The organism is Serratia sp. JSRIV004 (genome assembly GCF_019968705.1).
Lineage (GTDB): Bacteria > Pseudomonadota > Gammaproteobacteria > Enterobacterales > Enterobacteriaceae > Chania > Chania fonticola_B.
On the sequence record NZ_CP074140.1, the window covers coordinates 519043 to 575479 of the forward strand.

General features: G+C 53.2%; 59 protein-coding genes (2 of these 59 running past the window's edge). 37 read left to right on the forward strand and 22 right to left on the reverse strand.

Features of this window, described 5'->3' with window-relative positions; genetic code table 11:
* The 14 genes from amiB to KGP21_RS02350 form a co-directional block, all read left to right on the forward strand.
* On the forward strand, positions 1-187 hold the 3' end of the coding sequence (gene amiB, locus KGP21_RS02285) for an N-acetylmuramoyl-L-alanine amidase AmiB (protein WP_021807558.1). 1556 nt of this gene lie to the left of the window's left edge; the window shows 187 of its 1743 coding nt (coding positions 1557-1743); its start codon lies off the left edge, out of view; the stop codon is at positions 185-187.
* Positions 188-215: 28 nt separating this feature from the next.
* Entirely contained in the window at positions 216-2078 is a 1863-nt protein-coding gene (gene mutL, locus KGP21_RS02290; protein ID WP_021807557.1) for a DNA mismatch repair endonuclease MutL, read from the forward strand.
* Positions 2071-3012 (forward strand): tRNA (adenosine(37)-N6)-dimethylallyltransferase MiaA, encoded by a 942-nt coding sequence (miaA, locus tag KGP21_RS02295; protein WP_223537048.1) that lies wholly within the window; start codon positions 2071-2073, stop codon positions 3010-3012. Before mutL ends, miaA begins: the two co-directional genes overlap by 8 nt.
* Before the next feature lie 113 nt (positions 3013-3125).
* A complete protein-coding gene (gene hfq, locus KGP21_RS02300) occupies positions 3126-3437 on the forward strand; it encodes an RNA chaperone Hfq (RefSeq protein ID WP_021179001.1) in 312 nt (103 codons plus the stop codon).
* A gap of 98 nt (positions 3438-3535) precedes the next feature.
* On the forward strand, positions 3536-4816 hold the full coding sequence (gene hflX / locus KGP21_RS02305) for a ribosome rescue GTPase HflX (RefSeq protein WP_021807555.1): 1281 nt from the start codon (positions 3536-3538) through the stop codon (positions 4814-4816).
* Between the two features lie 92 nt (positions 4817-4908).
* A complete protein-coding gene (gene hflK, locus KGP21_RS02310; RefSeq protein WP_059199522.1) occupies positions 4909-6177 on the forward strand; it encodes an FtsH protease activity modulator HflK in 1269 nt (422 codons plus the stop codon).
* 3 nt (positions 6178-6180) lie between these two features.
* On the forward strand, positions 6181-7191 hold the full coding sequence (gene hflC, locus KGP21_RS02315; RefSeq protein ID WP_021807553.1) for a protease modulator HflC: 1011 nt from the start codon (positions 6181-6183) through the stop codon (positions 7189-7191).
* A gap of 106 nt (positions 7192-7297) precedes the next feature.
* A complete protein-coding gene (locus tag KGP21_RS02320; RefSeq protein WP_021179005.1) occupies positions 7298-7498 on the forward strand; it encodes a DUF2065 domain-containing protein in 201 nt (66 codons plus the stop codon).
* 97 nt (positions 7499-7595) lie between these two features.
* Positions 7596-8894, forward strand: coding sequence for an adenylosuccinate synthase (locus KGP21_RS02325; RefSeq protein WP_024483338.1), 1299 nt, complete (start codon positions 7596-7598; stop codon positions 8892-8894).
* 219 nt (positions 8895-9113) lie between these two features.
* Positions 9114-9539, forward strand: a complete 426-nt coding sequence (gene nsrR / locus KGP21_RS02330; RefSeq protein WP_037376535.1) for a nitric oxide-sensing transcriptional repressor NsrR — start codon at positions 9114-9116, stop codon at positions 9537-9539.
* Positions 9540-9598: 59 nt separating this feature from the next.
* Positions 9599-12118 (forward strand): ribonuclease R, encoded by a 2520-nt coding sequence (rnr, locus tag KGP21_RS02335; RefSeq protein ID WP_094982807.1) that lies wholly within the window; start codon positions 9599-9601, stop codon positions 12116-12118.
* 60 nt (positions 12119-12178) lie between these two features.
* Positions 12179-12910, forward strand: coding sequence for a 23S rRNA (guanosine(2251)-2'-O)-methyltransferase RlmB (gene rlmB, locus KGP21_RS02340; RefSeq protein ID WP_021179009.1), 732 nt, complete (start codon positions 12179-12181; stop codon positions 12908-12910).
* Positions 12911-13033: 123 nt separating this feature from the next.
* A complete protein-coding gene (locus KGP21_RS02345) occupies positions 13034-14662 on the forward strand; it encodes an isovaleryl-CoA dehydrogenase (RefSeq protein WP_209529882.1) in 1629 nt (542 codons plus the stop codon).
* A 394-nt stretch (positions 14663-15056) separates the two neighbouring features.
* The gene (locus KGP21_RS02350) at positions 15057-17588 is read left to right on the forward strand and encodes a filamentous hemagglutinin N-terminal domain-containing protein (protein WP_223537049.1); all 2532 of its coding nucleotides are present in this window, start codon (positions 15057-15059) and stop codon (positions 17586-17588) included.
* 68 nt (positions 17589-17656) lie between these two features.
* Here the strand turns inward: KGP21_RS02350 and bsmA are convergent, their stop codons facing one another.
* Entirely contained in the window at positions 17657-17965 is a 309-nt protein-coding gene (gene bsmA, locus KGP21_RS02355) for a biofilm peroxide resistance protein BsmA (RefSeq protein ID WP_179253459.1), read from the reverse strand.
* A 100-nt stretch (positions 17966-18065) separates the two neighbouring features.
* Here bsmA and yjfP point away from each other — a divergent pair, with 100 nt between their 5' ends.
* The gene (gene yjfP / locus KGP21_RS02360; protein ID WP_059199526.1) at positions 18066-18818 is read left to right on the forward strand and encodes an esterase; all 753 of its coding nucleotides are present in this window, start codon (positions 18066-18068) and stop codon (positions 18816-18818) included.
* Between the two features lie 87 nt (positions 18819-18905).
* On the opposite strand, the gene KGP21_RS02365 is transcribed toward yjfP, so the two are convergent.
* Entirely contained in the window at positions 18906-19172 is a 267-nt protein-coding gene (locus tag KGP21_RS02365) for a DUF1471 domain-containing protein (RefSeq protein ID WP_071682913.1), read from the reverse strand.
* 469 nt (positions 19173-19641) lie between these two features.
* Here KGP21_RS02365 and rpsF point away from each other — a divergent pair, with 469 nt between their 5' ends.
* The 5 genes from rpsF (at position 19642) to KGP21_RS02390 (ending at position 21560) form a co-directional block, all read left to right on the forward strand.
* Positions 19642-20040 (forward strand): 30S ribosomal protein S6, encoded by a 399-nt coding sequence (gene rpsF, locus KGP21_RS02370; RefSeq protein WP_004933634.1) that lies wholly within the window; start codon positions 19642-19644, stop codon positions 20038-20040.
* Positions 20041-20048: 8 nt separating this feature from the next.
* Positions 20049-20366 (forward strand): primosomal replication protein N, encoded by a 318-nt coding sequence (gene priB, locus KGP21_RS02375; protein WP_065684090.1) that lies wholly within the window; start codon positions 20049-20051, stop codon positions 20364-20366.
* A 4-nt stretch (positions 20367-20370) separates the two neighbouring features.
* Positions 20371-20598, forward strand: a complete 228-nt coding sequence (rpsR, locus tag KGP21_RS02380; RefSeq protein WP_000135199.1) for a 30S ribosomal protein S18 — start codon at positions 20371-20373, stop codon at positions 20596-20598.
* A gap of 39 nt (positions 20599-20637) precedes the next feature.
* Positions 20638-21090 carry a 50S ribosomal protein L9 gene (gene rplI / locus KGP21_RS02385; protein ID WP_004933629.1) on the forward strand — a complete coding sequence of 151 codons (453 nt, stop codon included), beginning with the start codon at positions 20638-20640 and terminating at the stop codon, positions 21088-21090.
* Between the two features lie 110 nt (positions 21091-21200).
* Positions 21201-21560, forward strand: coding sequence for a DUF488 domain-containing protein (locus KGP21_RS02390; RefSeq protein ID WP_021807544.1), 360 nt, complete (start codon positions 21201-21203; stop codon positions 21558-21560).
* Here KGP21_RS02390 and KGP21_RS02395 read toward each other — a convergent pair.
* On the reverse strand, positions 21557-22225 hold the full coding sequence (locus tag KGP21_RS02395; protein WP_037376533.1) for an OapA family protein: 669 nt from the start codon (positions 22223-22225) through the stop codon (positions 21557-21559). The two genes, KGP21_RS02390 and KGP21_RS02395, sit on opposite strands and share 4 nt — an antisense overlap.
* 341 nt (positions 22226-22566) lie before the next feature.
* Between KGP21_RS02395 and KGP21_RS02400 the strand changes: the two genes are divergently transcribed.
* Positions 22567-23187, forward strand: coding sequence for a peptidylprolyl isomerase (locus KGP21_RS02400; protein ID WP_021179017.1), 621 nt, complete (start codon positions 22567-22569; stop codon positions 23185-23187).
* Positions 23188-23235: 48 nt separating this feature from the next.
* Here the strand turns inward: KGP21_RS02400 and ytfE are convergent, their stop codons facing one another.
* Both ytfE and KGP21_RS02410 read right to left on the reverse strand, forming a co-directional pair.
* Positions 23236-23901, reverse strand: a complete 666-nt coding sequence (gene ytfE / locus KGP21_RS02405) for an iron-sulfur cluster repair protein YtfE (RefSeq protein WP_223537050.1) — start codon at positions 23899-23901, stop codon at positions 23236-23238.
* A gap of 120 nt (positions 23902-24021) precedes the next feature.
* Positions 24022-25974, reverse strand: a complete 1953-nt coding sequence (locus KGP21_RS02410) for a bifunctional 2',3'-cyclic-nucleotide 2'-phosphodiesterase/3'-nucleotidase (RefSeq protein WP_223537051.1) — start codon at positions 25972-25974, stop codon at positions 24022-24024.
* A 254-nt stretch (positions 25975-26228) separates the two neighbouring features.
* On the opposite strand from KGP21_RS02410, the gene cysQ reads away from it, so the two are divergent.
* Positions 26229-26969 carry a 3'(2'),5'-bisphosphate nucleotidase CysQ gene (gene cysQ, locus KGP21_RS02415; RefSeq protein WP_021807539.1) on the forward strand — a complete coding sequence of 247 codons (741 nt, stop codon included), beginning with the start codon at positions 26229-26231 and terminating at the stop codon, positions 26967-26969.
* Positions 26970-27010: 41 nt separating this feature from the next.
* Here cysQ and KGP21_RS02420 read toward each other — a convergent pair whose 3' ends face one another.
* A complete protein-coding gene (locus KGP21_RS02420) occupies positions 27011-27562 on the reverse strand; it encodes a YtfJ family protein (RefSeq protein WP_059199535.1) in 552 nt (183 codons plus the stop codon).
* Between the two features lie 330 nt (positions 27563-27892).
* On the opposite strand from KGP21_RS02420, the gene KGP21_RS02425 reads away from it, so the two are divergent.
* Positions 27893-28099: a DUF1107 domain-containing protein gene (locus KGP21_RS02425; protein ID WP_021179022.1), complete on the forward strand. Its 207-nt coding sequence runs from the start codon at positions 27893-27895 to the stop codon at positions 28097-28099.
* 65 nt (positions 28100-28164) lie between these two features.
* Here KGP21_RS02425 and KGP21_RS02430 read toward each other — a convergent pair whose 3' ends face one another.
* Positions 28165-29496 (reverse strand): hemolysin family protein, encoded by a 1332-nt coding sequence (locus KGP21_RS02430; protein WP_021179023.1) that lies wholly within the window; start codon positions 29494-29496, stop codon positions 28165-28167.
* Positions 29497-29671: 175 nt separating this feature from the next.
* A complete protein-coding gene (gene msrA / locus KGP21_RS02435) occupies positions 29672-30310 on the reverse strand; it encodes a peptide-methionine (S)-S-oxide reductase MsrA (protein WP_094981894.1) in 639 nt (212 codons plus the stop codon).
* A 284-nt stretch (positions 30311-30594) separates the two neighbouring features.
* On the opposite strand from msrA, the gene KGP21_RS02440 reads away from it, so the two are divergent.
* The 3 genes from KGP21_RS02440 to KGP21_RS02450 are packed head-to-tail and all read left to right on the forward strand — an operon-like array spanning position 30595 to position 36505.
* Positions 30595-32331 carry an autotransporter assembly complex family protein gene (locus tag KGP21_RS02440; RefSeq protein ID WP_037376530.1) on the forward strand — a complete coding sequence of 579 codons (1737 nt, stop codon included), beginning with the start codon at positions 30595-30597 and terminating at the stop codon, positions 32329-32331.
* Complete coding sequence (locus KGP21_RS02445) at positions 32328-36152, forward strand: translocation/assembly module TamB domain-containing protein (protein ID WP_223537052.1); 3825 nt, start codon at positions 32328-32330, stop codon at positions 36150-36152. The genes KGP21_RS02440 and KGP21_RS02445 overlap by 4 nt, the downstream gene beginning before the upstream one ends.
* 2 nt (positions 36153-36154) lie before the next feature.
* The gene (locus KGP21_RS02450; RefSeq protein WP_024483355.1) at positions 36155-36505 is read left to right on the forward strand and encodes a gamma-glutamylcyclotransferase; all 351 of its coding nucleotides are present in this window, start codon (positions 36155-36157) and stop codon (positions 36503-36505) included.
* 50 nt (positions 36506-36555) lie between these two features.
* Here the strand turns inward: KGP21_RS02450 and ppa are convergent, their stop codons facing one another.
* Positions 36556-37083 (reverse strand): inorganic diphosphatase, encoded by a 528-nt coding sequence (gene ppa / locus KGP21_RS02455; protein ID WP_021179028.1) that lies wholly within the window; start codon positions 37081-37083, stop codon positions 36556-36558.
* A gap of 188 nt (positions 37084-37271) precedes the next feature.
* Here ppa and KGP21_RS02460 point away from each other — a divergent pair, with 188 nt between their 5' ends.
* From KGP21_RS02460 to KGP21_RS02470, 3 genes are all read left to right on the forward strand, one after another.
* Positions 37272-37541, forward strand: coding sequence for a CopG family ribbon-helix-helix protein (locus KGP21_RS02460; protein WP_059201942.1), 270 nt, complete (start codon positions 37272-37274; stop codon positions 37539-37541).
* Positions 37538-37819 (forward strand): type II toxin-antitoxin system mRNA interferase toxin, RelE/StbE family, encoded by a 282-nt coding sequence (locus tag KGP21_RS02465; protein WP_059199538.1) that lies wholly within the window; start codon positions 37538-37540, stop codon positions 37817-37819. The genes KGP21_RS02460 and KGP21_RS02465 overlap by 4 nt, the downstream gene beginning before the upstream one ends.
* Before the next feature lie 177 nt (positions 37820-37996).
* Positions 37997-39550, forward strand: a complete 1554-nt coding sequence (locus KGP21_RS02470) for a methyl-accepting chemotaxis protein (protein WP_166733941.1) — start codon at positions 37997-37999, stop codon at positions 39548-39550.
* Positions 39551-39584: 34 nt separating this feature from the next.
* Here the strand turns inward: KGP21_RS02470 and fbp are convergent, their stop codons facing one another.
* The gene (fbp, locus tag KGP21_RS02475; RefSeq protein ID WP_029711176.1) at positions 39585-40589 is read right to left on the reverse strand and encodes a class 1 fructose-bisphosphatase; all 1005 of its coding nucleotides are present in this window, start codon (positions 40587-40589) and stop codon (positions 39585-39587) included.
* Positions 40590-40759: 170 nt separating this feature from the next.
* Here fbp and mpl point away from each other — a divergent pair, with 170 nt between their 5' ends.
* A complete protein-coding gene (mpl, locus tag KGP21_RS02480) occupies positions 40760-42139 on the forward strand; it encodes a UDP-N-acetylmuramate:L-alanyl-gamma-D-glutamyl-meso-diaminopimelate ligase (RefSeq protein WP_024483358.1) in 1380 nt (459 codons plus the stop codon).
* A 212-nt stretch (positions 42140-42351) separates the two neighbouring features.
* On the opposite strand, the gene yhcN (KGP21_RS02485) is transcribed toward mpl, so the two are convergent.
* The 3 genes from yhcN (KGP21_RS02485) to argR all read right to left on the reverse strand — a co-directional run bounded on the left by yhcN (KGP21_RS02485) (position 42352) and on the right by argR (position 43886).
* Positions 42352-42615: a peroxide/acid stress response protein YhcN gene (yhcN, locus tag KGP21_RS02485; protein ID WP_021179031.1), complete on the reverse strand. Its 264-nt coding sequence runs from the start codon at positions 42613-42615 to the stop codon at positions 42352-42354.
* A gap of 133 nt (positions 42616-42748) precedes the next feature.
* On the reverse strand, positions 42749-43012 hold the full coding sequence (gene yhcN / locus KGP21_RS02490; protein WP_021807531.1) for a peroxide/acid stress response protein YhcN: 264 nt from the start codon (positions 43010-43012) through the stop codon (positions 42749-42751).
* Positions 43013-43415: 403 nt separating this feature from the next.
* Entirely contained in the window at positions 43416-43886 is a 471-nt protein-coding gene (gene argR, locus KGP21_RS02495) for a transcriptional regulator ArgR (RefSeq protein WP_021179033.1), read from the reverse strand.
* A 465-nt stretch (positions 43887-44351) separates the two neighbouring features.
* Between argR and mdh the strand changes: the two genes are divergently transcribed.
* Complete coding sequence (gene mdh, locus KGP21_RS02500) at positions 44352-45290, forward strand: malate dehydrogenase (RefSeq protein WP_021179035.1); 939 nt, start codon at positions 44352-44354, stop codon at positions 45288-45290.
* Between the two features lie 62 nt (positions 45291-45352).
* On the opposite strand, the gene KGP21_RS02505 is transcribed toward mdh, so the two are convergent.
* On the reverse strand, positions 45353-45613 hold the full coding sequence (locus tag KGP21_RS02505; protein WP_071783710.1) for a helix-turn-helix transcriptional regulator: 261 nt from the start codon (positions 45611-45613) through the stop codon (positions 45353-45355).
* A 181-nt stretch (positions 45614-45794) separates the two neighbouring features.
* Here KGP21_RS02505 and KGP21_RS02510 point away from each other — a divergent pair, with 181 nt between their 5' ends.
* From KGP21_RS02510 to KGP21_RS02530, 5 genes are all read left to right on the forward strand, one after another.
* On the forward strand, positions 45795-46151 hold the full coding sequence (locus tag KGP21_RS02510) for a DNA-binding protein (protein WP_037376544.1): 357 nt from the start codon (positions 45795-45797) through the stop codon (positions 46149-46151).
* Positions 46152-46451: 300 nt separating this feature from the next.
* Complete coding sequence (locus tag KGP21_RS02515; protein ID WP_223537054.1) at positions 46452-46715, forward strand: hypothetical protein; 264 nt, start codon at positions 46452-46454, stop codon at positions 46713-46715.
* 13 nt (positions 46716-46728) lie between these two features.
* Positions 46729-46968: a DinI family protein gene (locus KGP21_RS02520; protein ID WP_223538493.1), complete on the forward strand. Its 240-nt coding sequence runs from the start codon at positions 46729-46731 to the stop codon at positions 46966-46968.
* A gap of 476 nt (positions 46969-47444) precedes the next feature.
* Positions 47445-48569 (forward strand): ImmA/IrrE family metallo-endopeptidase, encoded by a 1125-nt coding sequence (locus tag KGP21_RS02525; protein WP_223537056.1) that lies wholly within the window; start codon positions 47445-47447, stop codon positions 48567-48569.
* Entirely contained in the window at positions 48566-49075 is a 510-nt protein-coding gene (locus tag KGP21_RS02530) for a DUF4411 family protein (protein WP_223537059.1), read from the forward strand. The genes KGP21_RS02525 and KGP21_RS02530 overlap by 4 nt, the downstream gene beginning before the upstream one ends.
* Positions 49076-49215: 140 nt before the next feature.
* Here the strand turns inward: KGP21_RS02530 and KGP21_RS02535 are convergent, their stop codons facing one another.
* The gene (locus KGP21_RS02535) at positions 49216-50571 is read right to left on the reverse strand and encodes a hypothetical protein (protein WP_223537062.1); all 1356 of its coding nucleotides are present in this window, start codon (positions 50569-50571) and stop codon (positions 49216-49218) included.
* 108 nt (positions 50572-50679) lie between these two features.
* Between KGP21_RS02535 and KGP21_RS02540 the strand changes: the two genes are divergently transcribed.
* Positions 50680-51702, forward strand: coding sequence for an acyltransferase (locus KGP21_RS02540; protein WP_223537065.1), 1023 nt, complete (start codon positions 50680-50682; stop codon positions 51700-51702).
* A 40-nt stretch (positions 51703-51742) separates the two neighbouring features.
* Here the strand turns inward: KGP21_RS02540 and KGP21_RS02545 are convergent, their stop codons facing one another.
* The 7 genes in view from KGP21_RS02545 to KGP21_RS02575 are tightly spaced (each overlapping or abutting the next) and all read right to left on the reverse strand, a layout consistent with a single transcriptional unit that may run on beyond the window.
* The gene (locus KGP21_RS02545; protein ID WP_223537068.1) at positions 51743-52708 is read right to left on the reverse strand and encodes a hypothetical protein; all 966 of its coding nucleotides are present in this window, start codon (positions 52706-52708) and stop codon (positions 51743-51745) included.
* Positions 52695-52868 carry a hypothetical protein gene (locus KGP21_RS02550; RefSeq protein WP_223537070.1) on the reverse strand — a complete coding sequence of 58 codons (174 nt, stop codon included), beginning with the start codon at positions 52866-52868 and terminating at the stop codon, positions 52695-52697. The genes KGP21_RS02545 and KGP21_RS02550 overlap by 14 nt, the downstream gene beginning before the upstream one ends.
* Positions 52855-53520: a DUF2612 domain-containing protein gene (locus KGP21_RS02555; RefSeq protein WP_223537072.1), complete on the reverse strand. Its 666-nt coding sequence runs from the start codon at positions 53518-53520 to the stop codon at positions 52855-52857. Before KGP21_RS02555 ends, KGP21_RS02550 begins: the two co-directional genes overlap by 14 nt.
* On the reverse strand, positions 53517-54710 hold the full coding sequence (locus KGP21_RS02560) for a baseplate J/gp47 family protein (protein ID WP_223538494.1): 1194 nt from the start codon (positions 54708-54710) through the stop codon (positions 53517-53519). The genes KGP21_RS02555 and KGP21_RS02560 overlap by 4 nt, the downstream gene beginning before the upstream one ends.
* Positions 54707-55060 (reverse strand): hypothetical protein, encoded by a 354-nt coding sequence (locus KGP21_RS02565; protein WP_223537074.1) that lies wholly within the window; start codon positions 55058-55060, stop codon positions 54707-54709. Before KGP21_RS02565 ends, KGP21_RS02560 begins: the two co-directional genes overlap by 4 nt.
* Positions 55057-55812: a Gp138 family membrane-puncturing spike protein gene (locus KGP21_RS02570; RefSeq protein WP_166734364.1), complete on the reverse strand. Its 756-nt coding sequence runs from the start codon at positions 55810-55812 to the stop codon at positions 55057-55059. The genes KGP21_RS02565 and KGP21_RS02570 overlap by 4 nt, the downstream gene beginning before the upstream one ends.
* Positions 55809-56437, reverse strand: partial view of a hypothetical protein gene (locus tag KGP21_RS02575; RefSeq protein ID WP_223537076.1) — the 3' portion only. The gene runs 319 nt beyond the window's last position; 629 of the gene's 948 nt are visible here — the last part of the coding sequence; its start codon lies off the right edge, out of view; the stop codon is at positions 55809-55811. The genes KGP21_RS02570 and KGP21_RS02575 overlap by 4 nt, the downstream gene beginning before the upstream one ends.

Sequence of the window (56437 nt, forward strand, 5' to 3'; positions counted from 1 at the left end):
GGCGGCAGCACCGGCTCAGGCCAAGGCCAAGGCAAAAAGCGCTAAACCGAGTAAACATAAGGTGACTCGCGGTGATACGCTGTCATCCATCGCCGCGAAATATGGCGTCAGCGTCAGCGAGCTTAAACGGGTTAACAAATTAAAGTCGGATGTTGCGCCGCTGGATCGGACGCTGATCATTCCGTAGGCCTGATGCCAACAACAGAGGGAACCCCATGCCTATCCAGGTGTTACCGCCACAGCTAGCCAACCAGATTGCCGCCGGAGAAGTGGTCGAACGGCCTGCGTCGGTAGTCAAAGAGCTGGTAGAAAACAGCCTGGATGCCGGGGCAACGCGGATTGATATTGATATCGAACGCGGCGGGGCCAAACTGATCCGTATCCGTGATAACGGCTGCGGCATTGCCAAAGCCGACCTGGCCTTGGCCCTGGCGCGCCATGCCACCAGTAAAATCAGTACGCTTGACGATCTTGAGGCCATAGTCAGCCTGGGCTTTCGCGGCGAAGCGTTGGCCAGTATCAGCTCGGTGTCACGCCTGATGTTGACCTCACGCACGGCGGAACAGAGCGAAGCCTGGCAAGCCTACGCGGAAGGACGCGATCAGGCGGTCACCGTCAAACCGGCAGCTCATCCAGTGGGCAGCACGCTCGAAGTACTCGATCTGTTTTACAACACCCCCGCACGGCGCAAATTCATGCGCACCGAAAAAACCGAATTTGGCCATATCGACGAAGTAGTGCGGCGCATTGCGCTGGCGCGTTTCGATGTGGCGATCAACCTCAGCCATAACGGCAAGCTGATGCGTCAGTACCGCGCGGCAAAAGAAGAAAGCCAGCATGAGCGGCGTCTGGCCAGCATTTGTGGCCCCGCCTTCTTGCAGCATGCGTTGGCGATTTCCTGGCAGCATGGCGATCTCAGCATCCGCGGCTGGGTGGCTGACCCGCAAGGAGCGCGTCAGCTTGGCGAAATGCAGTATTGCTACGTCAACAGTCGGATGATGCGCGATCGGCTGATTAATCATGCCATTCGTCAGGCGTATCAGGATCAGTTGAAAGACGATCAACTGCCTGCCTATGTGCTGTATCTGGAAGTGGATCCGCATCAGGTAGATGTCAACGTTCATCCGGCCAAGCATGAGGTGCGTTTTCATCAGGCTCGGCTGGTACATGATTTTATCTACCAGGCGGTTACCACGGTGTTGCAGCAGGCGGGTAATGTCGCGCTGCCATTGGCTGAAGAGTCCGCTGCGCAGGAGGCTCCCGTCTGGCAGCCGGAGAACCGCGTTGCTGCCGGTGGCAACCACTTCTCCCAGCCTGCGCCACAGCGTGAACGTCAGCCTGCAGAGCCCTCCGCTGCCCGTGAACGAGCCTCGCAGCCAGCCTATCAGGCCGGTGCGGGTTACCAAAAGCGTGAAGGCGAGCTGTATGGCAAGCTGTTGCAGGCGACACCGCCAGCAGATACGGTAAAACAGCCGCTGTTCCCGCCGGTTAACGCCGTGCAGGAAACCCCGCTCGCTGGTAGTCAGCACAGTTTTGGCCGCGTTCTGATGATTTGCCCGCCGAGCTATGCGCTGGTTGAACAGCGTCAGCAGTTGGCGTTACTGAATCTGACCATGGCCGAACGTTGGCTGCGTCAGGCGCAGCTTTGCCCGCCGGAAGAGGGATTACGGCCGCAGCCGCTGCTGATCCCGATTAAGCTGACGTTGAATAAAAATGAAGCGGCCGCCTGCGTGCAACATCAGGCACTGCTGGTCAAAATGGGGTTGGAGCTGCAATCCGATCACGGTCGTGTGACGTTGCGCGCAGTACCTTTACCATTACGCCAACAAAATTTACAAAAGTTGATACCCGAGCTGTTAGGCTATCTGGCCGAACATCAGGAGATGTCGCCAACGGTGCTATCCATCTGGATCGCCAGCCAATTAGGCAGCGAACACGAAGTGTGGAACAGCTCGCAAGCGATACAATTGTTGACAGAAGTTGAACGACTTTGCCCGCAACTGGTCAAATCCCCTCCTGCCGCTCTTTTACAACCCGTTGATTTGCAGGCTGCATTGGCAGCGCTTAAGCATGACTGAAATTGAAATGAACCCTCGTCCCCCAGCCATTTTTATCATGGGGCCAACGGCCTCAGGCAAAACCGCCTTGGCGATGGCGCTGCGTGAGCGCTTGCCCGTCGAACTGATCAGTGTCGATTCCGCCCTGATTTATCGCGGTATGGATATTGGAACCGCCAAGCCTTCGGCGGAAGAGCTTGCCCAGGCACCACACCGGTTGATTGATATCCGCGATCCTGCGCAAGCGTACTCGGCGGCCGATTTTCGTGCCGATGCGTTGCGGGAAATGGCTGATATTACTGCCGCCGGACGTATTCCGCTGTTGGTGGGGGGCACAATGCTTTATTTTAAGGCGTTACTGGAAGGGTTATCGCCGTTACCCTCTGCCGATCCCGCAGTACGCGAGCAGATTGAGCAGCAGGCGGCGGAGCTTGGTTGGGAGGCTTTGCACCGCCAATTGCAGGCGATAGACCCGGTTGCAGCCTTACGTATTCATCCGAATGATCCACAGAGACTCTCCAGAGCACTGGAAGTTTTTTTGATTTCGGGTAAAACTTTAACTGAACTGACTAAAATTTCGGGTGAATCGTTGCCGTATCATGTTCACCAATTTGCGATAGCGCCAGTCAGCCGGGAGTTGTTGCATCAACGTATCGAGCTGCGGTTCAATCAGATGTTGGCGGCGGGTTTTGAGGCGGAAGCGCGTGCACTTTTTGCACGGGGTGATTTGCATACGGATTTGCCTTCCATTCGCTGTGTCGGTTATCGCCAGATGTGGTCATATTTTTCTGGCGAGATTAGTTACGATGAGATGGTTTTTCGAGGTATTTGCGCAACACGTCAGTTGGCCAAACGCCAGATGACCTGGTTACGGGGTTGGGAGTCGGTTCGGTGGTTGGACAGTGAAAAGCCGGGAGAGGCTTTAGACTCGGTAACACAGGTTGTTAGTGCATAGGTTGAGTGATTGTGTACAATTGATGAGTATTCAGCGCGCAAATTTTTTAGGTCGTTTATTTTGAGCCGACAGGTTCTTGGTTAAAAACAACAAACAAATAAGGAAAAGATAGAATGGCTAAGGGGCAATCTTTGCAAGATCCGTTCCTGAACGCATTGCGTCGTGAACGTGTTCCGGTTTCTATTTATTTGGTGAATGGTATTAAGCTGCAAGGCCAGATTGAGTCTTTTGACCAGTTTGTCATCCTGTTGAAGAACACGGTGAGCCAGATGGTTTATAAGCACGCTATCTCTACCGTTGTTCCATCGCGCCCGGTATCGCACCACAGCAACACCCCGAGCAGCGGCGGCACCAGCAATTATCACCATGGTAACAACCCGTCTGCGCCGCAACAGCCGCAGCAGGAAAGCGATGACGCTGAATAAAGCGCGTTGCGAGTCAACCATGACGGGGAGCATAAGCAGCGCAGTGCTGTTTATGTCCCCCAAACTCGCGGTTTTGTTCCGTTTGAGAGGTTGCACGCTTGTTTGACCGTTATGAAGCCGGTGAGCAGGCCGTCCTGGTTCATATCTATTTCTCGCAAGACAAAGATACAGAAGATCTCAGTGAGTTCGAATCGCTGGTGTCCTCTGCGGGCGTTGAGGCTTTGCAAGTGGTTACTGGTAGCCGCAAAGCACCTCACCCAAAATACTTTGTCGGTGAAGGAAAGGCCGAAGAAATTGCAGATGCGGTGAAAGCCAGCGGCGCGTCTGTTGTCCTGTTTGATCACGCCCTTTCCGCAGCGCAGGAGAGAAATCTCGAACGCCTGTGTGAATGCCGGGTGATCGATCGCACCGGGTTGATTCTCGACATCTTTGCCCAGCGTGCCCGTACCCATGAAGGTAAGCTGCAGGTAGAGTTGGCGCAATTGCGTCATATTGCCACTCGTCTGGTTCGTGGTTGGACTCACCTTGAACGTCAGAAAGGGGGGATTGGCCTACGCGGGCCGGGGGAGACTCAGTTAGAAACTGACCGTCGTCTGCTACGCGATCGCATCAGTCTGATTCTGCGCCGCCTTGAGCGCGTAGAGAAGCAGCGCGATCAAGGGCGACGAGCGCGTACCCGTGCCGATGTGCCAACCGTATCGCTGGTGGGTTACACCAACGCAGGCAAATCAACCCTGTTTAACCGAATTACGTCTGCCGGAGTGTATGTGGCGGACCAGCTATTTGCCACCCTGGATCCTACCCTGCGGCGTATTGACGTGGCGGACGTAGGCGATACCGTGTTGGCGGATACCGTAGGCTTTATCCGGCACTTGCCGCACGATCTTGTTGCCGCGTTCAAAGCGACACTGCAAGAGACGCGCCAGGCCTCTCTGTTGTTACATGTGATCGACGCTGCGGATACCCGGGTGGATGAAAACATTGAAGCGGTGAACTCCGTGTTGGCAGAGATTGAGTCGGATGAGATCCCTACACTGTTAGTGATGAACAAAATAGATATGCTGGATGATTTTGTCCCGCGTATCGATCGCAACGAGGAAAACTTACCGATCCGTGTGTGGCTGTCCGCCGCCAGCGGTGAAGGTATCCCGTTGCTATTTCAGGCGTTGACGGAGCGCTTATCGGGGGAAATCGCGCATTTTGAGCTGCGCTTACCGCCACAGGCAGGCCGTCTTCGTAGCCGTTTCTACCAGCTTCAGGCGATCGAAAAAGAGTGGAATGAAGAGGACGGCAGTATCGGCGTGGTGGTGCGTATGCCGATCGTGGAGTGGCGTCGCCTCTGCAAGCAGGAACAGGAACTGATTAACTTTATCGTATGATCATATCCTGTTACATTTGTGTGCCCGCTCAATAGAAGAGTGGGCTAAGCATTAGCCTGAAGTACCCAATCACAGAATAATGGAGCTAAAACATGGCGTGGAATCAGCCCGGTAATAACGGACAGGACCGCGACCCGTGGGGGAGCAGCAATAATAATGGCGGCAACTCTGGCGGTAACAATAAAGGCGGTCGCGATCAAGGGCCACCGGATTTAGACGATATCTTCCGCAAGCTGAGCAAGAAATTGAGCAGCCTGACCGGCGGTGGCAAAGGCTCCAACGGCAATAACGGCGGTGGCACGGGGTCAATCGGGCCGGGATTCAGTGGCAAGATTGTCGGCATCGCTGCGGTTGCGGTGGTGGTGATCTGGGCCGCCAGCGGTTTCTATACCATCAAAGAAGCCGAGCGTGGTGTAGTCACTCGCTTTGGTAAATTCAGCCATCTGGTGCAGCCAGGTCTGAACTGGAAACCGACGTTTATCGATCAGGTTCGCCCGGTTAACGTGGAGTCGGTCCGTGACCTGTCCGCGTCCGGTGTGATGCTGACTTCCGATGAGAACGTGGTGCGTGTCGAGATGAACGTGCAGTACCGCGTTTCCGATCCGGCAGCCTATCTGTTCAGCGTAACCGATGCCAACGACAGCCTGAGACAGGCGACAGACAGCGCATTGCGTGGTGTTATCGGTAAATACACCATGGACAAGATCCTGACCGAAGGCCGTACCATCGTCCGTAGCGACACTCAGCGTGTACTGGAAGATACCATCCGTCCGTACAAAATGGGTATCACTCTGCTGGACGTCAACTTCCAGGCTGCACGTCCGCCGGAAGAGGTGAAAGCCGCGTTTGATGATGCGATCGCCGCACGTGAAAACGAGCAGCAATCCATTCGTGAAGCAGAAGCTTACGCCAACGAAGTCCAGCCGCGTGCCAACGGTGCTGCACAGCGCCTGCTGGAAAATGCGCGCGCCTACCAGGCCCAGACCGTTCTGGAAGCCCAGGGTGAGGTTGCTCGTTTCGCCAAGCTGTTGCCGGAGTACAAAGCCGCACCGGAAATTACCCGTGAGCGTCTGTACCTCGAAACCATGGAAAAAGTGCTGAGCCACACCCGTAAGGTGTTGGTGGCAGACAATAAAGGCAATAACAATCTGATGGTGCTGCCACTGGATCAGATGCTGCGCGGTGCCGGTAAGTCGGCTACCGAAGGCAGCAAAGATGCCGGGCAGAACCTTCTCGCCCCTGCGCCAGCCTCGGCTCCTTCATCGGAGGCGAGCACCAGCAGTTCCAGCAGTGGTTCCATCATGGACCAACGCCGGGCTAATGCGCAGCGTAGCGACAACACACGCGTAGGGAGAGAATAATCAATGCGTAAGTCTTTCATAGTTATCCTCGCGGTGGTGTTGGTAGCCCTTTACGCCTCAATGTTTGTGGTTCAGGAAGGCGAGCGCGGCATCGTGCTGCGTTTCAGTAAAGTCCTGCGCGACAGCGAAAACAAACCGCTGGTTTATGCACCGGGTCTGCACTTCAAGATCCCGTTTATTGAAACCGTGAAAATGCTGGATGCTCGTATCCAGACCATGGACAACCAGGCCGATCGCTTCGTGACCAGCGAGAAGAAAGACCTGATCGTCGACTCCTATCTGAAATGGCGTATCAGTGATTTCAGCCGCTACTACCTGGCCACCGGTGGTGGTGACGTTTCTCAGGCGGAACTGCTGCTGAAACGCAAGTTCAACGACCGTCTGCGTTCCGAGATTGGCCGTTTGGACGTGCGTGATATCGTGACCGACTCCCGTGGCCGTCTGATGGCAGACGTGCGTGATGCGTTGAACACCGGTACCGTGGGTGACGGCGAAGAAGCCGCCGCTACCGAAGCCGATGACGCTATTGCTTCTGCTGCAGCCCGTGTTGAGCGTGAAACCAATGGCAAACAGCCAGCGGTTAACCCGAACAGCATGGCGGCACTGGGTATTGAAGTGGTGGACGTGCGTATCAAGCAGATCAACCTGCCTGCGGAAGTGTCCGATGCGATCTTCCAGCGTATGCGTGCAGAGCGTGAGGCGGTAGCCCGTCGTCACCGTTCACAAGGTAAGGAAGAGGCTGAGAAGCTCAAAGCCACCGCCGACTACGAAGTGACCCGTACCATCGCGGAAGCCGAGCGTCAGGCGCGTATCACCCGCGGTGCGGGCGATGCGGAAGCAGCTAAACTGTTTGCCGATGCCTTCAGTCAGGATCCGGATTTCTATGCCTTCATCCGTAGCCTGCGTGCTTATGAAACCAGCTTCGGCCCTGGCAACCAGGACGTGTTGGTGTTGAGCCCGGACAGCGATTTCTTCCGCTACATGAAGTCGCCGGTTGCTACGCGCAACAGATAACGTCAGCATGATGGCGATCCCCGATAGCTTTCAGGCCATGGTTTGAAACAACAGGGGTAGAACCAAGGCCCGTTTAAACGCGGGCCTTTCTTTTTTTGGGGGAAGGATGAATTCGACAATCTGGCTGGCGCTTGGGTTGGTTTTGGTGCTGGAAGGGCTGGGGCCGATGTTGTTCCCACAGGCTTGGCGTAAAATGGTTCAGACAATGTCGCAACTACCCGATGCTACGCTGCGGCGTTTTGGTGGGGGATTAGTGGTTGCAGGCTGTGTGATCTACTACATGTTGCGTGCACACACGGGGGTTTAAAGTTTAGCCGAAAAAGTACGCAATCGTATGCTAAAAGTGCTGAAACTGAAGAATTAGGGTGGTAGAATCCATTTTTAAGCAACCTGGTGATTTTAAAATGGGTAAGAACGTCGTCGTACTGGGCACCCAATGGGGTGACGAAGGTAAGGGTAAGGTCGTAGACCTGCTGACTGAACGGGCTCAATATGTTGTGCGCTACCAAGGTGGCCATAACGCTGGCCACACTCTGGTTATCAACGGTGAAAAAACCGTTCTTCATTTAATTCCTTCAGGTATCCTGCGTGAAAACGTGACCAGCGTCATCGGCAACGGTGTGGTTCTGGCGCCAGACGCGTTGATGAAGGAAATGGGTGAACTCGAAGCGCGCGGCATCCCGGTACGCGAACGTCTGTTACTGTCTGAAGCCTGCCCGCTGATCCTGCCTTATCACGTCGCTCTGGATAATGCGCGTGAGAAAGCGCGTGGCGCCAAAGCCATCGGCACCACCGGCCGTGGTATCGGCCCGGCTTACGAAGACAAAGTTGCCCGTCGCGGTCTGCGCGTGGGTGACCTGTTCGATAAAGCCACCTTCGCTACCAAGCTGAAAGACATCATCGATTACCATAACTTCCAACTGGTTAACTACTACAAAGTAGAAGCCGTCGATTACCAGACCACCCTTGATTATGTGCTGTCGATTGCCGATATCCTGACCGGGATGGTAGTAGACGTCTCCGAACTGCTGGACGGTGCGCGCAAGCGTGGCGATCTGATCATGTTCGAAGGTGCACAGGGTACGCTGCTGGATATCGACCACGGTACTTATCCGTACGTGACTTCTTCCAACACCACCGCGGGTGGCGTAGCAACCGGTTCTGGCATTGGCCCACGTTACGTGGACTACGTGCTGGGCATCGTGAAAGCCTATTCTACCCGTGTAGGTGCAGGTCCGTTCCCAACCGAACTGTTCGACGAAACCGGCGAATACCTGTGCAAACAGGGTAATGAGTTTGGTGCTACCACTGGCCGTCGCCGTCGTACCGGCTGGCTGGATGCGGTTGCCGTTCGCCGTGCCGTGCAGATCAACTCCCTGTCTGGCTTCTGCCTGACCAAGCTGGACGTGCTGGACGGCCTGAAAGAAGTGAAGATCTGTGTGGGTTATCGCATGCCGGACGGCCGCGAAATGACCACCACGCCGCTGGCTGCAGAAGGTTGGGAAGGTATTGAGCCAATCTACGAAACCATGCCGGGCTGGAGCGAAACGACGTTTGGTGTGAAAGACTACAGCAAACTGCCACAGGCTGCGCTGAACTACATCAAACGCATCGAAGAGCTGACTGATGTACCGGTAGATATCATCTCTACTGGCCCAGACCGTAGCGAAACCATGATCCTGCGCGATCCGTTCGACGCATAATCTGTTTACCTACTGTCATCAAACAAACCGGGCCAAGTCCCGGTTTGTTTGCCTCATGTATCCTCCCCGATGGCGTTTTCACCTCACAAAATCCCTTCGTTGCTCCGGTTGAGAGTCACCTATGCGCTAAATAATTAGCTGCGAACTCTCCGGCTGGTTTATCATCCAATAAGATAGTAAAGAAAATCGCCGAAAATCGGCAGATACCCAGAGGTAAACGTGCAGTTAACAAGTTTTACTGACTATGGCCTACGGGCATTGATCTATATGGCATCATTGCCTGCGGACAAAATGACCAGCATCTCTGAAGTTACGGAGGTGTACGGGGTTTCCCGTAACCATATGGTAAAAATTATCAATCAGCTGAGCCGTGAAGGCTTTGTCACCGCCGTGCGGGGTAAAAACGGCGGTATACGCTTGGGTAAACCGGCTGAGAGCATCCGTATTGGCGACGTGGTGCGGGCGCTGGAGCCGCTTTCGTTGGTTAACTGCAGCGGCGATTTCTGCCATATCACCCCAGCCTGCCGTTTGAAGCAAGTGCTCCAGCAGGCGGTAAAGAATTTCCTTGAGGAGCTGGATAGTCACACATTGGCCGACATGGTCGAAGACAATTCACCGCTCTACAAGCTTTTGCTTGTCGAATAAAGCGTTACTGAGAAGACAAGGCTCAGCGACACCCTGCTGATGACAACGGAGGAACCTCAATGTCACAAGATCCATTCCTGGAACGAGAAGCAGAAAAATATGAATCCCCAATTCCTAGCCGCGAATTTATTCTGGCCCATTTAGCGAAACGTGAAACGCCGGCCAGCCGCGAAGAGTTGGGCAATGAACTGAACTTATCCGGCGAAGAAGCGCTGGAAGCCCTGCGCCGTCGCCTGCGTGCGATGGAACGTGATGGCCAGTTGGTCTTTACCCGCCGCCAGTGCTATGCCCTGCCGGAACGTCTGGACCTGCTGCGTGGCACGGTGATCGGCCACCGCGATGGCTTCGGCTTCTTGCGGGTTGAAGGGCGTAAAGACGACCTTTATCTCTCCGCCGAGCAAATGAAAATGGCCATCCACGGTGATGTGGTGTTGGCTCAACCGCTGGGCGAAGACCGCAAAGGCCGCCGCGAAGCGCGTATCGTGCGCGTCCTGGTGCCTAAAACCAGCCAGATTGTTGGTCGCTACTTCACCGATGCCGGTACCGGCTTCGTGGTGCCGGATGACGGCCGCCTGAGCTTCGATATTCTGATCCCTGCCGACTCGGTCAGCGGAGCGCGGATGGGCTTTATGGTGGTGGTCGAGCTGACCCAGCGCCCAACGCGCCGCACCAAAGCCGTGGGCAAAATCGTCGAGATCCTGGGCGATAAAATGGGCACCAGCATGGCGGTGGATATCGCATTGCGTACCCATGAGATCCCGCATACCTGGCCACCTCAGGTGGAGAAGCAGGTTGCCGACCTCAGTGAGCAGGTGCCGGAGGCCGCCAAGAAAGGGCGTGTGGATCTGCGTCACCTGCCGCTGGTCACCATTGATGGCGAAGATGCCCGCGATTTCGATGATGCCGTGTACTGCGAGAAGAAACGCGGTGGCGGCTGGCGCCTGTGGGTCGCGATTGCAGATGTCAGCTACTATGTGCGCCCTCGCACGGCGTTGGATGACGAAGCCCGTAGCCGTGGCACCTCAGTCTACTTCCCGTCGGAAGTGGTACCAATGCTGCCGGAAGTGCTTTCCAACGGCCTGTGCTCGCTCAACCCGCAGGTCGACCGCCTGTGTATGGTGAGTGAGATGACCATCTCCGCATCGGGCCGTCTGTCTTCGTTTAAATTCTACGAAGCGGTAATGAGCTCCCATGCGCGCTTAACCTACACCAAGGTCTGGCATATCTTGCAGGGCGATCAGGAGCTGCGCGAGCAGTATCATCCGTTGGTCAAACACCTGCAGGAGCTGCATGCGCTGTATAAAGTGCTGGATCAGGCTCGTGCCGAACGCGGTGGTATCGCCTTCGAAACCGAAGAAGCCAAGTTTATCTTCAACGCCGAACGCCGTATTGAGCGCGTAGAGCCAACGGTACGTAATGACGCGCACAAACTGATCGAAGAGTGCATGATCATGGCGAACGTTGCTGCGGCACGCTTTGTTGAGAAGCATAACGAACCTGCGCTGTTCCGCGTGCACGATCGCCCAAGCGACGATCACATTTCCGCATTGCGCAGCGTGTTGAGCGAACTGGGCCTGACCCTGGGTGGAGGCCTGAAGCCGCAGCCAAAAGATTACGCCACTTTGATGGACGAAGTATCGGAACGCCCGGACCGCGAAATGCTGCAAACCATGCTACTGCGTTCGATGAAACAGGCGATCTACGATCCGGAAAACCGTGGTCACTTCGGCCTGGCGTTGGCCTCTTATGGCCACTTTACTTCGCCGATCCGTCGTTACCCGGACCTGTCGTTGCATCGCGCCATCAAGTACGTGCTGGCGAAAGAGCAAGGTGATCAGAAAGAGCGTTGGACGCCAACCGGAGGCTGGCACAGCGATCTGGAAGAGATGCTGCAACTGGGTATGCACTGCTCGATGACCGAGCGCCGTGCCGATGAAGCTACGCGTAACGTGGCGGACTGGCTGAAGTGCGACTTTATGCAGGATCACGTCGGTGAAGTGTTTAGCGGCGTTATTGCCAGCGTCACCGGCTTTGGTTTCTTCGTCCGCCTGAGCGATCTGTTTATCGATGGTCTGGTACACGTGTCCACGCTGGATAACGATTACTATCGCTACGATAATATCGGCCAGCGTCTGATCGGCGAATCTTCCGGCATGGTCTATCGCCTGGGGGATACGGTGGAGATCCGCGTTGAGGCCGTGCATATGGACGAACGCAAGATCGACTTCGCCCTGGTTTCCAGCACCCGCAAACCGCGTGGTGAAGGCAAAACCGAGCGCGAACGTGCCAAGAATGGCGGCCAGCGTACGCTGCGCGACGGTGCTGGAGCGGGCCGCAGTCAGGCTCAACGTAAACGCCGTGGCGGCAAGACGCCTGCCAACTTTGAGCCAGACAGCGCTTTCCGTAAAAAAGAGGGGGCCAAGGCCAAACCCGCAGACAAGGTGAAGCCAGACCCGAAGGCGAAAGCGAAAACCGATCCGAAGGCGAAAGCCAAAAAAGCGTCTGACAAAACCAAAAAGATAGCGGCCGCGACCAAAGCCAAGCGTGCCAGCAAGAAGAAAGGTGCCGAGCAGGGTTAACCTGCCGCACGTTATTATCCCCGGCCGGGTCACCCCCGGCCGCACAGTTAAAAGAGCATCATGAGCGAAATTATCTACGGTATTCACGCTGTCAAAGCCCTGCTAGACAACGATCCACAACGTTTCCTGGAAGTGTTTATTCTCAAGGGGCGTGACGATCGTCGCTTGCAGCCTTTGATTGCCGAGCTGGAAGCGACCGGTATTGTGATCCAGGTGGCTAACCGCCAATGGCTGGATGAGAAGGTCGAAGGGGCCGTCCACCAGGGCATTATTGCGCGGGTGCGTGAAGGGCGGAAATATCAGGAGAACGATCTGCCTGGGCTGCTGGAAAGCGTTGAAACACCATTCCTGCTGGTGCTGGACGGCGTTACCGATCCCCATAACCTGGGGGCTTGTCTGCGCAGTGCCGATGCTGCCGGTGTCCATGCGGTGATCGTCCCACGCGATCGCTCAGCTCAACTGAACGCAACGGCGAAGAAAGTGGCCTGTGGTGCGGCCGAGAACGTCCCACTGATCACCGTCACCAACCTGGCTCGTACCCTGCGTTTGCTGCAAGAGATGAATATCTGGATCGTGGGCACGGCGGGTGAAGCCGACCACACGCTGTATCAAAGCAAAATGACCGGCCCGATGGCGCTGGTGATGGGCGCGGAAGGTGAAGGTATGCGTCGTTTGACCCGTGAACATTGCGACGAACTGATCAGCATTCCGATGGCCGGTACGGTTTCCTCGTTGAACGTCTCGGTAGCGACCGGTGTCTGTCTGTTTGAAGCGGTGCGTCAGCGCAGCTGATGATTTAATAGGGGTGAAACCTGTCACCCCTACCTCTAATCTCCTATCTTGTGATCCCGCCAGCGGCAGAAATCCGGCTAATGACCATAATTACCCCTGAAGCGTTAATCAGGGAGCAAGCTCATGGTCTGGACTACGCATACCGTCTTTAACCAACCCAAGCCCTTGGGGAACAGCAACCTTTTCCTGTCAGATACGCCGCTGCGTGAAGCGTTGCAGCGCGAGTTGGCGGGTTGGGATAGCGATGTTCTGGCCTCGCTTGGGCAACAGTTAGGCACACAGGAGTCACTGGAGTTGGGGCGGCTGGCCAATACCAACCCACCGGAGTTGCTGCGCTATGACGCCACCGGGCAACGCCTGGACGACGTGCGCTTTCATCCAGCCTGGCACATCATGATGCAGGGATTGGTCGCTAACCGGGTGCATAACCTGCCGTGGCAAGAAGATGCCCGTAATGGCTCCTTGGTGGCCCGTGCCGCCCGCTTTGTGTTGCATGCTCAGGTGGAGGCCGGTACGCTCTGCCCAATCACCATGACCTTTGGTGCTATCCCACTGCTACAGCGTTCCCTGCCAAAAGAGTATCAATCCTGGTTATCCCCGTTACTTTCCGATCGTTATGATCCTCATCTGCTGCCTGGTGCACAAAAGCGCGGGCTGTTGATCGGTATGGGGATGACGGAAAAGCAGGGTGGCTCGGACGTGCTGAGTAATACCACCACCGCCGTACCGCTCGCTAGTCGAGGCAATGGAGAGGCCTATCGCCTGGTGGGCCATAAATGGTTCTTTTCGGTGCCGCAAAGCGATGCGCATCTTGTATTGGCACAGGCGGAGGGAGGGCTTTCCTGTTTCTTCCTGCCCCGGCTCCTGCCAGACGGTACCCGTAACGCCATCCGTCTGGAGCGGCTTAAAGACAAGCTGGGTAACCGTTCCAATGCCAGTAGCGAAGCCGAGTTTCAGGACGCAACGGCCTGGTTATTGGGCGATGAAGGGGATGGTGTCAGGCAAATCCTCAAGATGGGGGGGATGACCCGCTTCGATTGCGCTTTGGGTAGCCATGGGCTGATGCGCCGCGGCCTTTCGGTGGCGCTGTACCATGCTCTGCAACGGCAGGCGTTTGGTAAATGTCTTATTGAACAGCCGTTGATGCGGCAGGTGTTGGCCCGTATGGCATTACGGCTTGAGGGGCATATCGCTTTGCTGCTCCGTTTGGCGCGAGCCTGGGAAAGCCGGGGGGATGAAGGCGAAGTGGTCTACAGCCGCTTACTGACCCCGGCGGCAAAATACAGTATCTGTCATCAAGGCGCGGCATTTATCGGGGAAGCCATGGAGGTGCTGGGAGGGATCGGCTATTGCGAAGACAGCGAGCTGCCGCGTCTGTATCGAGAAGCACCGGTAAACAGCATTTGGGAAGGCTCGGGCAACATCATGTGCCTGGATGTGATGCGCAGCCTGCATAAGTTGCCTGGTGCGTTGGAGTTGCTGCAACAGGAGTTGCTACCGGTACGCGGGCAGAACCGGTTGTTCGATCGCGCCTGGAGGCAATGGCAACAGCGTATGCGCCAGCCGCGTGAAGAAATGGGGCGCTTGTTAACCCAGCAGTTATTCGATCTGTGCTGTGCCGCCCAACTGCTGCAGCATGCCAGCCCGCCAATTGGGGAAGCCTGGTGCCACTTAACGCTGGATTATCGTGGAGATAGAGTGCTGCCTGTTGAGGTGTGCGATACGCTGCTCCAGCGGGCTATGGGGGGATAAACAGGAACTCGTCGCTTATAGTCTAGAGGGAAATGCCATCAGATAATAGGCTGATGGCATTGGATGTATAATTTCCTGCCTGATTTCAGCTCGAGTGATTAATTATAGAAATATCCCGCGTGATATTAATTTCGTGTGAGCGCCCAAGATGTATTCTGCTGTAATTTTAAGGATGATTCTCGTTAATGCATGGGATATACCCTTTTTTGGGTTCTGCTTAACTAATTGGCTGAGTGGGTAACGGGTTGTATGTTACATTTTTAATGTAATGGAGATTAAGCACGGCTCGTGAGTGCCAATCTGCGCTAATTATTTATTTGGGAAAGTCTTTTTTTATGGCGGCTTGTTCAGGTCAATCCACTGGCTTTCCTATTGTTTAAAAGGAATTAACAGCATGACATATAGTTATCATTCATCCACAACCGATTTATCGGCACGTAAAGAAAAGAGCAACTCATCTTTGCGGATGACCCTTTCGCCACTCTACTTTGCCGGGCTGCTGGCTTTTGGCTGCGTTTCCGTGGCTAATGCGGCAATCGTTGCCGATGCCGGGCAGGCCTCTAGCCCTGCGGTTAATGCCGGGGCGAATGGTTCGACCGTGGTGAATATCAACGCTGCGGGTAAAGGGGGTGTTTCACATAATATCTTCAACCAGTTCAATGTTGATAAAAACGGCGTTGTACTGAATAACAGCGTCGAGGGGGCGAATAGCCAACTGGCGGGGAGTCTTGCGGGTAATGCGAATTTAAGCGGTGGGGCAGCCTCGGTGATCCTTAATGAGGTCAACTCTAATCGGGCCAGCGTGTTAAATGGCATGGTGGAGGTTGCAGGCCAGCAGGCTCAGGTCATTATTGCCAACCCGGCAGGTATTACCTGTAGCGGATGCGGGTTTATTAATGCTGGCAGAGCAACGCTGACCACCGGTAGTGCCCAGATTGTCGATGGTGCCATACAGGGATATAAAACGGAGAAGGGCAGCATTGTTATTAATGGCAATGGCCTGAACAGCGGCGACAGTAATTATACCGATCTGATTGCCCGCTCGGTGGCGATTAATGCCGGTGTCTGGGCCAAGGATTTGAAAGTGACCACTGGCCGTAATAACGTCAATGCGGACAATACCCAGGCGACTGCGCTGGCCTCGTCGTTGGGCAGACCTGGTGTCGGGATTGACGTTGCTGCTTTGGGGGGGATGTATGCCGGCAAGATCACCCTGGTGGGGACAGAAAGCGGAGTGGGCGTTCGTAATGCCGGTACCATCGCGGCTTCCACCTCAGACCTGGTGATGGACGTTAATGGTGTGCTGGATAACCGTTCAGGGACCCTATCCGCCGCACACGCCAACAAACTGAACACCGCAGGCACTATTAATAATACCAGGGGGAAAATCACCGGAGGGAACGGCGGTATCACTATCGATACTCATAAAAACCGCCTTACCAATACCAACGGCAACATAGCCGCTATCGGCTCTGTGAGCATCAATAGTGGGCAATTGAACAATACCAACGGTAGGGTGCAATCCAGTTCACAGGTCACTATCGATACGCATGGGCAGTTGCTGACCAATACTGGCCGCAATAACGATACCGGCATTTACAGCACCTTGGGTATGACCCTGAAAACGGGTCAGTTGAACAATAACAATGGCCTGATCACCACCAGTGGTAACTCCACTATCATCAGCGGTGCGCTGGATAACCGTAATGGGCAGATTTTTGCCTTTGGCTCTTCGTTGTCCGATCTGTCGATGACCGTTGGCGGCACGCTTGATAACCGTGGCGGCGAAATAGCGGCTCAACATCACGTCAATCTGTCTACCAGCAGTACGTTGAACAATAGCGCTAACGGCAAAATGAGCGCGGGTGACGATTTTAAGCTGACGACAAACAAAGCTGCGCTCAATAACACCAACGGCTTGATTGAGTCGGCTGGAGCGTTGGATATCAACAGTGGGCTACTGACCAATAGAACCGGTAGTCTGCAAGCGACCAAGATGCTGAACGTAAACACCAATGGCAGTAACCTGCTTAACGAGAGTGGGCAGATCTCTGCAATGGGGGATATCCAGCTCGCCAATATCAACGCCATGGACAACCGGGATGGTAGTGTTAGCGGTGAGGGTAAGCTGGTGCTGCGAGCAAATAGCCTGGATAACCGCACGGGTGGGTTAACCCTGGACAAGGGCAATGACGTTCGCGTCAACAATGCCCTTAATAACAACTATGGCGTGATCCGTAGCGCGCTGGGTAGCACGGAGCTCTACGCCAGCACGGTCAACAACAATGCGGGCTTGTTGGCGGGACAGGAAGTTCATGTGCATACCGAAACATTGCGCAATGACGAAGGCCTGATTTTTGCCGATAAGACGGCAGAAATAAAGGCGGTGACTCTCTATAACCGTAATGGTGAGAATTTTGGTCGAGTGATGGGCGTGCATATCGATATGCCGGAAGATACTCAGGGGGGCATTATCAGCATGGGCGATCTGAGCATGGCCGGTAACCGGGTGTATAACAGCCGGGGTCTGATTGCTGCCAGCGGCGGCAACTTGAACATGCAGTATGCTGGCAACGTGGATAACAACCGCGGCACCCTTTCAAGTGTGGCTTCTCTGTCACTGCTGGCTAACCGTCTGGATAACGGCAATGGCACGATTTCTTCTACAGGTAGCAGTAGCGTAGAAGTGACTTCAGCCTTTACCAACGGCGGCTTGGTCCACGGTAAAGAAGGGCTGGGTATTCGTGTCAACGGGGCATTGACCAACAGCGGTCAATTATGGTCCGACAAGATCACCACGATCAACAGCCAGAATCTTACTAACCGGCGTGGCGCGGTGATCGGCGGCCTGGAAGGTGTGAAACTGAACCTGACGGGCAGATACACCAATAACGGTGATGTCACTGGGCCGGTAATCAAAGAGTAATCGCGAAAATCTCTTCTACGGGTGCGCCTATTCAGGCACCCGTTTTTACTTATCTCTCAGAGCCAGCGCTACCGATAAAGTATCGCCTGTGAATACCACTGGCCAGGCACGATGGTTTCGCTGTTCATGATGATCATGTAATAGCGTGCCCCGCTGGCGTTAGCTTTGCGCTGGATCTCGGCTTCCACGTTCATCGGGCTGCCATGCACCAGTGCGCTGATCGTTCCCATCTTCTCCAACTCGGTGGTTTGGGCTCGAGTGATCTCCTGTGCCTGAGTGGTAGGCGGCGGCGGGGGCTTGGGCGTGGTTTTAAATACGCTGCATCCAGACAGCAAGCTAAACAGTAATAGGGTGATCAAGGGACGAGAAAGAGTCATGGCTGGCCTCATTACTATTTAGCATAGAGTAGAATGGGTTGAACTAAGGTTTCGGGCCGATTTTTGCCATCATAGTGAAGATTAGCCACAGGGGGAATACATGATCGAGATCCATGATGAGCGGGTGAGTGACATTGCGGTGATCCATGCGGTACCGGCCGGGTGCTACGAGCAGCCGTTACCTACGATCTTTTTCTATCACGGTTATACCTCATCGAAAGAGGTGTACGCCTATTTTGCCTATGCGCTGGCCAAGGTCGGTTTCCGGGTGGTGCTGCCCGATTGTGCGATGCACGGTGAGCGGTTTGATGGTGATGAAGCACGGCGGCTGGCGCATTTCTGGGAAATCCTCAAAAGTAACGTCGATGAGTTACCCGCGCTCAAAACGCACTTTGAGCAGCGTGGGCTAATTGCCGGGGATCGCATTGGCGTGGCGGGCGCTTCGATGGGGGGCATGACCACTTTGGGGGCCTTTACCCGTTATCCTTGGGTGAAAGCGGCCGCCAGCCTGATGGGGTCGGGCTACTTTACCTCGCTGGCGCAGACGCTGTATCCGCCATTGGATGCGCAGGGCCAGCCGCTGGATCCGTCCGCGCTCAAGGCACGCCTTGCGCCCTTGGCCTCTTATGAGGTTGAACAGCATTGGGAGAGTTTTGCTGGGCGGCCACTGCTGTTATGGCATGGTGAAACCGATGATGTGGTGCCAGCGTTGGAGAGTGAGCGCTTGGCCGGTGAGTTACGTCAGCGCGGCCTGGATCGGAGGTTGACCTACCTCACTGAAGCGGAAGTACGCCATCGCATTACTCCTGGCGCGTTGAACGCTACCGCCGCTTTCTTCCAGGATTCACTGTAAAAAGCCCCCGAGGGAGGGGGCAAGGCATGGCTGTTACTGATTGACCGCCTCTTGGTGCGGCTGGGCTCCCTGGCGCTGCATTTTCGGTTAGCGATAAAGCTCTGCGCTGACGTGGATAGACGCGGTACTGCCTGGCTCATGTAGCGCAACAATCCGGTAAGCTGTGGCACCGCGTTGATCGGCAATCTTGTTGATTTGTGACGTCGCATCGTCGGGTGAAACCACTTCCTGAGTCAGGCTGACGAAGCCAATGCTTTGGCGTTCTGCGGCCTGGTGTGCGGTGATTTCAGTGGCGGCCATGGCGTTGGCGGAAAACAGCAACGCGATAGCGGTAGCGATGGTGATACGTTTCATAGGCACCTCTCTTAACTCTTTGCTACAGCGGCGTGTCGCTGGGTCCGCCGCCGATATACTGCTCATTAAGCAAAAAGTTATTTATCAGTATTGAATAACTGCAACCCTTTATCGCTGCGCTTTCTGCGGCGGATAATTTAACTTTAGTCCGATAGTCAGGATTAAAAAGGGGGAGATTTTGATGACCTTATTCAAAAAATGATAACGATTTCCCATGGGCTGATGATTTTGTTGCAGGATTTTTAAAACCTAGGGATCGGCATATATCGCTTTCTCTGCCAGCAAATCGTGCTATTTCTCGCGGCCTTACGCATAAACCTCAATAAATCCTACTCAGTCCTTGAGTTCCCCCCCTTGCGCCGGTATGATTACGCGTCATTTTTCAGCCGCACACATACACACGTTCCTTGCTTCCATGGGCCGCGGTTGACCCTGACAGGAGGCTGAATAATCCGTAAGGAGCAATTCGATGCGTCATTACGAAATCGTTTTTATGGTCCATCCTGACCAAAGCGAACAGGTTCCGGGCATGATCGAGCGTTACAGTGCTACCATCACTAACGCGCAAGGTCAGATTCACCGTCTGGAAGACTGGGGCCGCCGTCAACTGGCTTACCCGATCAATAAACTGCACAAAGCCCACTACGTTCTGCTGAACGTTGAAGCTCCGCAGGAAGCGATCGATGAGCTGGAAACTAACTTCCGCTTCAACGACGCCGTTATCCGTAGCATGGTTATGCGCGTTAAGCACGCGGTAACTGAAGCATCTCCGATGGTTAAAGCGAAAGACGAACGTCGTGGCGATCGCCGCGAAGACTTCGCTAACGAAACCGCAGATGATGCAGATGCTGGGGATTCTGAAGAGTAATTGCTGTCGTGACGGCTAATCGTCTGGTGTTGTCTGGCACAGTGTGCAAGACGCCGGTGCGAAAAGTGAGTCCTTCCGGGATACCCCACTGCCAGTTTGTGCTTGAGCACCGATCGTCGCAGATGGAAGCCGGATTCAGCAGGCAAGCATGGTGCCGAATGCCCGTGGTTGTCAGCGGACAACAGTCACAAGCTTTAACTCAAAGATTAACGGTCGGCAGTCAGGTTACCGTTCAAGGCTTCGTTAGCTGCCATCAAGGGCGCAACGGGCTGAACAAATTGGTCCTGCATGCCGAGCAGATTGAATTGATAGATTCTGGAGACTAGCCAAATGGCACGTTATTTCCGTCGTCGCAAGTTCTGCCGTTTCACCGCGGAAGGCGTTCAAGAGATTGACTATAAAGACATCGCTACGCTGAAAAACTACATCACTGAAAGTGGTAAAATTGTCCCGAGCCGTATCACCGGTACTCGTGCAAAATATCAGCGCCAGCTGGCCCGTGCTATCAAGCGCGCGCGCTACCTGTCTTTGTTGCCGTACACTGATCGTCATCAGTAATCGGCCACTGTCCATTAACGACTTTGAGAGGATAAGGTAATGCAAGTTATTCTGCTTGATAAAGTAGCAAACCTGGGCAGCCTGGGTGATCAGGTTAACGTTAAAGCGGGTTATGCCCGTAACTTCCTGGTACCACAGGGCAAAGCTGTTCCTGCTACCAAGAAAAACGTAGAGTTCTTCGAAGCACGCCGTGCTGAACTGGAAGCCAAACTGGCTGACGTTCTGGCTGCTGCTGAAGCTCGCGCAACCAAGATCAACGAACTGGGTTCAGTCACCATCGCGTCTAAATCAGGCGACGAAGGTAAACTGTTCGGCTCTATCGGCACCCGCGACATCGCTGACGCAGTGACTGCGGCAGGCGTTGAAGTTGCCAAGAGCGAAGTTCGTCTGCCGAACGGCGTTCTGCGTACCACTGGTGAGCACGAAGTGCACTTCCAGGTACACAGCGACGTGTTCGCACAGCTGAATGTAGTTGTGGTTGCTGAAGCTTAATCGGCTTTAGTACACCAAGTTAAAACGCCAGCCTAGTGCTGGCGTTTTGCTTTTCAGCGCCGGGTAAAACGCGCTACTCTGAGGCCATCTGTTGGCAAGGAGAGGCGAAAATGGCAGAAATTATCTTACAGCGAGTCTACGATTTCAGCGGCCCGGCACCGGAGCACTGCTATCTGACCGACCGGCTATGGCCGCGCGGTGTGAGTAAGGAGAGATTGCAGGGCGTCATCTGGCTTAAGCAGGTGGCACCGGATACGGCGTTACGCCAGTGGTTTCATCAGCATACCGACCAGTGGGATGAGTTTGTTGCGCTTTATCGCCAACAACTGGTCGCCAATGAGGCCTGGCAGCCGCTGGTGGCGTTGTTAAAGCAAGGTGAGCCGTTGACCCTGCTGTATGGCAGTAAGGACACACAGCACAACCAGGGGGTTGTACTGCGTGATTTTCTGCTGGATCAGCTTAAAGATTAGCGAACACGCAGGTAGCTGCCATCGCTCTGGCGACGGAACAGGGCTTCACTGTTATCCACGGTGGTGACGGAGAGCGCGGTGATCACGCCGTTAGCATTACGTTCAATACGCACTTCTTGCCCGGCCTTCAGATTGCTGAGCGGCTTATCGTTCCCCTCAACCCGCGCCATAGCAAACACCTCGTTCACCGGCAGGTTGTTGTCACGGAACAGCTGCGCCAGAGTTTGGCCAGCCTGGATCTGATAACGCTGCCAGTTATCACTTTCGCCTGCCGTTTGCTGACTATCGTTTTGCAATTGAGCCTGCAAAGGGATCTGGTTTTCCTGGCTGGTGACCGGGAACGGGCGCGCGTTATCGTCGGAATACGGCCAAAGCAGCGACAGCAGCAGGATAGCACCAAAAATAATCACCCAACGGCGGTGAAAATAGGGCAGCGGTTCCATCCAGTGGAGGCTGTCCGGCAGGTGCCATACTTTCAGCAGCAATGCTTTCAGCCTTTGCCCCTTACCGCTCTGTTGCGGCGGTGGTGAGTCCGGCTCATCGGTGGTTGCTGGCGTTTCCGGTGCCGGGCCAGGCTTCAGGCGTTGGCTCAGGTTCAGCCAGGTGCGCAGCAATGGCTGGTAGACACGGGTGGTTTTCCTTCTCCTGGGCGCGATTCTGCCCATGGTGACCTCTCTTCAACTGCGTAAATTTGTCACTTTACAAAAAGTGTATCGCTGACCCCAGTATACCCTATGGTTTCAAACCACAGTGCACTTGTGCACCTTGAGGGCCGAATAGTCTCTGTACTGCGCCACTTCGGTGCCGGCCTTGAGCCATACCGGGTCTATATCGCTAACTGTTTGAAACGATTGGTAGCCGAGAGAATAATGACACCAAACGTTAACAGCAGGTTATTGTTTCTTTTTCTACGACAAAAGTCATCATTCTCCACACAAGATTTTACCCGGCTTTGCCGCGCTGTTATGCTGCGCTTTCGACTTTTTACAGACTAAAGGAAAACCCCATGACAACCCCTTCTTTTGATAGCGTTGAAGCGCAAGCAAGTTACGGGATTGGTTTACAGGTCGGTCAGCAACTGCAAGAGTCCGGCCTGCAAGGTTTACAACCAGAAGCTCTGCTGGCTGGCCTGCGTGACGCGCTGGAAGGGAATGCCCCGGCGGTTCCGGTAGATGTGGTCCATCGTGCGCTGCGCGAAATCCACGAACGTGCGGATGCTGTACGCCTTGAGCGCCAGCAGGCGATGGCCGTTGAAGGCCAGAAGTTCCTGGAAGATAACGCCAAGCGTGATGAAGTGACGCTGACCGAGTCTGGCCTGCAGTTCTCCGTGCTGGAGCAGGGCAATGGTCCAATCCCATCTCGTCAGGATCGCGTGCGTGTGCATTACACCGGCCGCCTGATCAACGGTGATGTGTTCGATAGCTCCGTTGAACGTGGTCAACCTGCCGAGTTCCCGGTCAGCGGTGTGATCCCTGGCTGGATCGAAGCCCTGACGCTGATGCCGGTTGGCTCCAAGTGGCAGCTGTATATCCCTCACAACCTGGCCTATGGCGAGCGTGGTGCAGGCGCATCCATCCCGCCATTCAGCGCGCTGGTGTTTGACGTTGAGTTGCTCGAAATTCTGTAATCCGCGTTATGTTCCCTCTCCCTTTGGGAGAGGGTTAGGGTGAGGGGGCTATTGGCCGCTCAGTGCGCGTGGGAACAGCAGGTTGTTCTCCAGATGGATATGCTCCATCAGATCGCTGATAAACGTATTGATACCGTTATACAACGCCTGCCAGGTATTGCAGGCCCCTTCCGGTGGCGTGACGTTGTTGGTGAGGAATTTCACCACTTCCAACTGTTCGCCAGCCTCATCATGTTCATGCTCCATCACCGAAATCGGCCCTGCCGCCTCTTGCCCCATGCCCTGTTTAATCAGCGGAAACAGGATCTGTTCCTCCTTCATCATGTGATTTTCCAGATCGAGTCGGATCAGGTTTAGCTGCTTGGCCAGCCCGCGTGGGCAGGTGGGCTTGTCGCCGTGGACGCGTTCAACCTTTTCCGCCATCAATACCAGTTCTGACAGCTGTTCACGATGGCGCTGGTGGAAGCGCGGCAGGATGTAATCGATGATCTCAGCCAGCGGAGCCAGACGCCAATCGCGGGTATCCACGGGGTCTGCCGCCAGCGCGGCCAGCTCACTTTCCAACTTATCCAGATCCAGTTCTTTGCGGCTGGCAGCGCGCTCCAGGGTTTGTTTACCCCCGCAGCAGAAGTCCAGATCGTAGTCGCGGAACAGCTTGCTGGCACGTGGGATTGCGATGGCGAGTGCGCCTAGGGATTGGTTACGGTAATCCATGATGATGCCCCTTTAAAGGAAGAAATCTATAACATGTATTTTAAATGCAATTTAAAGGGTGCGCCATGGTTAAAAAGGGGTAGAGGCGAAAAGGCGCGCCGTAACGCGCCTCACGCTCAATTATTTGGCTTGTAGGTCGATCTTATACAGCTCAAAGCCGATGCCGTCGTTACCTGCCGATTTCATAGGATACTGGGCGTTATCTTTAATAAATGCGGCAGCCTTCTCGCTAGGGGAGGTCTCAAAGCGGATATCCAGCGGCTGCGCGCTGTGGAAGCTGGCCAAACGCCAGTTATTGTCTGCCTGTGGATGCACCGCGCCGTGCTTCTGGGTTTCTTCGCTGATGTAGGCCGCCAATACCGCGCGGTTCTCATCTGGTGAAGCAAAGGCAATATGCTTATCGCCCGTTCCGGCAAACTTGCCGCCGTAGGCGCGGTAATTGTTGGTCGCCACCAGGAACTGGGCGTCAGGATCGATCGGCTTGCCCTTGAAGGTCAGCTGCTTGATACGCTCCGCCTGGTCATTGATCAGCGTACACTCTCCGTCGTAACGTGCCGGTTGGCTGATGTCGATCTGATAATTGACGCCGTCGATCACGTCGAAATTATAGGTGCGGAAACCGTCCCAATTGATCAGCCCCTGCGGTTTGCTGCTGTTAACGTCAATTTGGTTGAACTGCCCGGCGGAGCATTCCAGCCACTCTTTTACTTCCTTACCGCTGGCTTTGACCACCACCAAAGTATTGGGATAGAGATAGAGATCGGCGGCATTGCGGAAGGTGAGCTGGCCTTTTTCCACCTCGACAAAGCTGGCGGGATCGTTCTTGCGGCCACCCACTTTGAACGGTGCAGCAGCGGCCAATACTGGCAGATCGGCCAGATCCGGATCGCCTTGAATATAGCGCTCAACGTAGGCTCTTTGCGCATTGTTGACGATCTGCACGGTAGGATCGTCCTGGATCAGGGCCAGATAGCTGTACATATTGCCGTCAGACTTGCCGATAGGCTTGCTGACGAACTCACGCGTTCCGTTATGATCTTCTTCTAACACCTTGACCAGCGCGGGATCTTCCACTGCCAACGAACGCTTGTTCTCTTTGTCATAAACCGGTCTGGCCTGCGCCTTCGCTGCGGTAACCTTCCAATTTCCCCCATCGTTATTCAACTGCAGATCCACAATGCCGAGATGATCTCCCCATTGGCCGGGCATCACCGCAGGCACCCCGTTCAGCAGGCCTTTATCGATATCCGCGCCTTTGATATTGGCGAAGTCCTTGCTGGGGAACACTGCGTGCGCATGGCCGAACATGATGGCGTCGATGCCTGGAACCTGGCTGAGATAGTACACCGAGTTTTCCGCCATGGCCTTATAGGGGTCGCTGGAAAGGCCAGAGTGGGGGATCGCGACGACCAGATCGGCCCCTTGTTTGCGCATTTCCGGTACGTAGCGTTTGGCGGTTTCGGTGATGTCGTTTACGGTTACTTTCCCCTGCAGATTGGCTTTGTCCCACACCAGGATCTGCGGCGGCACAAAGCCGATATAGCCGATACGTAAAGTATGAGCTTTGCCATCACGGTCTTTTACCGGGGTATCGACAATAATGTAGGGAGTGAACAACGGTTTTTGCGTGGTGGCATCAATAACGTTGGCGTTGACGTAGGGGAATTTGGCCCCCGCCAGGGCATTCTTCAGATAGTCGAGCCCGTAGTTGAACTCGTGATTACCGATATTGCCCACCACATAATCCAGGGTATTCATCGCCTTGTAGACGGGGTGCATGTCGCCGGGTTTCAAGCCCTTGGCAGCCATATAGTCAGCCATTGGGCTGCCCTGGATGATGTCACCGTTATCGACCAGTACGCTGTTGGTCACCTGCTGGCGAGCGTGTTGGATCAGGCTGGCGGTACGCACCAGGCCGAATTTATCGGTGGGCTTATCCTTGTAATAGTCGAAGTCCATCATATTGCCGTGCAGGTCGCTGGTTTCCAGCACGCGCAGGTCAACCGTGGCTGCCTGCGTTGAGGCGCAGACCAGCAGGGCCAGGGCAGATAGTCCCAAAGGGCGCTTGATCATGGTTATCTCCATTGGATTATTCTTCGAGGGGCATCTCAAGGGGGTATGTAATTACCACTACCTCTCTCAGCAAACTGTGAAGTCTGGCATAAATTGGCCGAATGTAACGGACAGATATGCAAAGTTGTGACGGAGAAGACTTGAATAAATACCGCAGCTTAGCGAGTTGAGATGGATATTCCGCCCAAAAAAAACTAGGCTGCAAGCTATAGAAAGGGGAAATGTCCCACGCAACTGAATGTCTGAGGTGCACTATGTTGGAGCAGATTTGCCAGCTGTCCCGCGAGGCGGGTACGGCGATCATGGCGGTATATCATGGTGAACAACCGCTTGATGTGGCACAGAAAAAAGATGATTCACCGGTGACCGCCGCCGATTTGGCCGCACACCATATCATCAAACGCGGTCTGGCGGCACTGACGCCGGAGATCCCACTGCTGTCAGAGGAAGACCCTCCCGCCTGGGAAATCCGCCGCAACTGGACGCGTTACTGGCTGGTCGACCCGCTGGACGGTACCAAAGAGTTTTTAAACCGTAACGGTGAGTTCACGGTCAATATCGCGTTGATCGAAGAGGGTGAGGCGGTAATGGGCGTGGTCTATGCCCCGGCGATGGACGTGCTGTATCTGGCCGAACGCGGCAAGGCCTGGAAGGAAGAAGGGGGCCGGCGTCGTGAGATTAGCGTGAGTAATGCCGAGCTACCGTTGGTGGTGGTCAGCCGCTCTCATAGCGATGAGGAGTTACAGGATTACCTGCAACAGTTGGGCGAACATCAAACCATCTCGGTAGGCTCATCACTGAAGTTTTGTCTGGTGGCGGAAGGGCGGGCGCAGCTTTACCCACGGTTTGGGCCAACCAATATCTGGGATACGGCGGCAGGGCACGCGGTAGCGGTAGCGGCCGGGGCTCAGATCCACGATTGGCAGGGCAAGCCGCTGTTATATACCCCGCGTGAGTCTTTCCTGAACCCTGGCTTTAGGGTTTCTCTGTTTTAGGCCGCGCCCCGCTCATTGCCGTGCGGGACGCCGTTTAAGCGCTATTTCAGCAACTGGTGCAGCATCTCCATCACCTGCTGCACCTCTTGCGGCGTCAGTGCGCCATCTTTGGCAAACTGGATGTTGCCTTCTTTATCGAGCACCACAATTGCCGAGCCTTTTGGTTGCAGGTCCCAAGCTTTTTTGACGTTGCCATTACTGTCGACAATAAACTGCGACCAAGGGAACTCTTTCTTGCTGTCTTCAATACTGTTACGCACAAAGACGGCGGTACCGATGATGGCATCGTCGGTATTGACGATGGTCGTCGTTTGGTAACGATCGTGCGGTAGCTTGGCGGTCTTGATGGCTTCAATCAGCGGATCGTTGAGTTCTTTGGCCGAAGTGCGGCCAGCAATATGCTGCACCACTCGCACTTTTCCACCGAGCTGCGCGCTATTCCAACCTTTGTAGCTAAACTTATTATCAACATAGTCCAACTCGCCTTTATCGCTGACGCCGATCGGTGCCACGCGTTGGTGGAGTTGAAGGTTGTGAGCAGAGGCCAACATCGGGGCCAACAGCAGCGATATTATCAGCATGCAATTTTTCATGCGTTCTCCTGCAGAGGGAAATAAGTCTCAATATGACTCAAGGTGATTAAAGCATAGGTGCTCATCCGAGGTCTGTCCTGTTAACCGGATCGCAGTTTTTCCTTCTGGGGGCAATTACGCGGTTTTTGAATGGATATACTGCAAAGGTTATAAATAGGTATACACAATTCTGTCAGTAAGTGTAAATCCAGGATAGAAATCCAGGCGGAGTTGAACAAAATGGTCTTTACTCAGTCTACTAGAAAGCAATCAAGTTGCGCTCCGAATGTCGAGGTGGCCACTTTGGCCGCTCGCTGAGCGCATGGATCCAACGGGAGGAGAGTAACAACTATGAGAATCTTCCAGCGTTATAACCCACTGAAAGTGGCTACGTATGTAAAAACCCTGTTCCGGGGGCGGCTGTACATCAAGGATGTGGGGGCGTTCGAATTCGACAAGGGGAAAATCCTGTTGCCGAAGGTTCGTGACAAGCGCCACTTCAACGTGATGTCAGAGGTCAACCGGCAGGTGTTGTTGCTACAGGCCGAAATGGGCTAAAGCGCGATTTATGGAGTACCCTGCAAAGTAAAAATAATTGCGGCCCCCGAAGGGGCCGCTAATGTTTATGCCTGAGGTGTTTCGTCCGGGGCTTTTGGTAGCACCGTGATCGGTTTGTCGACCAGCCTTGTTACCAATAGCTGATCAATTTTGTAGCTGTCGATATCGACCACTTCAAACTTGTAGCCGGCATATTTCACAAAGTCGGTACGTTTCGGGATTTTGCGCAGCATGTACATCATGAAACCGCCGATGGTTTCATAGTTGCCAGCCTGTGGGAACTCATCGATATGCAGTACACGCATCACGTCTTCGATTGGCGTCCCGCCTTCAATCAGCCACGAGTTCTCATCACGCGTCACGATCTGCTCTTCCTGACCTTGGCCTACCAGGTCACCCATCAGGGTGGTCATGACATCGTTCAGTGTAATAATCCCGACCACCAAAGCATATTCATTGAGGATCACCGCAAAGTCTTCACCGGCGGTTTTAAAGCTTTCCAGCGCTTCTGACAGGGTCAAGGTATCTGGCACGATCAGCGCCGAGCGGATCTGCACGCCGCTGCTCAGTACCAGGCTCTGGTTGCCCAAAACGCGGTTCAGCAGGTCTTTGGAGTCAACATAGCCAACGACCTGATCGATATGACCGTCGCACACCAGGAACTTGGAATGCGGATGAGTGGAGATCTTTTCTTTAATACTGTCTTCACTTTCCCGCAGGTCGAAGTAAATCACGCTTTCGCGGGACGTCATCGACGAGGGCACGGTGCGCGATTCCAACTCGAAAACGTTTTCAATCAGCTCATGTTCCTGTTTGCGCAGTACCCCGGCTAGCGCGCCAGCTTCCACCACCGCGTAAATATCTTCGGAGGTGATGTCGTCTTTACGCATCATCGGCAGCTTGAACATGCGGAAAATCAGGTTGGCCATGCCGTTGAAGAACCAGACCAGCGGGCGGAACAGCATGATCGAGAAACGCATCGGGTTGATGATCCGGACGGCAACCGTCTCTGGTGCAATCATACCGATGCGCTTCGGGGTTAAATCCGCGAACAGGATGAACATGCTGGTCACCATCACGAACGAGCACATAAAGCTTACCTGCTCGGAAATTTCGGGTGACAGGAAACGGTCGAAAATCAATTTGAAACTGGGGGAGAAGGCTGCATCGCCGACGATACCGCCGAGGATGGCCACGGCGTTGAGGCCGATTTGCACCACGGTAAAGAAAATACCCGGGGTTTCCTGCAGCTTAAGGACTCTGGCGGCATTGATGTTGCCTTCGTCAGCCATCAGTTTGAGTTTGATCTTGCGTGACGCGGCCAGAGAGATTTCTGAAAGCGAGAAAAACGCACTCACTGCGATCAGAAAAAGAATCAGTAAAATACTGTTTAACATAGTCTATCCATTCGTACCGACGGGATGTCGGCGATCTTTCGGAGGGGTAATACCGTAAAAAAAGGTGGATCCAAGGGCCGTTATATCACGTGCCCACAAAAGCGGGCCGCAAACGCGGCCCAACACAGTATAGCAGTTGCCCCGTGAGGGCCGCCAGTGGTTAAAAATTAACAGCTTAACCCTGTGGAGGCAGACACACCCCAATGCCGCCCAGGCCACAATAGCCGCCCGGATTCTTATGCAGGTATTGCTGGTGATCATCTTCTGCATAGTAGAAAGGCAGTGCCGGTGCGATTTCGGTGGTGATGGTGCGCTGATCGCCCGCTTTATCCATTGCCTGCTGGAAAGCTTGCAGGCTTTGCTCCGCTTCGGCCTGTTGCTCTGCATCCAGATAGTAAATAGCAGAGCGGTATTGGGTGCCGATATCTCCGCCCTGACGCATGCCCTGTGCAGGATCGTGGTTTTCCCAGAATACCTGTAACAGCTTGCGGTAGCTGATGACCTGCGGGTCAAACACTACGCGTACCACTTCGGCATGACCAGTCTGGCCGCTGCATACCTCGCGATAGGTTGGATTTGGCGTATAGCCACCGCTATAGCCTGCGGCAGTGCTATAAATCCCCGGCTGCTGCCAAAACAGGCGTTCAACGCCCCAAAAACAGCCCATGCCAAAGATGGCCGTTGCCATCCCCTCGGGCACGAAGGTCATGGAATGGCCGGTCACCTCGTTAAGCGTAGCGACGGGCATCGGCGTAGTACGGCCAGGAAGCGCACTCGCCTTATCGATGTTTTGAGACTTATCAAAAGATTGCACCACGTTTGACTCCTGTTGCCATAATAAGAATTAGCCTAATAGGAACGCGTGTCAGTTGTAACTGGCCGCTTCTTTGCCCACAATAAGCCCTATCTAAGGAATATGTATCAGCTTAACGCAGTATTTTGAGCGCCAAAAGCTAAGAATGCGTCTTGTTTTCGGTAACGGTTGATGCCGTATGGGCAACGTCCGGGATCTAAAGGTAAGGGGGGCAGTCTGATAGCGCTGCCCCAGCACCAGAGCAAAGGTACTGACAGGACAGAAAAATCAATTAAGGAGCACCAGTGCCACGATATCGTGTCCTTTGCGTGTTATGTGCGCTATTCGTTATGCCGTCGGTGTTAGCGGCGAATGTGCGGCTGCAGGTTGACGGCCTGAGTGGGGATTTGGAGCGCAACGTTCGTGTGCGCCTTTCAGCGATCACGCCGGAAGAGGTCAATGCCGAGGGGCGTTTTCGCGCTCGGGTGGACGCTGCCATCCGCCTGGGGCTGCGGCCGTTGGGCTATTATCAGCCTACGATTGAATTCACCTTTGATGATAACCCGAAGCTTTCGCGGCCGGTATTGATCGCCAAGGTCGATCCGGGTGAACCGGTGCGTATTGCAGGTGTGGATATCCAACTGCAAGGCGGGGCCAGAACCGACGAAGATTACCTGAATCTGGTCCGAACCGATCGGCCAACGATAGGTGAGATCCTCAACCATGGGCAGTTCGACAGTTTTAAAAGTTCGCTGACCAACCTGGCACTGCGTAAAGGCTATTTTGACGCTCAAATGCTCAAGAGCCAGCTTGGCGTGGCGGAAGAGTTGCATAAGGCGTTCTGGGACATTGATTTCGACAGTGGTGAGCGTTATCACTTCGGCAAAGTGATTTTCAAGGGCTCGCAAATCCGCGAGGACTATTTGCAAAATCTGCTTCCCTTCCATCAGGGTGATTATTACAGTTCGAACGATCTTGCCGAGCTGAACCGCCGTTTATCTGCCACCAACTGGTTCAACTCTGTGGTGGTGTCCCCAGACTTTACCGACTCCAAAGAGAGCAAAATCCTGCCGCTAGATGCGGTGTTGACGCCGCGTAGCAGCAATATCGTGGAGCTAGGCGGTGGTTTTTCTACCGACATTGGTCCACGTGTGCTAGGAACCTGGAGAAAACCCTGGCTGAACGATCGCGGCCACAGCCTGGTAACCGCCGCCAGTATCTCTCAGCCGCAGCAGCAGCTGGATCTGACCTATAGAATCCCATTGCTACGCAACCCACTAGAACAGTATTACCTGTTACAGGGCGGTTTCAAACGTACCGATCTGAACGACACTCAATCTGACAGTACCAAGGTCGTGGCTTCGCGTAACTGGGATCTCTCCAGCGGCTGGCAGCATGCGGTGAACCTCAGTTGGCGTCTGGACCACTTTACCCAGGGTTCCGTCACCAATACCACCATGCTGCTTTATCCTGGGGTGACCGTGAATCGAACTCGTTCACGGGGAGGCCTGATGCCCGTGTGGGGCGACAGCCAGCGCTATTCCATCGACGTGTCGGATACTACCTGGGGCTCCGGGGTGGACTTTGCGCTATTGCAGGCACAAAACGTCTGGATCCGTAGCTTGGGGGAGAAAAACCGCTTTGTGATCCGTGGTCAGGTTGGCTGGATCGAAACCAACGATTTTGACAAGGTGCCGCCGGATTTGCGCTTCTTCGCCGGTGGCGATCGCAGTATCCGTGGTTATAAATTCCAGGGCATTTCCCCGCGTGGCGATGATGGCAAGCTGACCGGTGCCTCTAAAATGGTGACGGGATCGCTGGAGTACCAATATAACGTCACTGGCCGCTGGTGGGGGGCGATGTTTGTGGATTCCGGGCAGGCGGTCAATAAATTCTCAGACAGCAATTTCAAGACCGGTGCGGGCGTTGGCGTGCGCTGGCAATCGCCGGTAGGGCCGGTGAAACTGGATATCGCCGCGCCGGTTGGGGATCAAGAGACCCACGGCCTACAGTTTTATATCGGTTTGGGGCCTGAACTATGAGCCTGATAAAAAAGATTTGTCTGGGATTTTTGATCCTGCTGTTACTGCTGATCGGCACGTTGGCGTTTCTGCTTGGCACCACGACCGGCTTGCATATGGTGATCAACGGGGCCGCCCGCTGGGTACCCGGGTTGGAAATTGCGGCGGTCAGCGGTGGCTGGCGCGATCTGACCCTGAAAGGCGTGAAGTATCAGATGCCGGGTGTGGCCGTTAACGCCGGGCAGTTCCATCTCTCGCTCGATCTCTCCTGTTTGAAACGCAGTTCATTGTGCGTCAATGCGCTGACCGCTCAGGATGTTGATGTGGTGGTGAAAACCGCCGAAATGACGCCTTCTGCGCCAGTTGAGGAAAGCAACGAGCCGATCGGCGATCTCAGCACACCTTATCCTATTACCCTGCGCAAGCTGGCGTTGAATAACGTCAAGGTTACCGTGGACGATACGGCGATCTCGCTGGGGGAATTCAGCACTGGCGCACAGTGGCAGGAACGTGCATTGACGTTGATGCCAACTACGGTGCGCGCTTTGCTGATCGCGCTGCCAAAAACGCCGGTGAATCCTTTACCGGAAGCGCTGCAGCCCGCAGCGGAGAAAGTGGCGGACAAGGTTGCAGAGAAAACGACGGTTGCGCCAGCATTGGTGCCACCGCCAGCGGAAGAGAAACCGTTGGGCGAAACCCTGAAAGCGCTGTTTGCCAAACCGCTGCTGCCGGACCTGCCAGAAATTCGCCTGCCGTTGGATATTACCGTTGAGGAAATCAACGGTGAGCAGCTACATCTGACCGGGGACACTGAGGTGTCGATCACCCGCTTGCAGCTGCAGGCCAGCACCAAAGATCAGCATATTCAGCTGGATCGCTTTGACGTGAGATCGCCGCAGGGCCTGCTTTTCGCCAAAGGGCAGGCAACGCTGACCGGCAATTGGCCGGTGGAAATGGTGGCCAACAGCACGCTGAATATCGATCCGCTGAAAGGCGAGAAGGTGAAGCTGAATGTGTCTGGTGGGCTGCGTGAAGAGCTGAAAGTCGCGCTTAACCTGTCGGGCCCCGTTGGTGCGCAGCTGGATGTGCAAACCCAGTTGGCAGAGGCGGGTTTACCCTTGGCGCTGACGCTGCAAAGCAAACAGCTGAAATGGCCGCTGACCGGCGAGGCACAGTATCAGGTTAATGATTTCCGCCTGCGCTTTAACGGCGAGGCCGCTGATTATGCGCTTTCTACCCGCGCTAATTTCAAAGGCCAGGATCTGCCACCGGCAGTGCTACAGCTGGATGGTAAAGGTAATCTTGAACAGTTCAGACTCGAGCGCCTGCGGTTGGTTGCGCTGGAGGGGAATACCGATCTGACGGCGCTGGTGGACTGGAGCAAAGCGATCAGCTGGACGTCACAGCTGACGCTGTCGGGCATTAATACCGCCAAGCAATGGCCGGAATGGCCAGCGCGCTTGGAAGGGAAAATCACCACCCGTGGCAGCCTGCACGGCGGCAGTTGGCAATTACAGGTGCCGGTGTTGCAGCTCGACGGCAATTTGAAACAAAACAAGGTATCAGCGCGGGGCTCTTTGCGTGGCAATGCGGCCGGGCAGTGGACGATCCCGGGTATCGATCTGGCGTTAGGGCGCAATACGCTCAACGTTAAAGGCCAGTTGGATGAGAAAAGCTGGGTGCTGGATGCCAATGTTGATGCAGCGCATCTCGACGGTGCTTTACCGGGGCTTGCAGGCAATGTCCGCGGGCAGTTGAAGCTGCGTGGGAATTTGCAGGCACCGCAGCTGTTGGCAGATCTGACCGCGACGGGCTTGCAATGGCAGGCGCTGCACATCAATCGGGTGAAGGTCAACGGCGATGTCCGTTCCAGCGATCAGATCCAGGGGCAACTGGCGGTACGGGTTGAACAGCTCAAACAGGATGCGCTGCAGGTCAATCTGTTGACGTTGGATGCCAAAGGCAGCGAGCGCCAACATCGGCTGCAAGTGAATATCGACGGTAAGCCGGTTTCCGGGCAATTGGCCCTGGAGGGTAGCTTTGATCGTCAGCAACAGCGCTGGCGAGGCAACCTGAACAACACTCGTTTTGATACACCGGTGGGTGAATGGCGTCTGAGCCGTGCCATCGCGTTGGATTACCTGAATACGCAACAGAAGATCAGCGTAGGACCGCATTGCTGGGTGAACCCGAATGCCGAGCTGTGCGTACCTAGAACCATCGAGGCAGGGGCCAGCGGCCAGGCTAGCGTAGTACTCAACCGCTTTGACCTGGCAATGATCAAACCGTTCCTGGGGCCGGATACCGCCATGAACGGGGTCTTTACTGGCCGAGCTGACGTAAGTTGGCAACCGGGTGGGGCATTGCCACAGGCGAAGGTTTCCCTGGTGGGCAAGGGGGTGAAAGTGGTGCAGCAGGTGCAGGGTGCCGCATTGCCGATCGCCTTTGACACGCTAAACCTCAATGCGGGCCTGAACAATGGACGGGCACAGGCAGACTGGCTGATCAAGCTGACCAATAACGGCCAGTTTAACGGTAACGTTCAGATCGCCGATCCGCAGGTACGTCGTACCATCAGCGGCAACGTCAATATCACCAATGTGTCGCTGGCGCTGCTTAACCCAATACTGACGCAGGGCGAGAAAGCCGCGGGGATGTTGAATGCCAACCTGCAATTAGGCGGCAACGCGCAGAACCCGCTGGTATTTGGCCGTCTGGCGTTGGATAAGGTGGCGATCGTTGGCCACTGGATGCCGTTTGATATGACCGAAGGCCGCCTGGCGCTGAACTTCAACGGGATGACTTCGACCCTGGAAGGATTGCTGGCGACCACGCATGGGCAGCTCAATCTGTCTGGGGATGCCGACTGGCGGGATATCAATGCCTGGCGTGCACGTATTGCAGCCAAGGGCGATCGGTTGCGGGTGACCCTGCCGCCAATGGTCCGTATTGATGTTTCACCGGATGTGGTGTTTGAAGCCACGCCGCAGCTGTTCTCACTCAACGGTAGCGTAGATATCCCTTGGGCTCGTATCACGGTGCAAGAGCTACCGGAAAGCGCTGTCGGTGTTTCTCCTGATGAAGTGATGTTGAATAACCAGCTCAAGCCGATCCAACCGGCGACGGCAGGGATCCCAATCAACAGCAATCTGACGATCCGCGTGGGTAACGACGTGCGTCTGGATGCGTTCGGCCTGAAAGCCAGACTGCGTGGCGATCTGCGTGTGGCACAGGACCAGAATGGTCTGGGGGTGCATGGTCAGATTAATATTCCATCGGGGCGTTTCCATGCTTATGGCCAGGATCTGCTCGTGCGCAAAGGCCAACTGATCTTCTCTGGGCCACCGGATCAACCGTTGCTGAATATCGAAGCGATCCGTAATCCGGATGCGACGGAAGATGACGTGGTCGCAGGTGTTCGCGTGACCGGCATGGCCGATGCACCAAGGCTGGAAGTGTTCTCCGATCCGGCCAAGTCTCAGCAAGAAGCGCTGTCTTACCTGCTGCGCGGCCAGGGATTAGGGGCTGGCGGTGCCGATGGCAACGCCATGACCTCAATGTTAATTGGTATGGGGGTTGCACAAAGTGGTCAACTTGTGGGTAAAATCGGCGAGGCGTTTGGCGTAAGTAATCTGGCCCTTGATACCGAGGGAGTTGGCGACAGCTCTCAGGTAGTGGTGAGCGGCTATGTCCTCCCTGGCTTACAAGTAAAATATGGGGTGGGGATCTTCGACTCATTGGCCACGCTGACGTTGCGATACCGCCTGATGCCTAGGTTGTATCTGGAAGCGGTGTCTGGTCTCGACCAGGCACTGGATGTGCTCTATCAGTTTGAGTTTTAGCTATGCGAATAATTGTCTACGGCAGTTTACGACGCAAACAGGGAAACAGCCATTGGATGACCAACGCCCAATGGTTGGGTGAACATGAGTTAGAAGGCTACCAGCTTTATAATCTGGGGCACTACCCGGCGGCGATCCCTGGAGAGGGCACGGTACACTGCGAAGTGTATCGTATTAACTCATCGATTCTGGCCGAGCTGGACGAGTTGAAAAGCAATACCAAAGACTACAAGCGCGAGCTGATCCGCACGCCTTATGGCAGTGCGTGGATCTACCTGTATAGACACAGTGTGGACGGTTTCCCGCGGATTGAAAGCGGTGACTGGCTGAAGCGTCTTGACGAAAAGCAGTAAAAAAAACACCGCTCATCTGGGCGGTGTTTTTTTATCAGTTCGGGCGAGAATTACTTCTTGGCGCGCTCGAAAGAGGCAACGATCTCAGCTTTGGCTGCGGCAGCGTCTGCCCAACCTTCCACTTTCACCCATTTGCCTTTTTCCAGATCTTTGTAGTGTTCAAAGAAGTGGCTGATCTGCGCTTTCAGCAGTTCTGGCAGGTCGTTCACATCTTTGATGTGATCGTACTCTTTGGTCAGTTTGCTGTGCGGTACGGCAATCAGTTTTGCGTCTTCACCGGCTTCGTCGGTCATTTTCAGCACGCCAACTGGGCGGCAGCGGATCACTGAGCCTGGTTGCAGTGGGTATGGGGTTGGCACCAGCACGTCTACCGGGTCACCGTCCAGTGACAGAGTGTGGTTGATGTAACCGTAGTTGCACGGGTAGAACATCGCTGTGGACATGAAACGGTCAACGAACAGCGAGCCAGTTTCCTTGTCGATTTCGTATTTGATTGGATCGGCGTTAGCCGGGATTTCGATAACTACGTAGATGTCTTCTGGCAGGTCTTTGCCAGCAGGGACCAGGTTCAAGCTCATGTCGGTTTCCTTTAATCAAACCAGAAATGGAGTGGCGGCTATTATAGCCAAAACGTCCTCAAAGTACTCCCATTTTTCGGGGCATGAAGCGGCACCAGCGCTGCAAGACATATTGGATGTCTGGCTTTTATAACCTCTTGCATCGTGCTACGCTGTATATACACAGTAATGACAATTGTAGGCTGGATATGACACAGACAACTCTGAATTTACGCATCGACACCGAACTGAAAACTGACTTTTTGGAGGCAGCAAAAGCGATGGATCGTAATGGTTCGCAGCTCATTCGTGACTTCATGCGTGAGACGGTTCAGCGCCAACATGATATATGGTTCCGTGATCAGGTACAGGCTGGAATTGCCCAGGCAAATCGTGGCGAAGTTCTTTCAGGAGAGTCCGTCGAAGCCTCTGCAGTAGCCTGGCGTGAGGCGGCAGCGAAGAAACTGGCGGGTAGCTGATGGAAATTGTTTGGACGCAATTAGCCAGCGAGGACAGGCGCAAAATCCGGGAGTACATTGCTGAAAACAACCTGCGTGCTGCCATTGAGCTAGACGAGCGGATCGGCTCAATGGCAAACAGCCTGGCCGAGCATCCGTTGAAGGGGCGTGAGGGCCGTGTTAAAGAAACAAGAGAACTGGTTATCCATCCTCACTTCATTGAGGTTTATCGTGTCGTCAATGAATGGGAGAGGATTGAGATCATCCGCGTACTTCATACCGCGCAGCAATGGCCTTAGCCGCACAAATATCTTGCTGATTGTCTTAGCACTTTCAGAATAATCCCCTAAGCAGTGAAGTTTCCTTCCCTCCTGCCGATAACTTCCTCAAATAATAACGGTCCAGCCGCTAGCTGGCCCTGCCTTCTTGCCTCCTCTACATCTGAAGCTACTTTTTTCTAAAGCCGGGAAACACTCATGTTAAAGAAGATCACCGTTAAGGCCGGGCTGATTGCCTTGTTGAGCCTGATGACGTTGCTGTTGATTGTTGTCAGCATCATCGGGGTTAAAGCCATTAACGACGGAACACGTTCGCTACAGACTCTGAACCAGATCCTGGGGGAAGAGCTGGGTTCGTTGGCCAACAGCTCCAACCTGGCGCTACGGGCCAGAACGGCTGCCTCGCTTGCAGTACGCCAGCGCGAGATTGGTCAGATTGAGGTTGCTGACGCCTCGGTGGGGCGCATTTATGGCTATCTGGAACAGTCGAAAAAGGAAATGGCGCGCTTTGTCGACGTGGGCACGGTGACCGAACGGGGTCGTCAATTCTCAATGCGCATGCAGGCGAGCTATCGAGCCTATCTGGAACAAGGCATTGCGCCCATGGCGGCGGCGATAAAGGCGGGGAAGTTGGATGACTATTACGCCATTCAAGAAAATCATATCTCTAAGCTGAGCATTGCTTTTGAAGCCGACCTCAGTGAGTTCCGCGCGTTTGCCATGGAGATTGGCCAGCAGCATGCGCATGAGGCAGAAAGTAATGCCAGCACCAAGATTATCCTGATCGTTGCGGCTGGGCTGCTCAGCGTGTTACTGGCGGTGCTGGCCTGGTTTGCTATGCGTGTGATCTTGCTGCGCCCGTTAGATGAGTCGATCGTCCAATTGGAACATATCGCCGCAGGGGATCTGACCCACGAAATTAGCGGTGAAGGTGATACCGAAATGGGGCGCTTGGTGCACGCCATGCAGCGTATGCAGCAATCGCTGGTGATGTCGGTCAGTAAAGTCCGCGATGCCAGCAGCCAGATCGATACCGGCTCCCGCGAGTTGGCTGCGGGTAACGTTCATCTGGCGCAGCGTACGGAGGAATCGGCCGCTTCGCTGGAGCAAACCGCCGCCAGTATGGAGCAGTTGACCTCTACGGTGAAAATGAATGCTGAAAACTGCGAACAGGCCAACCAGTTGGCACTGAGCGTCTCCGATATTGCCGAACAGGGCAGTGACGTGGTCAGCCAGGTGATGAGCAAGATGCAGGCCATTACCGACAGCTCACGACGCATCGCCGACATCATCAGCGTGATGGATGGTATCTCCTTCCAGACCAATATCCTGGCGCTCAACGCGGCGGTAGAGGCAGCACGCGCCGGTGAGCAAGGCCGTGGTTTTGCCGTGGTGGCCGGTGAGGTACGCAGCCTGGCCCAACGCAGTGCGCAATCGGCCAAAGAGATCAAAGGGCTGATCGAGGTTTCACAACACCGCGTGCGGGAAGGTGAACAGATGGCGGCTACGGCGGCGAAGACCATGAACGGAATAACCGGGGAAGTGGGGCGCGTCACGGCGCTGATGCGTGAAATCTCGGCGGCCACTCGCGAACAAAGCAGTGGTATCGAGCAGGTCAACCTAGCGGTAGTGCAAATGGATCAGGTGGCACAGCAGAATGCGGCGCTGGTGGAAGAGTCTGCGGCGGCAACGCGCTCTTTGGAAGAGCAGGCGCAGCTATTGGCACAGAGTATGGCTGTGTTCAAACTATGATATGAAGGGGCGGCATGCCGCCCCTTTTAACTCGTTACTGGTCCGGGAAATCAGCAATAAAGCGTTCGGCGTCTTCTACCATCGATTTGGTGCCGACGAAGAATGGCGCACGCTGGTGCAGTTGTTGCGGCACGATATCCAGAATACGGTTTTTACCATCGCTGGCTTTCCCACCGGCCTGTTCAGCCAGGAACGCCATCGGGTTGCATTCATACAGCAGACGCAGCTTGCCCTGTGGGTGGCTGGCGGTGCTTGGGTAGATATAGATGCCGCCCTTGAGCAGGTTACGGTGGAAATCGGCAACCAGTGAACCGATATAGCGTGAGGTATAAGGGCGCTGGGTGGCTTCATCCTGCTCTTGGCAGTATTTGATGTATTTCTTCACCCCGAGCGGGAACTTGATGTAGTTACCTTCGTTGATGGAATACATATTGGCTTTTTCCGGGAAGCGCACTTTCTCGTGGGAGAGGCAGAACACCCCCAGAGACGGATCGTAGGTAAAGGCATGCACGCCATAACCGGTGGTGTACACCAGCATGGTGGAGGAGCCATAAACCACATAACCGGCCGCTACCTGGGCATGGCCAGGCTGCAGGAAATCTTCTTCGGTGACTGGCGTGCCAATCGGGGTGATGCGGCGATAGATAGAGAAGATCGTCCCGACCGAGACGTTCACATCAATGTTGGACGAGCCGTCCAACGGATCCATCAACACCACATACTTGCCATTTTCAGCTCGCTCGCCGTCGAAAATCACGATCTCGTCTTCTTCTTCCGACGCGATGCCTGCAACTTCCCCACGAGCCTTCAACGCGGCTTTCAGCTTTTCGTTCGCGAACAGGTCCAGCTTCATCTGAACTTCGCCCTGAACGTTGGAAATGCCGTTAGTCCCCAAGATATCAACCAAACCCGCCTTGTTGATATCACGATGAATGATTTTGGCACCCAGTTTGATGGCAGAAAGTAATGAAGTCAGCTCACCGGTGGCGTGAGAGAAGTCGTGTTGTTTCTCGACGATAAATTCGCCTAACGTTTTCATGACACAATCCCTGAATCTACGGATGGATAGCGGCTTGTTAACATACCGCCAACGTTTTCGTCAGCAGTGTAGCCCAAAGCAACTTGCGATTCATAGGCAAATCCATTTCTTCTGAGCGATTCTGAGCGCTAGAATAGGCAGTAAATCGATGCACTAACATGAGAAACCTAATGCGCATACATATTCTTGGGATCTGCGGCACCTTTATGGGTGGGCTAGCCATGTTGGCTCGTTCACTGGGGCATGAGGTGACCGGTTCAGATGCCAACGTCTATCCTCCGATGAGTACCTTACTGGAAAAGCAGGGGATCGATCTGATCCAGGGTTACGATCCTGCCCAGTTGGATCCGGCTCCTGATCTGGTAATTATCGGCAATGCCATGAGCCGTGGTAATCCTTGCGTAGAAGCGGTGCTGGAACAGAGCATTCCTTACATGTCTGGCCCTCAGTGGCTGCATGATTATGTCCTGCGCGATCGCTGGGTACTGGCGGTAGCGGGAACACACGGTAAAACCACCACCGCCGGGATGGCGACCTGGATCCTGGAAGCCTGCGGCTATCAGCCGGGCTTTGTGATCGGCGGCGTACCGGGCAATTTTGATGTCTCGGCCCGTCTTGGCGGCAGCCCGTTCTTTGTCATAGAAGCCGATGAGTATGACTGTGCCTTCTTCGACAAACGCTCCAAGTTCGTTCATTACTGCCCGCGCACGTTGATCATGAACAACCTCGAGTTCGATCACGCCGATATTTTTGACGATCTGAAAGCCATCCAGAAACAGTTCCACCACCTGGTGCGCCTGGTGCCGGGCCAAGGCAAGATTATCCTGCCGGAAAACGACACCCATCTGAAACAGGTGATGGCAATGGGATGCTGGAGCGAACAGGAATGGGTCGGGGAAGGGGGCGCGTGGCGTGCACACAAACTGACGACGGATGCCAGCCATTACGAAGTGTTCCTCAACGGCGAGAAGGTGGGCGAGGTTAACTGGGCACTGGTGGGCGAACACAACATGCATAACGGCCTGATGGCGATCGCCGCTACCCGCCATGTTGGCGTACAGCCAGCCGATGCCTGCCGTGCGCTGGGAGACTTTATCAATGCCCGCCGCCGTCTGGAATTGCGTGGTGAAGCCAATGGTGTCACGGTGTATGACGACTTTGCCCATCATCCCACCGCCATTCTGGCTACCTTGGCGGCGCTGCGTGGCAAAGTGGGCGGCACCGCACGCATCCTGGCCGTGCTGGAGCCGCGCTCAAACACCATGAAAATGGGGATCAGCAAAAACGATCTGGCCCCCTCACTGGGCCGTGCCGACGAAGTGTTCCTGTTCCAGCCTCACCACATCCCGTGGCAGGTAGCGGAAGTTGCCGAAGCTTGCGTTCAGCCCGCGCACTGGAGTGCCGATCTGGATACGTTGGTGGAGATGATTGTGAAAACCGCGCAGCCGGGTGACCATATTCTGGTGATGAGCAACGGCGGGTTTGGCGGCATTCATGACAAACTGCTGGCAGGGCTGGCTAACAAGGCCGAACCGAAAGAAACCTACTGACGTTTAGTTAAACGGGCGCCGCATGCGGCGACCCTACCACTATGAGGCCGCTGATGCGGCCTTTTTTGCCCCCATAAAAAAGCCCTCGCGAGCGAGGGCAATGGGGTTCGTCGGATAGGACGACGATAATTTCCAAGATACTGGCGTTTACCTGAGAACTCGGCAGTGGCAGTGACGAGGGTAGTCAGTTCAGTAAGCGCGACCTTGGATTTTTACTTGTAGATTTCAGCCGTTGCGTGCCAGTTGCCATTTTCATAGGCTTCGATCACACGGTAGGCTTTGGCCCCTTGCTGGTCCGCTTTATCAGACAGCGCCTGACGGATATCAGAAGGTGCGCCACCCACGCCGCTAGCGGTGATGGTGCCGACAGACTGCAGATTGCTGGCTTGGGCATCAGTGACCAGGTTAGCCGCAGAAGCACCGAAAGAAACGGCAGACAGCAGGCTAAGTGCAACGAGAGTAGTTTTCATGTTCATAGTACTTGGATCCTTAATCGTTCAGAGATAACGGCCTGGAAGGGCTTTACAGCGTTTTTTATACTTGAAGGCGGTTATCTACTTGGTTTTTTACCAGAGAGTTGTCGTGCAATGCTCAGATAACATCTTGTACTTATTTGTAAATCTCGGCGGTAGCGTGGTAGTTGCCTTCATTACGAGCTTCGATCACGCGGTAAGCGGTCGCGCCTTGAGCATCGGCTTTGGCAGACAGTGCCTGACGGATATCAGAAGGTGCTGCACCGACGCCGCTCACGGTGATGGTACCGGCAGACTGCAGCTTTTCAGCCTGCGAAGCATCAATGGATTGTGCTGCGAATGCACCGAAAGACAGCATGGACAGCAGGCTAATTGTCGCTACAGTAGTTTTAATTTTCATGATTTATCCTCTTCGTATTCTTTTATCAGTTCCAATGAACTGTGATTTACGTCACGAAAATGAGTATACATCTAGTAACGGCAAAAATTAATAGCTGGCTAACAGTTTCTAGTGAAACTTTATTGGGGTGGCCGTTACTTTTAATAACCTAATGGAATAAAAAACGGCGATAAAATGCACTTCTGATGTTAAATTTATGTAATTTCAATGAGCTAAGTGCTTTTGACTAAAAGTGCGGAAGCTTCCAGTCACTATCACCAGTCACCAAGAAATGTCATTGAAATGTGCTGCAGGTCGGCTTATTGGCAGTTTTAAACGTGGTAGGCAGCGCTGGAGAAGTAAACGAGGGGTTAATAAAGGGTGCACCGCCCGCGACGGAAAGCCGCAGGCTGTGCTGAATGCATCAAAGTTCCTGTTCGAACAAGGAGAGAATGGCTTCAAACAGTTGACGTGCGGTAAAGGAGCTGGCCGGAGTGACAAAAATCGTATCGTCACCGGCAATGGTGCCCAGGATCCCTTCGGATTTGCCCAGTGAGTCCAACAGGCGGGCAATCAGCTGCGCCGCACCTGGGCTGGTATGGATCACCACCACCGCATCGTTATGGTCCACGTCCAGCACCAGATTCTTGAGCGGGCTGGTGGTGGTAGGGACACCGAGTTCAGCCGGGAGGCAGTACACCATCTCCATTTTTGCATTACGCGTGCGTACCGCCCCGAACTTGGTCAGCATGCGTGATACCTTGGACTGGTTAATGTTCTCGAAGCCTTCTTCTTGCAGCGCCAAAACGATCTCGCCTTGAGAACTGAATTTTTCTTCTTTCAATAACGCCTTAAACGCCTTGATCAGATCTTCCTGCTTTGCGGGATTACGCATTTTGCACCGTGGAATGTTGGTAATAGAGCTGATTATTATGCATATAAATGCATTTTTATGCAATATGGGGGCCATCTGGAAAATCAAAAATGCCCAGACAGAAAGGCAAGAGCGCGATTTTAACAAAATCCGATGCTCATGAATATGCCCTTTCGGTGCGGGAAGCGAGTCAGCTCTCCGGTAACGAAAATGTTATTAAAATGATGTTGTTCTGATGTTACGTAAGGGTGTAATGTAACCGCCGGTTAACGCGATCGTGAAAAGCTTGGCACTATTTTCGATTAGTGTGCGCTATGCCCTTAATGCATAAGCGATTTACTTTAAAATGCTCGCAACATCGGCCATTTTATTGCGCCAGATCTAAAACCGACTGTTAAGAGGTTGTTTTTAAAGGCGTGATAAATTAAGGTCCGTGACCAAAGAATTCACGGCGCTTTTATATTTAAGATAATAAAGGAGTATAGGATGAAAGTTGCAGTTCTCGGTGCTGCTGGCGGTATCGGCCAGGCCCTCGCCCTTCTACTCAAGACCCAGCTTCCTTCAGGTTCTGAACTCTCCCTCTACGACATTGCCCCTGTTACCCCAGGCGTTGCCGTTGACTTAAGCCACATCCCAACCGCAGTTAAAATCAAAGGCTTCAGTGGCGAAGATGCAACCCCTGCGCTGCACGGTGCGGACGTGGTGCTGATTTCTGCTGGCGTTGCGCGTAAACCAGGGATGGATCGTTCCGATCTGTTCAACGTTAACGCTGGCATCGTACGCAACCTGATTGAGCAAGTGGCCAAAACCTGCCCGAAAGCCTGCATCGGTATCATCACCAACCCGGTGAATACCACGGTAGCCATTGCGGCAGAAGTGTTGAAGAAAGCGGGTGTGTATGACAAAAACAAACTGTTTGGCATCACATCGCTGGATATCATCCGTTCCAACACCTTCGTCGCGGAACTGAAAGGCAAACAACCGGAAGAACTGAACGTACCGGTGATTGGCGGCCACTCAGGCGTGACCATCCTGCCTCTGCTGTCGCAGATCCCTGGCGTAAGCTTTAGCGATCAGGAAGTGGCTGATTTGACCAAACGTATCCAGAATGCGGGTACCGAAGTGGTTGAAGCCAAAGCCGGTGGCGGTTCTGCAACCCTGTCTATGGGCCAGGCTGCTGCACGTTTTGGTCTGTCTCTAGTGCGTGCGCTGAGCGGTGAGAAAGGTGTAGTGGAATGCGCCTATGTTGAAGGGGATGGCAAATATGCCCGCTTCTTTGCACAGCCGCTGCTACTGGGTAAAAACGGTATCGAAGAGCGTAAAGATATCGGTACCCTGAGTGCCTTCGAGCAAAAAGCGCTGAGCGAAATGCTGGACGTGCTGCACAAAGATATCGAACTGGGTGAGAAGTTTATCAACAACTGATCCCTCAGAATGTGATGTTTTGATAAGCCGCCGGGCCGAATCCGGCGGCTTTCTTATGTTTATCATGATTTGATTCGACTTTTCCGATCTCGCAGATGATGGGTAAGCGGATCAAAATACCTGCTCGGCCAGATCTCTGCCGGATGTACGTTCAGTGCATCAGCAATCAACCACTCTCCCTTGGGCCAAGGACGTGACAACGCGTTGGCCAACGTCGATGAACTTAGCCCTGCCCCCCGAGAAACCGCTGCCAGAGTGGTACCTCTCTTCTTCAAAGCCGCGATGACGTCTGCTGGATGCCAATCTGGGTCCCGTGAATTCATATTTTCATTCCTTTTTTGATTAGAGAAAGTTCTGTTAGTGGTATAACTAACAGGTCAGTATTAATCGTTTGAACAACGTGAAGCGTTTATTCAGAAACTAGAATACCACCAAGTTTCCCAAAAATACCTTATGGTTTCTGAAAAATTTGTCTTGCCACACTATTGTCCCGAGATCATGGCTATGAAAAACGAGTGGTTTGCTGCCAAGGAGCTGATAGGCATCGCAGGATTACCGTCCTCTACACAGGGAATCAACCTAATGGCCCGGCGCGAAAATTGGCTCAGCCGTCGCCGCAAAGGCGTACAAGGCAAGGCGCTGGAATACCATATCAACAGCTTGCCTACCGGCGTCAAAAACTTGCTGGTATTGCGCGAAGAGCCTGCGATCTATGAGGCCGGGCGTCAGGACCCGCTGGCGGTGTGGGTCGAATACTATTACCAGCTTTCAGACAGTGAGCGTGGCCAAGTGATGGCGTTTTTGATGCGTGAAGGTATGGATAGCCTGCTGGCCTGGATTGCTGAAAAGAACAAACAGTAAATCTCCTCGGCCGATGTGCACTTAGTAAGGGGGCCGCATGCTGCTCCCACCAGGCTCCTTTCTGCGTCGCCTCTGTGTTTCCCTCTCCTTGTTTAGTAAGTATTTCTTGATTACGTGATTCAAAAGGCGATAACTAATTGTTTATGCGTTAGTTATCGCCACAATAATCAGTCAGCATCATCGAAATCTTATAAATTAAAATTACTGAAAAAACAACACATTAAAAATAGTTTTGCAGAACGTTTTTTCTTTGGATTACACTGTATGCATGCACAGTAAAACCTATAAGGCATCCTATCAATGAAACCTCAAGACGAACTCCAAGGTATGCGGGTGTTAACTGAATTCCAAACTGACCACAGCGCCTATGGCCAATTTGTATTGCTCCACTCTTCCTTCGCAGACACTATGGCTTCCGTCTGCCTAGCTAAGGCCACCGATTACCCAGATCAGCAGGTAATGATCCGCCTGGATGTCGCCAAGGCACTTATCCGTGAACTACAGAGACGCGTCGATTACATCGAAGCGGGCATTGAGCACAACGCAATCCATCTCGTAGATTGAGGATAAAACCATGCTGCATGTTGAAGTGATCATCGATAAGAAAAAGAAACTGCCACCAGGTGCTGCGTCTGCCTTGGCTATTGAACTGAACAAGCGCCTACAGCGAAAGTTTCCTGATGCTGTGGCCACTGTTCGGCTGGGTGGCATGGATGGTCTATCAGTAGGTAGGGCGACACCGGCTGACCGTGAAGCGATCGAGGAAATATTGCAGGAGACATGGGAAAGTGCTGAAGATTGGTTCCAGCCAGAATGAACCCGATCAGCAGTACCATTATTGAAGGGGTGCGGATTTACTACCCCACGGTAGCAGAGCCAATGCCAACACCGGATCCGAAACTGCCATCCTTTACTGTTCGGCCTGCAGGTGATTGGTATTGGCTTTATGCTTACCGTGATGGGGATTGGCACCTGGCTTATCGTCAGCCGCTATCTACCCCCTCTGCTGTCATCATTGCTGCTGTACGCTATCATTAAGGCGAGAAATCCTCCCGCTCACTTCGCTTGCAACCACTGAATGAAACTCCAGCATTTGAGAAGTTGAAGATCCGCCTTATCATACAGCTATCAAACCTGCCCAGTGGCCGGAAGATACGTTCGGGTAGAGGCTGGTTTTAGGCTGATTGTACTAATTCCTACAGTGCAAAACCGGAAAAAATGGATTGACGACCGATCACTGGTGCACAACAATGAACTTGTGATGGTGGGCGTTTTTTTAACTAGGTGATAGGTATGGCTCAGGCTTACATTAACAACAGGATGCTGACGTGGGCGCGTATACGCGCAGCCCTATCTATATCCTATGTTGCCGGTAAGATGAAAAAAAAACCTGAGGTCATTGAAGGATGGGAAGATGGATCTCAAAGTATTACTTTTTCTGAAGCGCAAAAATTTGCAGAACTAACTCACGTACCATTCGGTTTTTTATACCTTGATAAGCCGCTAGAAGAGAAATTGCCGATACCTGACAGAAGAACTGTGGGTAGCCGAGATGTTGATGTGTCTCTTGAGCTGAAAGATACGCTGAATGACATCATGACAAAGGTAGATTGGTATAAAGATTATGCAAAAGAGAATTACTTTGAACCGGTTGAGCTGGTTGGTAAGTTTGGAGCTACTGACAACGTTCATAATATAGTCCAAGAGATTAGAAATAAGTTAAATGTCACCATTCCTCCGAAAAAAGGTAAGTGGGAAGATCTACTCTTCTTGCTCATCAAAGAAATTGAGAGGAACGGCGTTCTTGTAATGAAGAATGGTGTTGTAAAAAATAACACTCACCGCCCTATTGACGTTAATGATTTTCGTGGTTTTTGCTTGGCTGATAAGTATTCCCCTGTCATTTTTATAAATAACAATGACGCAAAATCCGCTCAGCTTTTCACCTTGATTCATGAGTTGGCTCATATCATGATTGGTGAGTCTGGTATCAGCGATGTTTCTCATGCAACTGATTCAAAACAAGAAATATTATGCAATGCAGTTGCTGCTGAATATCTGGTTCCAGAGAGGATTTTCTGTGATAACTGGAATAATTATGATGACTGGACTGAGAATATACCCCATCTGGTCAATGTTTTTCGAGTCAGTAGATGGGTTATTGCTAGAAGAGCGCTAACCTTGGGATTCATAACAGAGGAAAGTTATGTATCTTTTGTTGCTAAGATCAACGATAAATCCCCTGGGGGTGGTGGTTCTTACCCAAGAACCCAAAAAGGAAGGGTAAGCGAAACCTTTGCAAAAGCAGTTGTCACGCAAGCTCTTGAAGGGAAAATACTCTTGAGAGAAGCGCAACGATTAACTGGAATTAGACCAAGTAAATTACTCGAATTTGCACAGAAGGAACTTGGGCTTTGACATACATTATCGATTCAAATATTTTCATCGAAGCCCAGAACACATACTACTGCCTGGATGTTTGTCCCGGATTTTGGGATTTTCTTGGGCAACGGTTTGAATCTGGTGAATTGGTAAGCATTCGCAATGTTTATGATGAAATTGCGCACAAAGATGATGCGATTTTTGACTGGCTAAAAGCAAGGAAACCTTACTTCGGTGCGGTGAGCGACGAGGCCACGCAAAGGAATTTTGCTGATATTGCAAATTACGTTCAAGTCGAATATTCAGCAAGAAAAACCAATAATCCCAACATCAATTCTTTCCTAAGTGTTGCGGATCCTTGGCTGATAGCTAAAGCGATGTCGACATCTGCAACGTTGGTCACGCATGAGATTAGAGCTGGGGCAGGCAGTTTTAAGCCAAAGATTCCAGACATCTGCGATAAGTTCGGTGTTAATGTAATAAGAACAAATGAGTTGCTAAGGAATTTACAAGTGCGTTTTATTATGGAAGGTGCCTTTTAAACTCCTAAACTCAAACCCGGCCCCCGAGCCGGGTTTTTTGTGCCTGTCGATCGTTACTCCTGCACCACCTGCACTAAATCCATTCTCCTGCACTTTATCGGCGCCCCTGCAATGGGCCGGGATTTCTCCCGGCGCTGCTATCACTCCTTGGGCTCTTCGGTCGGTGCTGGCGTTTCACTTGGTGCCTGTTCTTCGCCGACTTCCGGCTCAGTTACCCCCGGGGTGGCTTCCGGCACTTCGTCTTCCGGTACCGGCTCATACTCTGGCTCATCGCCGCCTGGCATCTCGACACGCAGATCAATCCAGCGACCGGCAGGTATGTCGATCGGCTGACCTTCCTTGTATCCGACCTTGACGTTCTGGGCGAACTTCGGCGCGGTAGAGTTAACCCGGTGGAACGTCTTGATCAGCAGGTCGCCGGTTTCATCAACTTCGTAATCAACCCAGACCAGAGGAAGCTTGTTGCGGTCTGTCGGGATTTCGATACCGCCATCCACCCCGCCCCACTCTGCATCAGCATTAAAGCCGAGAGTGCCAGAAATACGATAAACACCTTCGGAAACTCGCTCGGTCGTCACGCCCTGACTTTCGTCGTTGAGTTCGCACTGGCCATCACCGTACAGCTTCACGATCGGGGAAGCTTTTTTAATAAAGCCGTTGGCGTCTACCGTGGTGCTTGTGCTGTGCCATAGCGTAGACCATGCACCCCATGAGCTTGTTACCGCGTTTCGTACCCTCGCTGATATACTTACGTTAGCTGCGCCCTGCACAAATGTCATCTGCCAACGCGAGCCAGAATCATAACCTCCCATTACTCCGGCGTGGGCCGCTGCGCTGGGTGATCCTGTTGTGTTTTGAGGGATACTAATAAATCGATTAACTCCAGCATCGTTTATTGTCGTAGCATCTAATTTAACAGGACTGTTTGAGCCAAACCCATAATCACCAACTCTCATAGCGTTTGATAATGAGTTTTCATCCCACATTACTTTCCAGCCCTGGAATACCCCATTTCTACAAACATTACGATATACCTGGTCGAACGAACTAGGTGCGGTGATAAGTGCCGTGGCAAAAACAACCCCCTGAACTACGCCGCTTGATGTTGATGCCAGCGTCCAATCGAGCATGTATGCCGTATCAGTACGCGGCATACCTTCGCTTCCCGCCCACGCTACATACTTCCCGCTCATCTGCGATTTAACTGCATTGAGAGTGTCAACGAGAGGCATTGCAGGGGTAACGCCTCCTATACCAAACTCGCCTTTTTTCACCGCGTTGGTCAGCGTTGCGGCTGCGTTGTTTTCGCTTGTCCTTGCCGCCATTGCCGAGGCTGCCGCATCATTACTAAACTTCCAAGCTCGGTCAGCAGAAGTCGCTGCGCTATCTGCCGCCTGGCTACTTGATGCAGCATTTGCCGCATCGGCGGTGCTGCGTGGACCTAACTCGACATTAGTCCCAACAACGTTATTTACTGGTAATCCTTCTGATGACATAACTAAATTCTCCGAAATAGTTGCACTTGATGATTGACGGAAGAGTAGCCCTAAGCGACGATACGCAGAGCTATGCTAAAATTTTTGGTTGAGGTCGGTATTAAATGAATGAGCGAGTTAACTATGCTTAAAGAACATTCCGGGATGAACTTGCTGCGCGTTATTGCTGCTTTTTTGGTAGTTTTCATCCATGTTTCCCCAGAAGCATTTAGCGTCATGAGTAACCACTGGTTCGGCATAAACATTGCTGCTTCGGCCTCAAGAATATCCGTACCATTATTTTTTATGCTTTCTGGATACTTTGCATTTAACAGCAGTAGCAAAAACAAAGGCTTAAGTGATTTTTTGATAAAAAAAACGCATCGACTCTTGGTTCCGTTAATTGCATGGTCTATTTTCTTTATTTTCTATAATAAAACTGAAATAAACTATAAGACATTGTTCGAGTTATTCACAACTGTCCCTGCCCATTACCATCTTTGGTTTTTCTATACTTTAATACCAATGGTATTGCTAACACCATTCCTATCTTACATTGTTGACAATATAAACAAGAATCAAATAACATACTTTATATTGTTATGGACGTTTCTTTCTCTTACCCCCTCATTCATACAGGCATTAATATACTTTACCAATTTAGAAAACCCAGTCATGAAAGTAGGCAAAGCTCAATTATTTATTTCCATGCTAGGTTATTACTTGCTGGGGGCTTTCTTTAAAAAGATTAACACTCAAATAAATAACATTACATTGTTAACAAGCTTCATCACATCCACCCTTATGACTACTCTATCGACGTACCTTCTTTCTAGAACTCTGGGTTACCCCTCTCAAGGCTTTTTTGTTTATTACTCGCCATTGATTGCGATCGCATCTATATCGATTTTTTTATTATTCACAAAGCTAGAAATAAAAAACCTAAAAACATCATTACTTATAAAGAAAATTTCGGCGTTAACTCTAGGAGTATACCTATCTCACCCCATTATCATTGACTATCTTAAACCAATTATTTTAAAATCTGATACGGCGGCGTCCCTTGTTTTTATAACATTTCTTGTTTTTTTAATTTCCGCAGTCATAACACTATTTTTATCAAAAGTTCCGTTAATTAAGAACATCGTTTAACCATAGCGCGTGGTTAATCATTTAGCCACGCGCCAAGGATTTATGAATATTCTCTGATAATTACAATTCCTGGGCTGCCATCCCCTCCAGGAAAGCCAGTATTTGATGTTGAATATGCACCGGCTCCAGCACCACCAGCACCGTAGTTTTTAGCAGGATATCCCGGTCTATTGGATGTCGGAGGGCCTCCAGTTCCAAACTTACTAGCCCCGCCGCTGCCGCCAGCTGCATTCAATCCACCAATAGCTATTCCATAATTCCCATTACCACCATTTATTTTTAATAAATTAGCCCCCGTCGAATCATCGGAAACCTGGCCTCCACCATTTATAAATGGTGGGGTTAACGGGGAGCCACCGGCCCCCGTATATCCGCCAAGACAGGAGATCAGGTTACCAGCGCTAGAAGCTCCACCTACAAGTCCGTAATTATTTCCTGCTGCGCCTCCTTTTCCACCTTCACCAACAGTTATAGGCATTGTTGAAAATCCTGATGTGTATCGCCCCATCCCGTAGGCACCAGCGCCTCCTCCGCCAGCAACGGCAGGATTAACACCGTTAGCTGATACACCGCCTCCGCCAGACCCAGCTCCCTGACATTCGATCTCAACAAATGATGTGTTACTAAGTGCTGTAAACTGTTTCGCATTTGCAGTAGTTGCACTGCCGCCATTAACTGAAACGTATTGCACGCCGCCCACGTTGGTATAAATGGATGTTCGCAGTAGCCTGCCGGATGCTTGTGAACTCAGTGCCGCCTCTAAATTGGTCTTGAGCGTGGCAGTGTCACCATTATCGAGCACATCCTTACCGCTGTTATCGGCAATAAATTGAGCCACAACGCTCGCGATCACTGAAGCCTGACGCCAGGTTTTGTTAAAATCTTTTGACTTTGCAACGCCAGAGACAAACCCGGAAGCACGCCCAGGCAACGCCTGATACTCATCATTTGTTAAGACGTTGGCATTTACCCCAATACCGAACGGTAAAAATTCATTCTTCGCCATTTTTTTCTTCTCCTGTTTTTTCTTTGTCCCACTCACCCTTATTAAAGCCAGCTACCTGACCGTCATCCCGATCAAATCCAAAAACGGGCACATTCTCTTTATCGTCCATTTTTATTTCCTCAAGGTTGTTTACTGGTTTATTAAAATCAACTCTTTTCAAGCTCAATCCCCCAAGAGCCTGTATCAAGCCCCGCGATAAATTCATTATCGATATCCAGACCAAATAACCGGCCCGGTTCACTCGTAATAATGTAACTTTTGATGCCGACCGTTGACGGCTTCACGTCTAAGTAGCCCTGCGCGATAACCGCTTTCATTACTGCCGAAATATTCTCTCCGGTGATATAAACACTCATCGTCATGTCAAAGTTATCAACGGCAAAGATCCGCGTTTTCTGGTCGGGGAATATCGCCTGATAGACGTCGCTCAGGGTTTCCGTTGTACCGTCCCAATGGTTCGCAGCGATTTTGGCGCGCAGAATGGTGCGGTAGGTGTCGTCATCCAAAACAGTAAGGCCACCTGCCTCGAATTCGCCTTGCCACACACCTTGATCAAGTCCTACTCCTTCGATATCCAGGGAGAAGTAGACACCCTCGATAGGCGTCTTGATGGTGCGCCCAATGCCAATCCACAGCCCCACAGCGTCCAGTTGCACACCGATAGCGAAGTCCAGATCAAAGTCAGTGACCTGCTGAGTTAAAGCGTTCTGGATATTTACGAAAGGTTGAGTGATTAAGGATATATGGTCGTAAAACTTCGGCTTGTGTTTGTGGTAGGACGTTATTAAGCGCTGGTATTTCGTTTCGCTCATGCCGTCACCACCACGTTTATATTGTTGCTCTGACAAAGTGCAACCTGGTTAAAGGCGATTGGCACGTTAGCTGGCGACAAGCTGCTGGCCGCTTTGCCGATCTGTAGGTCGAGAATGTCATAAGTCGCACTGTCAGCGGCACCGTTAAGATTCGCGGGTAAAAACAACCTGTGCAGGAACACCGGGTCGCCTATTTCTATCTCATTGATGTAATCCACGATGGCGGCTTTTATCTGGTCGCCCACATCCGAGGTATACCCTGGCAACGCTTTAATCTGTAGCCGTGCGAAAATCTGTACGCCAGTAGGGCGGAAGAAACTGATCGGATGCACAATCCCGTAATTGTCGGTCACCGGGATCGTCGTCGTGCCGAACGTCCCGCCGCCTGGGGTTTTCTTTGTTGCGATAGTTTTCGCGATAGCCGCGGCGTCTCCACCATCGACAACAAGCGAGATCGAATGCGCTGGCAGCCCGTTAGCGTCAATGACGGATGTGTCATTCTCGTAGCCGCGATGGCGCTCTACGCCTGACAGTGAAGCTACTGCGCCCATAATACCGTCAAGCACGGTAAGCGACGGCAGCGCTACAGATATCGCCTGCCGCTGGCGTAGTTCCGCGTCCGTTTCCACCGGGCGCCCAGGTGTAGCGGCTGCCGGGTTCGTCACTGTTTGCCAGCCACGCGTCGGCGTGCCGATCACCGTGATTGTGCTTGGCGGGGCCACAATAGCGCCGTCAATCTGGCATATTGCCGTAGCCGTGTAGGTTCCGTTTGTTCCGATCGCTACGCTGGCAGGTAGTGACCAGGATATGCCGTTACTATCACGCACTACACCGTTAGTGATCTTGGTACCAACCTGCCCTACGATCAGAACGTCGGCTGTTGACCGGCTGGCCGGACTAACCGATATGCCGTTGATTTTAACATTCGACGCCAGCGCTGCTTTCTGAGCGGTTGCGGGGCTGAATGAGTTATAGACGGCGATCGCCGTATTGTTTGCGTCATGGATCCCAAGCGCGTAGATAGCCAACATCTGGCCGTCTTTGCTGTCTGGCTCCAGGTAAACGTCATCACCATAAATCTGCTGAAAATACCCGGTCAGCGTGTTGAGGATGGTCTGGTAATCAGGCGCGGTGATGCCGCTCGCGGTCACGGTGGCCGCAAGCCCAAGCGTATTGAGATTTAGCATTATGCCTCGCTGGTTACAGTCGTTTCGCCGTACAGCGTGTTGATGGTAGCGGTGAACACGACTCTGCGCGTATCACCGTTATATTCGGTGGTGAACTCAAGGATTTCGGTAACGCCCTGGGTACCAAGGATGCGCTCACGTACGGCCATGTTATAGGCTGAGGATTTGTGTTTGCCGAGGATGGCTTCGCGGTATGGGGTACCCACAGTGACATCGAGGAACCATTCACCGGTCCATAATTCGAACCGGGTTTTTACTGCCTGGGCGACCGCTTCCGGGGTGTTCGTCAGAAACGTGTTATCACCCTGGCCAAACGTGTAATCGCCGTTCTCGTCCTCTTTTCGGTATCTCATTGAGGTTTCCCCGTGCTACCGCCACCGGTTTGAACACCGCCGTGCGTGTGGCCCATTAAGCTCTTGCCACCTGCTGTCACGTCATTGGTGACCTTCACCGGCCCCTGCATCGTCGCCGTTCCGCCGCTGGTACCCATCCCCTGCGCCAGATTACCGTTGATCGTCACATTGCCGTTAAGCACGATTTCAGGGGAGTTAATCTCGGTACCGCCCAAGGCGCTCGCCGTCAGTTTGCCAGTGGTGGTTACGTTCACCGCATGGCTGCCCGGATCCAGTTCGATAAATGCCGCCCCATCGTCGGTACGCAACTGCGCGGCGCTGGTGCTGATGCCGCTGATTTTCTGCGCCTGAGACTGCGGGCCAACTCGCGCAAAAGCGTCAGCAAGATGATGCTGTCGTGGATCAACAGGCTCTTGTACCCCGCCGTTCTGCCACCAGTAATCAATGCAGCGATCGGCAAATTCCACAACACACTCGTCACCCGGCTTAATCGGGAATGTCAGCGTAACGCCGCCACCGCGTGGGAACTCTACAGGTACATCCACCAGCAGCGGCAGCGCTACTGATACGACAGAGCCGTCAGCCTGCCGAACAGGCGCTTTTACTGCAGGCTGTATCGTGGCGGTGACAGCATCCGGATCGAATGATTGGATAATACCAGGACAAGCCACGCGCAACCCGGTGCTGAGTGCGTCTGTCAGTGCCTTGTAGACCAGTTCAGGGGAGTCCTGCCGTTCGTTGTTCGTTATCATAATGGCAACGCCCTTACGTTAGATTGACTCATCAGCCCCGCGCCACTTTTCGCAATACAGATGATGTCCATATACCACTCGTTACCACGGGTATCACCGTAATAGCTGATGTTTTTGGCAATATAGTCGCCGTCCATATCCAGAACCGCCGGTTGCTGCAAAGAAGCCCCCGCTGTGCTGCCGGTGGCGATCTCCTGGCTGGAAAGCCCCACCAGATTGATAGATTTGTTATCGAGGCGGATTAGCGTATCGAGCTGGATATTCGGGTTTATCAGACAACGGACATTGATCCCGCCGTTTATTGTCTGCTCTGGCATACCAATCAGGCCCGTCTGTGCGTTCAACACAATGGCATCGGCCAGATAGGTATTCTCAGGCACCATCTGCAGGCGTCCATTCTCATAGCGCCACGTTGCCCGGCACTGCGCGGCCAAGCTGGAAACCTCATCCCGGTGCATGCCGAACATCGGTTTACCCCTCGGGGCTTTAGTGTCAGCAAACTCTGGTGTAGCACCTGCAACAATGTCGTAAACCCCGATCGGTTTCATCAGCGCTGTGTGAATGTCCTGCTGCGTGTAACCAGCGGCCAGCGTGGTGTTTATCACCCCGTAGTTGTGCGCCTGGT

Excerpts from the sequence above, each read along its gene's own strand:
- KGP21_RS02545 (WP_223537068.1), bottom strand. The coding sequence starts at position 52,708 with ATGGCGAAGAATGAATTTTTACCGTTCGGTATTGGGGTAAATGCCAAC.
- rpsR (WP_000135199.1), top strand. The coding sequence starts at position 20,371 with ATGGCACGTTATTTCCGTCGTCGCAAGTTCTGCCGTTTCACCGCGGAA.
- KGP21_RS02400 (WP_021179017.1), top strand. The coding sequence starts at position 22,567 with ATGACAACCCCTTCTTTTGATAGCGTTGAAGCGCAAGCAAGTTACGGG.
- hflK (WP_059199522.1), top strand. The coding sequence starts at position 4,909 with ATGGCGTGGAATCAGCCCGGTAATAACGGACAGGACCGCGACCCGTGG.
- fbp (WP_029711176.1), bottom strand. The coding sequence starts at position 40,589 with ATGAAAACGTTAGGCGAATTTATCGTCGAGAAACAACACGACTTCTCT.
- KGP21_RS02515 (WP_223537054.1), top strand. The coding sequence starts at position 46,452 with ATGAAACCTCAAGACGAACTCCAAGGTATGCGGGTGTTAACTGAATTC.
- KGP21_RS02350 (WP_223537049.1), top strand. The coding sequence starts at position 15,057 with ATGACATATAGTTATCATTCATCCACAACCGATTTATCGGCACGTAAA.
- KGP21_RS02565 (WP_223537074.1), bottom strand. The coding sequence starts at position 55,060 with ATGAGATACCGAAAAGAGGACGAGAACGGCGATTACACGTTTGGCCAG.
- KGP21_RS02505 (WP_071783710.1), bottom strand. The coding sequence starts at position 45,613 with ATGAATTCACGGGACCCAGATTGGCATCCAGCAGACGTCATCGCGGCT.
- ytfE (WP_223537050.1), bottom strand. The coding sequence starts at position 23,901 with ATGGATTACCGTAACCAATCCCTAGGCGCACTCGCCATCGCAATCCCA.
- argR (WP_021179033.1), bottom strand. The coding sequence starts at position 43,886 with ATGCGTAATCCCGCAAAGCAGGAAGATCTGATCAAGGCGTTTAAGGCG.
- KGP21_RS02390 (WP_021807544.1), top strand. The coding sequence starts at position 21,201 with ATGGCAGAAATTATCTTACAGCGAGTCTACGATTTCAGCGGCCCGGCA.
- miaA (WP_223537048.1), top strand. The coding sequence starts at position 2,071 with ATGACTGAAATTGAAATGAACCCTCGTCCCCCAGCCATTTTTATCATG.
- rlmB (WP_021179009.1), top strand. The coding sequence starts at position 12,179 with ATGAGCGAAATTATCTACGGTATTCACGCTGTCAAAGCCCTGCTAGAC.
- yhcN (WP_021807531.1), bottom strand. The coding sequence starts at position 43,012 with ATGAAAATTAAAACTACTGTAGCGACAATTAGCCTGCTGTCCATGCTG.
- yhcN (WP_021179031.1), bottom strand. The coding sequence starts at position 42,615 with ATGAACATGAAAACTACTCTCGTTGCACTTAGCCTGCTGTCTGCCGTT.
- KGP21_RS02445 (WP_223537052.1), top strand. The coding sequence starts at position 32,328 with ATGAGCCTGATAAAAAAGATTTGTCTGGGATTTTTGATCCTGCTGTTA.
- KGP21_RS02555 (WP_223537072.1), bottom strand. The coding sequence starts at position 53,520 with ATGAGCGAAACGAAATACCAGCGCTTAATAACGTCCTACCACAAACAC.
- KGP21_RS02345 (WP_209529882.1), top strand. The coding sequence starts at position 13,034 with ATGGTCTGGACTACGCATACCGTCTTTAACCAACCCAAGCCCTTGGGG.
- KGP21_RS02450 (WP_024483355.1), top strand. The coding sequence starts at position 36,155 with ATGCGAATAATTGTCTACGGCAGTTTACGACGCAAACAGGGAAACAGC.
- cysQ (WP_021807539.1), top strand. The coding sequence starts at position 26,229 with ATGTTGGAGCAGATTTGCCAGCTGTCCCGCGAGGCGGGTACGGCGATC.
- ppa (WP_021179028.1), bottom strand. The coding sequence starts at position 37,083 with ATGAGCTTGAACCTGGTCCCTGCTGGCAAAGACCTGCCAGAAGACATC.
- mpl (WP_024483358.1), top strand. The coding sequence starts at position 40,760 with ATGCGCATACATATTCTTGGGATCTGCGGCACCTTTATGGGTGGGCTA.
- KGP21_RS02365 (WP_071682913.1), bottom strand. The coding sequence starts at position 19,172 with ATGAAACGTATCACCATCGCTACCGCTATCGCGTTGCTGTTTTCCGCC.
- KGP21_RS02510 (WP_037376544.1), top strand. The coding sequence starts at position 45,795 with ATGAAAAACGAGTGGTTTGCTGCCAAGGAGCTGATAGGCATCGCAGGA.
- hfq (WP_021179001.1), top strand. The coding sequence starts at position 3,126 with ATGGCTAAGGGGCAATCTTTGCAAGATCCGTTCCTGAACGCATTGCGT.
- KGP21_RS02320 (WP_021179005.1), top strand. The coding sequence starts at position 7,298 with ATGAATTCGACAATCTGGCTGGCGCTTGGGTTGGTTTTGGTGCTGGAA.
- yjfP (WP_059199526.1), top strand. The coding sequence starts at position 18,066 with ATGATCGAGATCCATGATGAGCGGGTGAGTGACATTGCGGTGATCCAT.
- hflC (WP_021807553.1), top strand. The coding sequence starts at position 6,181 with ATGCGTAAGTCTTTCATAGTTATCCTCGCGGTGGTGTTGGTAGCCCTT.
- KGP21_RS02460 (WP_059201942.1), top strand. The coding sequence starts at position 37,272 with ATGACACAGACAACTCTGAATTTACGCATCGACACCGAACTGAAAACT.
- mutL (WP_021807557.1), top strand. The coding sequence starts at position 216 with ATGCCTATCCAGGTGTTACCGCCACAGCTAGCCAACCAGATTGCCGCC.
- bsmA (WP_179253459.1), bottom strand. The coding sequence starts at position 17,965 with ATGACTCTTTCTCGTCCCTTGATCACCCTATTACTGTTTAGCTTGCTG.
- KGP21_RS02410 (WP_223537051.1), bottom strand. The coding sequence starts at position 25,974 with ATGATCAAGCGCCCTTTGGGACTATCTGCCCTGGCCCTGCTGGTCTGC.
- KGP21_RS02525 (WP_223537056.1), top strand. The coding sequence starts at position 47,445 with ATGGCTCAGGCTTACATTAACAACAGGATGCTGACGTGGGCGCGTATA.
- rpsF (WP_004933634.1), top strand. The coding sequence starts at position 19,642 with ATGCGTCATTACGAAATCGTTTTTATGGTCCATCCTGACCAAAGCGAA.
- KGP21_RS02470 (WP_166733941.1), top strand. The coding sequence starts at position 37,997 with ATGTTAAAGAAGATCACCGTTAAGGCCGGGCTGATTGCCTTGTTGAGC.
- KGP21_RS02430 (WP_021179023.1), bottom strand. The coding sequence starts at position 29,496 with ATGTTAAACAGTATTTTACTGATTCTTTTTCTGATCGCAGTGAGTGCG.
- KGP21_RS02420 (WP_059199535.1), bottom strand. The coding sequence starts at position 27,562 with ATGAAAAATTGCATGCTGATAATATCGCTGCTGTTGGCCCCGATGTTG.
- KGP21_RS02570 (WP_166734364.1), bottom strand. The coding sequence starts at position 55,812 with ATGATAACGAACAACGAACGGCAGGACTCCCCTGAACTGGTCTACAAG.
- KGP21_RS02540 (WP_223537065.1), top strand. The coding sequence starts at position 50,680 with ATGAGCGAGTTAACTATGCTTAAAGAACATTCCGGGATGAACTTGCTG.
- mdh (WP_021179035.1), top strand. The coding sequence starts at position 44,352 with ATGAAAGTTGCAGTTCTCGGTGCTGCTGGCGGTATCGGCCAGGCCCTC.
- KGP21_RS02425 (WP_021179022.1), top strand. The coding sequence starts at position 27,893 with ATGAGAATCTTCCAGCGTTATAACCCACTGAAAGTGGCTACGTATGTA.
- KGP21_RS02325 (WP_024483338.1), top strand. The coding sequence starts at position 7,596 with ATGGGTAAGAACGTCGTCGTACTGGGCACCCAATGGGGTGACGAAGGT.
- KGP21_RS02395 (WP_037376533.1), bottom strand. The coding sequence starts at position 22,225 with ATGGGCAGAATCGCGCCCAGGAGAAGGAAAACCACCCGTGTCTACCAG.
- rplI (WP_004933629.1), top strand. The coding sequence starts at position 20,638 with ATGCAAGTTATTCTGCTTGATAAAGTAGCAAACCTGGGCAGCCTGGGT.
- KGP21_RS02535 (WP_223537062.1), bottom strand. The coding sequence starts at position 50,571 with ATGTCATCAGAAGGATTACCAGTAAATAACGTTGTTGGGACTAATGTC.
- rnr (WP_094982807.1), top strand. The coding sequence starts at position 9,599 with ATGTCACAAGATCCATTCCTGGAACGAGAAGCAGAAAAATATGAATCC.